Raw genomic sequence first — 46,371 nt, 5'->3', positions numbered from 1 at the left:
CCTCGAACCCATGCACCGGGAAGTCCCCACCCGGCAGATGGCTGTTGGCCGTCCAGGGATTGCCCTTGACGCCGATCGCTTCACCGATCTTCTCGAGCGCATGTTCCGCCAGGCGCCGGTAGGTGGTGAGCTTGCCGCCGAAAACATTCAGGAGCGGAGCGCCGCCGCCAGCACCATCAAGCTTCAGCACATAGTCACGCGTCGCCTCCTGTGCCTTCGAGGCGCCGTCATTGAAGAGCGGACGGATTGCCGAATAGGTCCAGACGATATCGCTAGGCTTGAGCGGTTCCTTGAAATATTCACTCGCCGCCTTGCAGAGATAATCCGTCTCTTCCTGCGAAATCCTGACATCCTTCGGATCACCCGTGTAGTCCCGGTCGGTGGTGCCGATCAGGGTGAAGTCGTCCTCATAGGGAATGGCGAAGATGATGCGGTTATCGGGATTCTGGAAGAAGTAGGCTTTCGGTCCGTCGAACTTCTTCTTCACGACGATGTGGCTGCCCTGCACGAGACGGACATGGCGCGCCTCGTTCTGGCCGAAGGCGGAACGGATGACATGATCGACCCAGGGACCGGCGGCGTTGACCAGCATGCGGGCCTGATGCGTCTGCGAGCGGCCCGAGAGCGTATCCACCGTCTCGATCGTCCACAGCCCGTTCTCGCGCCGCGCCGACACCACTTTCGTGCGCGGCATGATCAGCGCGCCCTTGTCGGCGGCATCCCTGGCGTTCAGCACCACCATGCGGGCATCGTCGACCCAGCCGTCGGAATATTCGAAGGCCTTGGTGAACAGCGCTTTCAGCGGCTTGGCTGCCGCGTCGCGGCGCATGTCAAGCACCGCTGTCGGCGGCAGGAGCTTGCGGCCGCCGAGGTGATCGTAGAGGAAGAGGCCCAGCCGGATCAGCCAGGCCGGGCGGATACCGCCCTTCTGGTAGGGCAACACGAAGCGCATCGGCCAGATGATGTGCGGTGCCATCGCCCAGAGCACTTCGCGCTCCATCAGCGATTCACGCACCAGTCGGAATTCGTAGTGCTCGAGATAGCGCAGACCGCCATGGATCAGCTTGGTGGCGCCCGACGAGGTGCCGGAGGCGAAGTCGTTCATCTCCGCCAGCGCCACCGAGTAGCCGCGTCCAACCGCATCTCGCGCAATGCCGCTGCCGTTGATCCCGCCGCCGATCACGAACAGGTCGTGGGCCGTCTTTTCCATATCGATCTCCCGTGATGTCAGGCTGTCGCCGCGTATGAAAGCGTGCTTGCGACGGCAGCGCGCCACTTTCGGTAACGCCGCGCGCGTTCGTCGGTGCTGATATTTGGAGTGAACCTGCCCTTCGCCTTCCAATTCGTCGCGAAGCTCGCAAGATGAGGCCATACGCCTGCCTTTGAGCCCGCGAGCGCCGCAACGCCAAGCGCCGTGGCTTCCTGGTTCTGCGACCGCTCGATGACGCTTCCCAGGCAATCGGCCAACGCCTGCATGGCCCAATCGCTGCCGGACAAGCCGCCGTCGACGCGGAGCGTCGCGCCCGTGACCTCCATCGGATAATCGCAAGCCATCGCCTCGAGGAGATCGCGTGTTTGATAACAGACCGATTCCAGGGTGGCTCGGGAAAGCTCCGCAATACCTGTGGCCCGCGTCAGGCCAAAGATCGCACCGCGTGCTTGCGAATTCCAATGCGGCGCCCCCAGGCCGGTAAATGCCGGTACGAGATAAACGTCTTCCTGCTCGTCTGCCAGATGTGCGAGAGGGCCGGTTTCAGACGCCTCCTTGATAAGTTTCAGCGAGTCTCTCAGCCATTGAACCGCAGCTCCTGCCATGAAGATGGAACCTTCGAGCGCATATGTGGTCTTGCCGTCGAGACGATAGGCAATGGTGGAGAGCAGCCGGTTGGACGATCGGACGATCTGGTCGCCGGTGTTCAGGACAACGAAACAGCCCGTCCCGTAAGTCGATTTCAGCATTCCAGGTGTGAGGCAAGCCTGGCCAATCAGGGCCGCCTGCTGGTCGCCTGCGAGAGCGCGTATCGGGATTTCGGAACCAAAATGCACGGCAATCGCCTGACCAAAATCGTCGGCGCAATCCCGGACCTCCGGCAAGAGCCCCTTGGGGACCTTGAATACTGCCAGAAGCTCGTCGTCCCAACAATTTTCCCGGATATTGAACAGCGAGGTTCGCGATGCGTTTGTCGCGTCAGTCGCATGTACCGCGCCGCCGGTGAGCATCCAGGTAACATACGTGTCGATGGTGCCGCAAAGAAGTTGACCGGCTTCCGCTGCCCGGCGCGCGCCCTCGACGTTGTCGAGAATCCAGGCAAGTTTCGTTGCCGAAAAATAGGGATCGAGCAGAAGGCCGGTTCTGTCCTGAACCAGAGATACAACCCCATCCGCTCTTAGCGCCTCGCATACATTGAACGTCCTGCGATCCTGCCAGACGATCGCGGGATGTATCGGCCGGCCCGTCGACCTCTCCCAGATGAGGCAGGTCTCGCGCTGATTGGCGATACCGATCGCCGCAATGTCGCGTGCTTCGATACCGGCCCGCCGAATTGCGTTGCGGCAGGTCTCAAGGACGGATTGCCAGATTTCCGCTCCATCGTGTTCAACCCAGCCGGGTCTTGGAAACGACTGCGAAATCTCCTTCTGGTCGGTCGCAATCGGCCGGGCATCGGGGCCGTAGACGATCGCACGGGAGGACGTCGTTCCCTGGTCGATCGCCAGAACATAGCCGGACATGAAAACCTCTTTTTTGGGATGGAAAGGGGCCGCCAGCACCCTGGGAGGTGCGGGTGCCGGCGGCCAGCGACGGAGGGCTGCTAAGCCGCAGCGTCCTGCGTCGCGCTCAAGAAGATCCATTTGACCTTTTCCGCGACTGCGCGGCCGAGGGTGATATTCGTTTCGGCGGAGAAGTGAATTCCGTCGCAGCCATCGGTTTTGACGAATTCACCGGCGTCGAGAAAATCGACCTTCAGGAAGTCGGCTAGCGCCTTATAATTCTTGGCAAGCTCAAGAGACTTTTCGTAACCTCCTTCGAACATCCCCTCGAACCAGGGGTCGGGCGTTGGCGCAAGCGGCGGCGGCGCAACGATCAGCAGCTTCGGGGCCGCGTATGGCGTCCCGACACCGCCCGCGGAAGTCAGGACCTGGCCTGCGAGCTTGCCTATACCGTTGGCGATCTCGTAAGGCGTGCGGCGGAAATAGGACTTGGTGTCGTTGGTGTCGAGCAGAATGATGACGAGATCAAGCGGCAGGTGACTGGCGAGTGCGGCAGGCAAGTAAGCGCTGCCGTTCAGTCGGGGATCGTCGACGCTGGTCGTGCGGGCGCTCAACCCTTCCTCAATGATCGAATAGCCGTCACCGAGCGCGGCGGCCATGGCGCCGGTCCAGCGCTCCTGGAACGGATATCTGAGCGCGGGCGACGATTCCGGTACCGGAATCCATCCCCATGTGAGCGAGTCCCCAAAGCACAATATCGAACGGTTTTCTGCCATGTCGTTAGACCTCCTGTTTGATTAGTTTGTCCGCGCCTTCAGGCAGTAGAAAATGGCCGCCAGCAAAATGAAGAACCCCTGGGCAATGAGCTTGCCAGCGTCGCTGATGCCAAACGATGTCATGACGACAAACAGAAACGCAAAAGACAGAACCCCGAAGAACGGACCCCACACACCACCTGCCCCGCGGCCAAAGACGACACCGCCGAGAATGGTCGCCGCGACCGACAGGATCGGGAAATCGAGACCCACGCGAACACGGCGATGCATCGGCGACAAGATCGTCATATTGGGTCTGCACCGGGGTCACGGGCGATCAATCATAGCTGACCGAGACACCGACCTCGTCGGAATCGCCCACCTTTTCACAGGTCTTCTAGATCCCACATCGCGCAAGCCAGCGTAACTCAGTTAGCGAACTCCCGGAAGAATGACCCAACCCGCTCGACAATAATATCCTTGTCATTGTCGAGCGTCGCGACGTGGTAGGAATCATTGAGGTAGAGCAGCCGGATGTCGTCCGAGGAAATACTCGAGACGATCTTCATCGCGTTCGATGCTGGCACCACATGGTCCTCACGGCCTTGAATGACAAGCGTAGGGCATTTGATCCTGCCGAACAGGTTGGCGGTAGCCAAGACGAGCGTCAGCACGTCGCCCATGCAGCGAACCGGCACTTCCGAATAGGCCAGTTCGGTAACGCCTACGGCCTTGATGTCGGAAGCGATGCCGGGCAACCGCTGCGGGCGGGGATTGAGGAACACCGCATCGGAGAAGCCTTCGCCGAGTGGCCCGGCAGCGGCCGCCACCGTGGCAATTCCGGCGATTTGATCGGCAAAACGCGCGGCAAGGTTGAGGGTCAGCGTGCCGCCCATCGACAGCCCGGTGACAAACACCTTGCGTTTGCGTGCCGCCAGCTCTTTCAGTGCCTCCTCTGCACCTGCCAGCCAATCCATATAGGTCGTAGTTTCCATGTCATCGACAGACGTTCCGTGCCCAGGAAGTCGGGGGCCGACGACGGTGAAGCCGAACGTCCTGTGGAGGCCCTCGCCGAGATAGCGCATGCTTTGCGTGCTGCCGGTGAAGCCGTGCAGGACCAGCACGCCTATGTCGCTTCCCTCAAATTCAAAGGGCTCCGCCCCTTTCATGATTGATACCATTGATCACTTCCTTCTTGCTTATATTCAAACCTGCCGCAATCTGGTCCCGGAATAGGCAATCGCTGCAATGGCAATGATTGCGCCCTGGGCCATCTGCTTCACCGGCTCGCCAAGACCAAGACTCGTCAGAAAATTGAAGCAGAACAGGAGCATGAATGTTGCCACTGCCGGCCCCACGACCCCACCGCGCCCTGAGCCGAACGTCACACCGCCGAGGATGACCGCCGCCAGCGAATTCAGTGCGAGATCAGAGCCTATGCTTAAACTGCCGACACCGAGAATACCCAGCAGCAACAGCGAGCTTATCACCGCGAACAGGCTGGACAGTATATGGCCAACGAACATGATCCTGACATAAGGAATGCCCGATGCCAGCGCTGCTTGTGGATTCGCCCCGATTGCTTCGGTATACCGACCGAAAACGGATGATCTCATGAACAAGGTCAGGCACATCGTCAAGCCCAGCCATACGGGGACGGCAATCGGCATTCCACCGATCCGTGCCTGTCCGAAATAGCGCAGAATTTCCCCTGCATCGCCAGGCGCGCGAAGCTGGGTGAATGCCGTTACAATACCGCCCAGAATCATGGTCATTGCTAATGTCACTATGACCGAAGATGCCCGCAAGCGGGTGATGAAAAAGGCATTTGTTGCGCCGACAATGACACCAAACAACAGGGAAATACCAATGAGGGCGATCTCCGACACCGGGAAAATCCCGCTTGTCATGATATAGCTGACAGCCATGGCGACGCCGCCGAATGACAGATCGAGCGACAAAAGCCGGATGCAGATTGCCTGCCCCAGGACAGCGATACCGAGCGGTGCCGCTTGCCTTAAGATCAACATTAGCAAAAACGGCTGCAGAAGATTGGGCCGAACAACTCCCGCGATCAAGACCAGCGCCGCGGCGCCGATGTAGAAATAGGGCAGGTTTCGAAGCAAAGACTGAAGCCGGCCGCCGCTTTCATTATTGCCTGCGGCGACAGGCATGGGGGAACTGCTCATATGCCGATGGCCTTTCTGCGCTGGAGACTAACCGCGCCAAGCAGCAGCATTCCTGTCAGCGCTGCCCGCAGGAATGGCGAAACGCCGAGCAAGTTCATCCCGTTGGTGATGAGGCCGAGCGTGAGGGTCCCGAGGATGGCCCCAACAACGCTGCCGGTGCCGCCCGCGAGCTGGACGCCGCCAAGAGCGATCGCGGTCACCGAATCCAGCCCGAACGATTGCCCCATCATCGGGTCGCCGGTCGAGATCCTGCCCGTCAGGTAGATGCTGGCTATGCAACCTGACAGAGAGCAGATGACATAACAGGCAATGCGTGGCGCCACGGTCCTTACACCGCTCAGGGAGGCGCTGTTGACATTTGCCCCAAGAGCAAAGAGACGCAGCCCGAAACGGGTGAAGTACAGCATGATCGAAAAAACTGAGACGATGATAATACTCCACACTACGGACGCGGGAATGCCTGCGAACTGGGCTTTGGCGATTGCGCTGATCCATTCGGGCACCACGCCACCAGCGCCGGACATCCAGGAAAGTGCGAACCCCTGAACGAACGTCATAGATGCAAGCGTCATGACCAAAGGATGTACACCAAAGCCAACGACACCCATTCCGTTCACCAGACCGACGCAGATTGCGAGGCCGAGCGCGGCAGGAATGGCCCATGCCGGATCCAGCGAGACCAGGACAACACTGGACAAACTGACGACGGATCCGACGGAAATGTCAATCCCGCCGACGAGAGCGACGATGAGCTGCCCCAGCGCCACGATCAACAGAGCCGTGATCTGGTTGTTGATATTAGCGATATTTCCATAGGATAGAAAATTCGGCGCGGCGATAGACAGAAGAGCAAACATTACGACTGGCAGGCTTGCCGAAACGAGCCCTATGCCAGACCTGCCGAAAGGTTGAAAAACTGATCTCATGCGTGGATTTCCTGCTCACTGCGGCCCAGAAAGGCGTGACGCGCGACGATTTCTTCGGTTGCGGCGGCGGCATCGAGTTCTGCGACGATCGCCCCGCCGCGAACGACGAGTATCCGATCACACAGCCCTAGATGCTCCGTCATTTCACTCGATGTCATGAGAACGGCGCCGCCCTTTTCGACATAGTCGCGCAGCAGCCGATAAATCTCCGCCTTTGCGCCGACATCAACCCCGCGGGTCGGCTCTTCGATCACCAGGACATCGACATCTGCCAGAAGCCATCGACCGATCATGACCTTCTGCTGATTTCCACCCGACAGCGCCGACACTGCCTGCCTGTCATTGCGAGCACGGATGTTCATCTCCTGCATCAAATTCCGGATGCGGGCACCCTGCGTGCGGACGCGGGACCACCATGGGCGGCCTCGCAACGGACCAAGTCCCATGTTGCGGCTGATAGGCAGCGTGAGATAGAGGCCTTCGGTCTTGCGGTCTTCCGGCACGAAGCCGAGGCCGGCGCCAGCGACATTGACCGGGTTTGCCAGCAACGCCTTTTGCGTACCGTCGGTATCGAATTTGCACACTCTACCGCCAGCAGGAGGCATGATCCCGGCTATGGTGCGCACAAGTTCCCGTTGGCCCTGCCCTTCCAGTCCGGCAAGGCCAAGGATCTCCCCACGACAAAGGGAAAATGAGACTGCTGTGTCAGCGGAACCAACTTTCAAACCCTCCACGGACAGCGCAGTATCTCCACCTGAACTTGGCGAGCGGTTAGGATAGAGTTGTCCCACTTCCCGACCGACCATGAAGGATACCAGAGATTCACGAGTGAGCTCCGCCGTGGGGCTGGTGCGCACATGCCGCCCATCCTTCAGGATGGTTACGACGTCGCAGAGCCGGAATATTTCCTCGAGCCGATGGCTAATGTAGAAGATCAGCTTGCCCGCTTTCTTCTGAGCTTCGATCAGGCTGATGAGTTTCTCCACTCCGAAGCTGTCGAGTGCAGCCGTCGGCTCGTCATAAATGACGATCCGCGACTGCATCGCCGCCCCCTTCGCAATTTCGACAAGATGCTGCTCACCGACAGACAGGTCCCTGCAATAGGTGTCAACGTCCAAAGCAATTCCAATGCCATCAAGCACCGCGCGGGCCATTCGGACCATCGACTTCCTGTCGACGAGACCGAATTTAAGCGGCTCCCGCCCGAGAAACAGATTCTCGGCGACAGTAAGATTGGGCAACAGCGTCAATTCCTGGAAAACAGTCGAGATGCCGGCAAGCCTGGCTTTTTCGGCGCCATGCCAATGGCGAAGCTCACCAAAATTCCTAAGCTCGCCGACATCGGGCGAATAAACGCCGGCGAGCATTTTCATAAGCGTCGACTTCCCGGCCCCGTTCTCGCCGGTGATGGCGTGCACCGTACCTGCGTGAGCTGCAAAGCTCACCTGATCCAGCGCGGTGAAAGCTCCGAAGCGCTTGGAGACACTTCGAAATTCGACCACAGCGTCTGGCTTGGGCAACAGCTGGAGCGGAGAACTCGGCATATTCACACACCCTCTCTCGAATTAACGCTTGAATGTTTCCATAAGGACGTTCTCGGGCAGCGTCGACGGCATCCAATAGGCGTCGCTGAGGTCCGGTCGGTAGAACTTGTCGAAATTCTCGGCGGTAATCGGCTTCGGGTCGGAAGCATAGGATTGGTGAAGCGACTTGCCTTCAAGCAAAGCGGTCGCTGCGCGCACCATCGCTGGCCCAATCCCGGGGGTGAAGACGGCACCCATACTGTCAACTCCGGTTTCCTTCCAGATTCGAAGGAAGCCGTTATTGCCTTCACCGGTCATGGGAACAAGCGGCTTGCCGATTTCATTAAATACCTCGATGCAGGCACGCGTCATCTCGGCCCCCGAGAACCAGATGCCATCAACCGGCTGACCGGTGGCCACCAGATTTTCGCAAAGCTGCTTGGATTTGGCATAGTTCCATTCGCCGTAGACTTCAGAGCCAATCTTGATATCGGTTCCTTCCAGCGCTTTGACCAAGCCATTGTAGCGCGTGAAGTCGTCAGCGCTCCCCGGCACGCCGCGGAACGCCCAGATCGTTCCCTTCCCGCCAAGCTTTTTCTTGAGGAACTCCCCCCCGGCCTTGCCGAAGAATTCGCCGCCACCATAGAAGGTCAGATCGGCATCCATGGTGGTTCCGGCAGGTGTGTAGACAATGACCGGTATGTTGCGCGACCGTGCGACTGCGATCTGTGCTTTCACAAGATCGGGGTTGATCGGCAGGACAAGCAGCGCGTCGATCTTGCGCGTCAGCAGGTCTTCGATATCCGAAACCTGTTTGTTCGGCTGCCAGTTGGCTTCTACGAAAACAAGTTCCTTGATGTTCGGGTCCTGGCTCGCCGCATATTTGATCTCCTGAATGGTCTGCACGATCCAGGTATTGCCGACGCCCGGCCAGGAAAAGCCGATCGTCCATGGCTTATCCCTCTTGAACTTACCTTCTGCGATCATCTTATCTGATGCGGGTTGCAGGAGCGACGGATCAAGCAGAACCGGCTCCTCAGAATGAGCGAGAGTTGCGCACATAACAGACCCGGCAACGAGCACTGTGCGTAGTACATTCTTGAAGTTCATATGTTCCTCCTGGCGATGTTTATACTGCATTTTTGCCCAAGTTCACCTCCAAGAAAAAACCTAGGCGTCAGTTTATACGTTGCTTCTTACGACAATCTCATCATTGCATCTCCCCAATCCCGGCCTCAAAAAATCCCGTACAATCCTCTACCGGAGCGCATGTTTACGGATATCGTCAGTGACACAGTTCAGCTCAATTGCTTTCGAAGCACTGACTTCGGGCTGACTTGTATGTCTCCGCATTCCAACTCATCGCGCCGCGATGTTTTCAGAGCTCTGAAGCCCGATAATCATTTCGCGCAAGACGTTCTTCTGTATTTTTCCAGTAGCCGTCTTAGGGATGCTGGCAATTACGAATCGTCTTGGGCATTTGAAGCTGGCAAGATGCTGGCGGCAATGTTGCATCAGCTCTGCATCCGAATGAGTGGCGCCCTCCCTGAATTCCAGAAACGCGACTGGTACCTCCCCCCACCTATCATCCGGCATCGCAACGACAGCGACCGTCAAAATAGACGGGTGACGATAGAGTGCGTCCTCGACTTCGACCGAGGAAATATTCTCACCACCAGAGATGATAATGTCCTTTGATCGGTCTTTGATCCGGGCGTAGCCGTCTGCATCAAGCACGGCGAGATCTCCCGAATGAAACCAGCCGCCCGCAAACGCCTTGGCCGTGGCCCCTGGATCCTTAAAATATCCCATCATGGTCATGTTGCCACGGAACATGATCTCGCCGATCGTTTCACCATCGGCGGGTACGGGCCTCATGGTCGATGGATCCATGACAGTCAAGCCAGCTTGAAGGGCATATCTCACACCCTGTCGAGCCATTAGCTTGGCCCGCTCCTCGGCAGAAAAATCCATCCATGCGTCATGTGTTTCACAAATCGAAGCGGGACCGTACGTTTCCGTCAGGCCATATATATGTGTCAGACTGACTCCCACCTCATTCATAGCAGCGATCAAAGATGCCGGAGGTGGCGCGCCTCCGATGAGCGCCGCAACAGGCGGATTAAATCGCACGCCGGCTGAAAGCGCCGCATCCTTGATCACCCCGTGGACAATTGGCGCACCGCAATAGTGGGTCACCGCCTCCGAAACGATAAGCGAGACGATCTTCTCGCCGTCGACCTTCCGCAAACAGACATTCTTGCCTCCTTGTAGAGCGACCACCCAGGGCATTGTCCATCCGTTGCAGTGGAACAACGGCAACGTCCAAAGGTAGACTGCTCCGCGCGGGACGCCCCAACTCACGATGTTGGAGACAGCCGACAAATAGGCGCCGCGGTGTGAATACACGACACCCTTTGGCCGCCCGGTCGTGCCGGAAGTATAATTCATGGAAATCGGCGACCACTCATCGTCAGGAATGTTGTGGACAAATGCTTCGGGTCGCCCTTCAGAGAGGAAGTCTTCGAAAGTTTCCACGTCATCGGCCGCTGTGTGACCGACTTCGGCGTCGGCGTAGACGATAAGCCTCGGCGCTTCGGGAAGCAGCGTCAGGGCATTTCGCACAGTTTCGAGATACTCCGCGTCAGCAATGATTAACTTCGCTTCGCTGTGCTCGAGAATGTATGCAACCGTGGCGACATCAAGCCTGGTGTTGATCGTATTGAGGATGCCACCAGCCATGGGCACTGCGAAATGCGCAGCCAACATCGGGGGAGTATTCGCCATCATGAGCGAAACGACGTCTCCCGTTCCAATGGATGCCTGCTGCAAAGCCGACGCAAACTTTCGACAATATGCGGCGTGCTCCTTCCAGGTTTGCGACTGCGAACCGTAGACCACCGCCACATTGTCGGGAAATACATACTCTGCCCGCTCCAGAAATGTGAGCGGTGTTAGTGCATCATGATTTGCAGCAGTTCGAGAAAGGCCTGTATCAGTCCACGAATTCTTGCTCATATCATGCTCCTCCCCTTATTGCCGGCCTGTATTTCTCCTCATACAGCCCAACATGACAATTTCATTCTTGCGCCCAATTCCCGAACGGCAAAGCTGACTAATGTTGCGACAACATCCTCACGCAACGCATCGATGCATCCACGATGATTCCAAGCATGCACATCCCCCCAAAGGCCAGCCGCAGCAACGTGGAGAACGGCGCTGTCCGGAAGCAACGTACCATATCGAAGTCAATCACCTCCCTGATCGTCTCGATCGAACGTCCCTCCTGGATCAATCTAAATGGCATATACCAAATGATTGTTACAGTTTGCAAGCGCAAAATACTCCGCCGGCCGCGAAGCTTGCATAGGAGTGGGTCAGACGTAATTTTTATGCTCGCCCGCATGGACGCCACCGTAGGGAATCGATCCCGACGGGTCTCTGCTCGGCCCCACCAAACAGGACATCGTTGATGATGATCGTACAAAATCGAGCAGGATGAAATGCCATCCTTCACAGACCCAATGAAATCGGCAAGATCGCGTTGCGCTCCGCCTTGAGGAAGCTCTCGACAAGCGGGCTGACGCTATTCCGGAGACAAATCGCCAACCACACGCTTTTGATCTTCAACCAACTTGCTTCGCGCTCACCGAGATCGACACCAAACTTCTGTTAGATGCTCTCTCAGCACCATACAAGCGAAGTCGCCCGATAGACAGCGATCCACCACCGCAAATGGAGGCAAGCTGAAGATGCAAGCACTGCCTCGCTTGAGCCGGCCGAATGTTCGTCAGAACCTCTCAGAGAACTGAGATAGGCGACTACAGCTCTGTCCGCTCCCGGTCAGCGTACGTTGCGCACGACTTTGTCGCCTCATGCCGAAAAATACGGACGATTTGTCGGCCGATCTCTTCTGCCGTCATGCCACCGGGGCGATACCAACTGGAAACATTGTTGAGCAGCGTCAAGAGCAGCAGGCGATAGACGCCACGGTCAAGCGCGGGGTCAAGCGGCACGGCGGCAATCAGATCGCGAAACATCTGCTCGAAAGAATCGCGTTTCTTCACCAGCCTTTCGCGAATCTGTAATGGGACAAGCGCGAAGTCCTTCATCAGCGGCATTGTGAGTGAACCGGGATCGAGCTGGATTTCCGTGAGAGCAACGCAGGCCGCTTCCAACCGGTCCCAGGGCTGCGAAAGCGGGGCGATCGCTGCTCGGATGCGATCCTCTGCAATCTGCAGGGCGATGTCGTGGATGCGGACGAACAGCTCTTCCTTCGATTTGATGTAATGATAGAGCGAACCGCCAAGCAGTCCCACCCGCTCACCGATATCGCGTACCGAGGTCGCAGCATAGCCGCGCTCGGCAAAAAGCGCGGCGGCTTCTTCCAGGATCTCGCGATGCCGCTCGCTGAGTCCAGCGCCTTGAAATGCACCTGCAAGTGCACCTTTCGCGGCATTTCCCATTTCGCCGCCGTCTCGTCCCGTCATGCTTATCTCAAAGTCTTTCCATCATCTCATTGCAGTCAGGAATATCGTGATAACGTAGAACGGTCTTTTCCCCAACTCCCTTCGTTGCTCGACATGCGCAGGCTTTTGCAGACAGCGGTGAAATTAGCGCTTGCGGACTGTAACAATCATTTGATACATTTATCAAGATCAACTGTAGGAGGAAAGGTTGAACGAGACAATCAGGGAGGCGATGGACTTCGACGTGGTGATCGTTGGTGCGGGACCGGCCGGTCTTGCCACTGCGATCCGCCTGAAGCAGCGCGCCGCCGAGGCGGGCGAGGAAATTTCCGTCGTCGTCGTGGAAAAGGGTTCGGAAGTCGGTGCGCATATCCTGTCGGGCGCGGTGATCGACCCTTCCGGTCTCGATGCGCTGCTGCCCGACTGGCGGGAAGATCCGGACCGTCCGCTCACCACCGAAGTCACCGACGACTGCTTCCATGTGCTGACCGCCACACGGTCGCTACGGCTTCCCAATGCGCTGATGCCGCCACTGATGAACAATCACGGCAACTTCATCGGTTCGCTCGGCAATGTCGCCCGCTATCTGGGGGCACAGGCCGAGGCGCTCGGCGTCGAGATCTATCCGGGTTTTGCGGCGACCGAAGTTCTCTATCACGACAACGGCGCGGTCGCCGGCATCGCCACCGGCGACATGGGGATTGGCCGCGACGGCGAGCCGAAGGACGATTTCACGCCCGGCATGGAGCTTCGGGCGAAATACACCGTGTTTTCTGAGGGTGCGCGCGGCAGCCTGACCAAGCAGCTTCTCGCCCGTTTCAACCTGACCGAGGGACGCTCGGTGCAGAAATTCGGCATCGGCATCAAGGAACTCTGGCAGGTCAAGCCGGAGAAGTTCCGGAAAGGGCTGGTGCAGCACTCGTTCGGCTGGCCGCTCGACATGAAGACCGGCGGCGGCTCGTTCCTCTATCATTTCGACGATCATCTGGTGACCGTGGGCTTCGTGCTGCATCTCGATTACAAGAACCCGACGCTCTCGCCCTTCGACGAGTTTCAGCGTTTCAAGACGCATCCCCTGATCCGCGACACCTTCGAGGAGGGCAAGCGCATCGCCTATGGCGCTCGCGCGCTGACCGAAGGCGGCTACCAGTCCGTGCCTCAGCTTGCCTTCCCTGGCGGCGTGCTGGCCGGCTGTGCTGCAGGCTTCATGAACGTGCCGCGCATCAAAGGCTCGCACAATGCCATCCATTCCGGCATGCAGGCGGCGGACGCCGTGTTCGACGGGCTTTCGAGCGGCCGCGCCAACGATACGCTCGAAGCCTATGAGGCCGGCTGGCGCAGCTCGGCCATCGGGCGGGACCTGAAGCCGGTCCGCAACGTCAAGCCGCTGTGGTCGCGGTTCGGCACCGTGCTCGGCGTCGGCCTTGGCGGCATCGACATGTGGCTGCAGACGCTGTTCGGCGTTTCGCCCTTCGGCACGCTGAAGCATCAGAAGGCCGATTTCCAGAGCCTCAAGCCGCTCTCGGAGGTCACGCCGATCCAGTACCCGAAGCCGGACGGGAAGCTTACCTTCGACAAGCCGTCCTCGGTCTTCCTGTCGAATACCAACCATATCGAGGACCAGCCGGTTCATCTGAGGCTCAGCGATCCGAGCATCCCGATCGAGCGCAACCTGCCGCTCTATGGCGAGACGGCCCGGCTCTACTGTCCCGCCGGGGTCTACGAGATCGTCTATGACGACGAACAGGCGAAGACCGGCCCCCGTTTCGTGATCAACGCGCAGAACTGCGTGCACTGCAAGACCTGCGATATCAAGGATCCCTCGCAGAACATCACCTGGGTGCCGCCCGAAGGTGGCGGCGGCCCGAACTATCCCAACATGTGACGTCCGTTCCACCGATTTGTTCTCAAGCATGATCCGACGCAAACCGCCTCACAGTTTTGCCGGAAATGCTTCCAGACAGGAAGAAGAAGACCATGACCGCAATCTATATCGTCGATACCCTGCGCAGCCCGTTTACGCCCGCCTATCGCGGCGCGCTGGCCGGCGTTCGCCCGGATGATCTCGTCGCCGGCGTCATCAAGGCGCTGGTCGGCCGCTCGGGCATCGACCCGGCCAAAATCGAGGACGTGAACCTCGGCTGCGCCTTTGCCGAGGGCGAACAGGGCCTCAACATCGCCCGTTGCGCGGCGCTGATCGCCGGCCTGCCGCAATCTGTCGGCGGCTCCACCGTCAACCGCTGGTGCGGCTCCTCCATGCAGGCGATCCAGATGGCCGCCGGCGCCATCGCAATGGGCGCGGGCGACGCCTTTGTCGCGGGCGGCTTGGAAAGCATGAGCCGGGTGCCGATGATGGGCTTCAACCCCATGCCGAACCCCGCCTGGAGCGACGCCCAGCGCATCGCCTTCCTCAACATGGGACTGACCGCCGAAAACCTCGCCGACCGCTACGGTATCACGCGCGAGGAACAGGATGCCTATTCACTGGAGAGCCAGAAGAAGGCGCTCGCCGCCCGCGCCGATGGCCGGCTGGCCACCGAGATCGCTCCCATCGGCGATGTCACCGCCGACGGCTGCCCGCGCGAGACGGATGCCGAAAAGCTCGCGGGCCTCAAGACCGCCTTCAAGGCCGGCGGCTCGGTCACGGCCGGTAACTCCTCGCCGCTCACCGACGGTGCCTCCGCGACGCTGATCTGCTCGGAAGACTTCGTTAAGCGCCACAACCTCGCCCCGCTCGCCCGCATCTCGGGATATGCCATTTCCGGCTGCGCGCCCGAGATCATGGGCATCGGCCCGGTCGAGGCCAGCCGCAAGGCGCTGAAGCGCGCCGGTATTTCCGCAGGCGATCTCGACGTGATCGAGATGAACGAGGCCTTCGCCGTGCAGGTTCTCTCCTGCTGCCGCGACCTAGACATCGATCCGACCCGCCTCAACCGCGACGGCGGCGCGATCGCGCTCGGCCATCCGCTGGGCGCGACCGGCGCCCGCCTCGTCGGCAAGGCGTCGCTGCTCCTGAAGCGCGACGGCGGACGTCACGCGCTCGCCACCCAGTGCATCGGCGGCGGTCAGGGCATCGCCATGGTTCTGGAGGCCGCTTGATCATGGCTACGATCAAAAAAGCCACCGTCATCGGCGCGGGCGTCATGGGTTCGGGCATCGCCGCCCATCTCGCCAATGCAGGGCTGGACGTGGTGCTGCTCGACATGGAGAAGAAGTTTGCCGATGGCGGCGTCGCCCGCCAGCTCAAGGCCAACGGCTTCATGGACCCGGCATTCGCGAGCCGCATCGCCACCGGCTCGACCAAGGACGACCTGGCGCTGATCGCCGACGCCGACTGGATCGTCGAGGCTGTCGCGGAAAAGCTGGAGATAAAGCAGACGCTCTACCGCGCCATCGACGGTGTCAGGAAGAAGGGCTCCATCGTCTCTTCCAACACTTCGACCATTCCGCTGCATTCGCTGGTCGAGGGACTGCCGGAGGGTTTCGCCGCCGACTTCCTCATCACCCATTTCTTCAATCCGCCGCGCATCATGCGGTTGCTGGAACTCGTCTCCGGCAAGGCGACCAAGCCCGAAGTGACCGCGACCATCCGTGATTTCGCGGATCGCGGCCTCGGCAAGAGCGTGGTCGTCTGCAAGGACACGCCCGGCTTCATCGGCAACCGCATCGGCAATTACTGGATGGTGGTGGCGCAGAACGAGGCCATAGAACTCGGCCTCGATGTCGAGGAAGCAGACGCCATCATCGGCAAGCCCTTCGGCATTCCCTCCACCGGCATCTTCGGCCTGCTGGATCTCGTCGGCATCGACCTGATGCCGACCATCCTGCGCAGCCTGCAGAACGCGACGCCGGAAGGCGATGCGGTGAAGGACTACGACGCCGAACCGGCGCTGATCGCCCGCATGATCGCGGAAAACCGTCTCGGCCGCAAAAGCGGTGCGGGCTTCGTGCGCCTTTCGCCCGACCGCAAGTCGCGCGACGTGACCGACCTGAAGACCGGCGAATACCGGCCGCAGAAGGCGGTTTCCTCCGAAAGCCTCGATGCCTCGGGCGGCGATCCGCGCGCGCTGATGGAGCATGCCGGCCTCGGCGGCCGCTATGCTGCGATCGTCATGGAAAAGGCACTTGCCTATGCCGCGTCGCTGGTGCCGGACATCGCCGACACGCCGGACGCCGTGGACGAGGCCATGCGCACCGGCTACGGCTGGAAGCAGGGTCCGTTCGAGCTGATCGACCGGCTCGGCGCCGGCTGGCTGAAGGCCCGGCTCGAAGCGCGCGGCGTTGCCGTGCCCGCCTATCTCTCGCTCGCAGCAGAAAAGGGCGGCTTCTATTCGGTCGTCGACGGCAAGCGCGCCAACCTGCTGCCTGACGGCACGGTCGAACCGATTGCCAGGGGTGACGGCGTGCTGCTTCTTTCCGACCTCAAGCTCGCCGGCAAGCCGGTCGAGGACTGGGGCGCGGCAAGCCTGTGGGATCTTGGCGACGGCGTCGCCTGCCTCGAATTCCGAACCAAGATGAACACCTACAATCCCGCCTTGCTCGACGCCATCAACAAGGCTGTCGAACGCACGGCGAAGGATTTCAAGGCACTGGTGATCGGCAGCGATGCCGCCGTGTTCAGCGCGGGCGCCGACCTGCGCGTCTTCCTCGATACGGTGGAAAAGGGCGGTCGCGAGGCGCTGGGCGCCTTCATCGACCATGGCCATCGCACCTTCAAGGCGGTGAAATACGCCCCCTTCCCGGTGGTCGGTGCCGCAGCCGGGCTGGCGCTCGGCGGCGGCTGCGAGATCCTTCTGCATTGCGACGCGATCCAGGCCCATGCGGAGCTTTCCATCGGCCTCGTCGAAACCCGCATCGGCGTCGTGCCGGGCTGGGGCGGCTGCAAGGAAATGATGCTGCGCTTCTCGGCATCGACCGCCGCGCTGCGCGGGCCGGTCGCGCCTGCGATTGCCGCCTTCAACCTGATCGCACCCGCCAGGGTTTCGGCCAGCGCCTTCGACGCCCGTAGCCTCGGCTATCTCAAGGCCACCGACGGCATCACCATGAACCGCAGCCGGCTGATCGCCGACGCCAAGGCAAAGGCGCTTTCGCTGGCGGAAGGCTATGTCGCGCCGGAACCGCCTGTCATCGCCATGGCCGGGCCGTCAGGGGCTTCCGCGATCCACAACATCATCGAAGGCGAAGCGCTCGCCGGTCGGGCCACCGCGCATGACAGGGTGGTCGGGCGCGCGCTTGCCAATGTTCTGACCGGCGGTCCCTCCGCCGATCCGCTGAAACCGCTCTCGGAAGACGATGTGATCGCGCTGGAACGCGAGGCCTTTGTCGACCTGCTCGCAACACCTGCAACCGTGGACCGCGTCAAGCACATGCTGGCGACCGGCAAGCCGCTGCGCAACTGAACAAGAAGAGGCAAGGAACTCCCATGGCAGGCTATATCCCTCCCGTCGACGACATCTCCTTCCTGCTCGGCGAGGTCTTCGACTTCGACGCGCAGATGGCCACCCTTCCCGGCTTTGAAGAGGTCAATACGGAACTCGCAACGAGCGTCATGGAGGAAGGCGGCAAGTTCTGCGCCGAGATCCTCGAACCGCTCAACCGTCCCGGTGACGAGGAAGGCTGCAAGCTGGAAAACGGGCTGGTGACGACGCCGAAGGGCGTGTCCGACGCCTACAGGGCTTTCGTCGAGGCCGGTTGGGGCGGTTTGTCAGGCGATCCGGAATTCGGCGGACAGGGCCTGCCGCGCGCGCTGCAGATCCTGCTGGACGAAATGCTATCTTCCGCCAATCTCTCCTTCGGCCTGTTTCCGGGTCTGACCCGCGGTGCCGTCGAGGCAATCGCCCACCATGCAAGCGACGAGCTGAAGCAGACATATCTGCCGAAGATGATCTCGGGCGAATGGACGGGCGCGATGGCGCTCACCGAATCCTCCGCCGGCACCGACCTCGGCCTGCTCACCACTCGCGCAGAGCCGGTGGGCGACGGTTCCTATTCCATCAAGGGCACGAAGATCTTCATCTCCTCTGGCGATCATGATTTCGGCGGCAACATCGTGCATCTGGTGCTGGCCCGCCTGCCCGACGCGCCGAAGGGCGTGAAGGGCATCAGTCTTTTCCTGTCGCCCAAGTTCCTCGTCAAGGAAGACGGTTCGCTCGGAGACCGCAACCGCATGTCGGTCGGCTCGCTGGAGCACAAGATGGGCATTCACGCCCAGCCGACCTGCGTGATGAACTATGACGGCGCCATCGGCTGGCTGGTCGGCGAACCCGGCCGCGGCCTCAACGCCATGTTCACGATGATGAATGCCGAGCGCCTGTTCGTCGGCATTCAGGGACTGGGCATCGGCGAGGCCGCCAACCAGAAGGCCGTGACTTACGCCCGCGAGCGCCTGCAGGGCCGTTCCGCCGACGGTGCGCGTGGCCCCGTATCGATCATCGAACATGCCGACGTGCGCAAGATGCTGCTGACAGGTCGGTCGCTGACCGAGGCCGGTCGCGCACTCGCCATCTGGACTGCGTTGCAGATGGATATCGCCACCCGTCATCCCGATCAGGACACCCGCCGCAAGGCCGATGGCTTCGTCGCGCTGCTGACGCCGGTGGTGAAGGCCGCCTTCACCGATTTCGGCTTCGAGATCGCCGTCCAGTCGCAGCAGGTGTTCGGCGGCCACGGCTATATCCGCGAATGGGGCATGGAGCAGTATGTGCGCGATGCCCGCATCGCCCAGATCTACGAGGGCACCAACGGCGTGCAGGCCATGGACCTCGTCGGCCGCAAGCTGCCGATGGAAAACGGCGACGTGGCGCGCGGCTTCTTCGCGCTGGTGCGCGATGACCTTTCGACCACGAAGGGTCCGGCCGAACTGGAAACGGTTAAGGCCTCGGTCATCGAGGCTCTTGCCCGGCTGGAGAAACTGACGGAAGAATTGCTGGCCAAGGGTGCCGATCCGGTGGAGGCCGGAGCAAGCGCCACCGACTACCTGCGCTTCTTCGCGCTGGTGAGCTTCGGCTGGCTCTGGGTGCGCATGGCCGAAAAAGCCTCGGCCGATGCGACGACGCCGCTGAAGCAGCGCAAGCTCGCGCTTGCCCGCTTCTTTGCGGCCCGCCTCCTGCCGCAAACCGTCAGCCTCGACGCGGCCATCCGCGCCGGCGCTGCCGATATCATGGCGCTCGACGCCGACCTGTTCTGATTGAAGTCAGAGCATTTCCGGCGAGAACGGAGTCGCCGGAAATGCTCTATCCCTTTGTTTTCATGTAATTCCGGACGCAAAGCCGTTTCACACTTTTGCTGGAATTACTCTTGCCCGGGAGGAGAAGACCATGCTTGGCATGATGATGAATGCACCGCTGCTCGTGTCGTCGATCCTGCGTCACGCAGCGACCTATCACGGCAGCACGGAAGTGGTTTCGAAGACCGTTGAAGGCCCCATCCATCGCTACACCTATGCGGATCTTTCGAAGCGCAGCCAGAAGCTCGCCAACGCCTTGCAGAAGCTCGGCCTTGAGCATGGCGACCGGGTGGGCACGCTCGCCTGGAACGGCTACCGCCACATGGAGCTTTACTACGGCGTGTCAGGCTCGGGCTTCGTGTGCCACACGATCAACCCGCGCCTCTTCCGCGAGCAGATCGGCTACATCATCGAACATGCCGGCGACAGCGTGCTGTTCTCCGACCTCACCTTCCTGCCGATCCTCGAAGCGCTGGCCGACCGGCTGGCACCGCTGAAGGCCGTGGTCATCCTGACCGACGAGGCGCATATGCCGAAGTCGGAGGTTCTGCCGAACCTCGTCTGCTACGAAACGCTGATCGCGGACGAGTCGGACGAATTCGAATGGCCGGTATTCGACGAGAACACCGCGTCCGGCCTGTGCTACACCTCAGGCACCACCGGCGACCCGAAGGGCGTGCTCTACAGCCACCGGTCCAGCGTGCTGCATGCCATGGCGATCAGCTTCATGGATGTGCTCAGCCTTTCGGCCAATGACGCGGTGGTGCCTGTTGTGCCGATGTTCCACGTCAATGCCTGGGGCCTGCCGTTCGCCGCGCCGATGGTCGGGGCGAAGCTCGTGATGCCCGGTCCCAACCTTGACGGCGCCAGCCTGCACTCGCTGTTCGAAAGCGAAGGCGTGACGGCAACCGCCGGCGTGCCGACGGTCTGGCTCGGCCTGCTCGACTGGATGGATGCCCATGGCCAGAAGTTCACGAGCCTGAAGCGTGTCGCCATCGGCGGCTCGGCCACGCCGCCGATCATGATCAGCCGCTTCCACAACATGGGCGTCACGGTTCGCCATGCCTGGGGCATGACGGAAACGAGCCCGATCGGACTTGCGGCGACGCTTCTTCCCAAGCACGAGAAGCTTTCGGCGGAAGAAAGGCTCATGCTCGAATCCAAGCAGGGCCGCCCGCTGTTCGGCATGGAATTCCGCATCGACGGCAGCGACGGAAAGCCGGTGGCCCGCGACGGCAAGGCCTTCGGCGCCATGCTGGTGCGCGGCCCCTGGGTCGCGGCCGGTTACTACAACACGGAAAAGAGCCCGGCGCATGCCGTCGAAGGCTGGTTCGACACGGGCGATGTCGTCACCATGGACGAGGACGGCTTCGTGCAGATCGTCGACCGCACCAAGGACGTGGTGAAATCCGGCGGCGAATGGATCAGCTCGATCGAACTGGAAAACATCGCGCAGGCCCATCCGGCGATCAAGGAAGCGGCCGTGGTCGCCGCCCCAGACGCCCGCTGGGGCGAGCGTCCCGTTCTCGTCGTAGTGGTCAAGCCCGGCCAGACGTTCACGCGCCACGACATGCTCGATGTCTATACCGGCAAGATCTCCAGGTGGAGCATTCCCGACGACGTCATCATCGTCGAGGAACTGCCGCACACGGCAACCGGCAAGCTGCTCAAGACCGCGATCCGCCAGATCGTTCTCGACGAATACGAAAAGCGCTCGCCGGACGCGACGCTGGCTGGCTGAGGGAGACGCGACATGACCGAAGATGCGCAGGCAGTGAAGCTCTATCTCGACGACCTCACAGTCGGGCAGCGCTTCACCAGCCCTTCCCATGTGATGGAACTCGATGAAATCCGGGAATTCGCAGGGCGCTACGATCCGCAGTTTTTCCACCTCGACGAGGAACTGGCGCGCGACAGCCTGTTCGGCAAGCTCGCCGCCAGCGGCTGGCACACGGCGGCGGCCACCATGCGGTTGCTCGTACAGAGCCTGCCGCTGGCCGGCGGGCTGATCGGCGCGGGCGGGGAAATCGCCTGGCCCCGCGCTACATGGCCGGGTGATCGCATCCATGTGGAAAGCGAGATCGTCACGATTGCGCCATCACGCTCGAAACCCGAACGCGGCCTCGTCACCTTCCGAAGCGAGACGATCAATCAGGACGGCGAGATCGTTCAGGTGTTCACGCCGAAAATCATTGCTTGGTGGCGATCGTCGTGAAATCTTGGAGCTACGCGGCGAGACGCTATGGTACTGAGCGCTCATAGACACCAGATTTCCAGACACCCTCTTTCCCATTAATGGCAAAGGGGCCTCATCAGCAAATCAGATTTCAGCGAATTCACCTTGCAGCGGGCGCTGTCAGGCCTTCAACATGAAGCGCTTTTTTCGGTGGGGGCGGATCTTCTTCGGATCCATTCCAGTCGGCAATGCTATTTTCTTAGAATCATTCAGGCGTATTCGCGCCGGCGACCGCAATAGGCTCTATCGAAAACGATCAACTTGCTCAAAGCCGGGACGGAATAGTCATTGTATTTATCAATCTTTCAGCTCCGTAGCCATTCCGGCTCGGATTTCGTCTATTTGGCCGGCTGCGGTGGAAAAGTGCAAACCGTCTTCATTACTTTCTGTTACTTTCGCGAGCAGTAACATCAGCCATGCGAGATTCGGAAGGAATTGCCTTGGAAAATGAAAAAAGCCGCGATCGCTATTTTCTTTTTCGAGAACCGGATGGTTCCTGGTCGATTGTGGATAGACACATCGTTGGAAGCGAACGGGAACACCGCCTCATCGTCGGTCTTGACGAGCAGCAGGGAACCGAATTGGTAGAAAAGCTGAATTCTCTTCCTGCATAAGCCCCCTCCAAGGATATGGCAATCTCGCAACTGTGTGTATACTGGTGAGGGGATCGAGACAAAGATCGCGGATAGTCCGGGGATAATAGAACTTCCGGCAGGGCACTGTATTCGGAACCTGAACGAAGGAGCCGATTTTGATCCTTACTAAAATCTGCGGTCTGATTGAAGGACTTGATAAGGTTCGGGCGAACAGAGGCAATTGGGGCAGGTAAAGCGCTGGTAAATGGAAAATTCGAAGGGAAACAGAAGGCATCAACCATACCGTCGATGACGCAGACACATTGACGGTCGCCGCCTGGGTGCCGGCGCGTTGCGTTTGTCAAGGCCAGAGGGTTGAGCGCTGGCTTTTCGCGCCACCGGTACAGCCGCCATGTCGTCTGTTGTAAATGAAATTTCATGGATACTGGAGGCTGGTCTTGTTACCGTCCCGCTTGCTCTTTCTGTGTCGTAGCTCACCCAGCGGAAAAACAGGTAGATTGGGGCAAAGACAGCCACAAGCGTAAGAATAGACTCGAATATTTGCATGACGACTCGACATAACCGAACAAACTCTCGAAGCGGTGAATTACATGCATCGGAAGCGTTCGTCATCCTATTGGTGACATTTTGTTAACCAGAGCGCGAAGTATCGCCACGTCAGAATGCAAGATATCGATGCAGATCGGCTGTTCGGCCATAAGTGCGAACATCGGCGCCTTATAGCAAGGCGAACAATGATCACGTCCGACAGGATGCGCCGAACAGCCGCGTGTTTTGTCAATCTGTGAAGCACATAAGACGTCCCATAACCCGCGAACAGCCCTTATGTTCGAGGTTGTTGGATACGCGGACGCAATACCTGCCGCGCAGGCTCATGTTAGCCTGTGCGATGGTTAATATTTTGCTATCGGACGCCGGTTGCGAGCGTGAGCAACGGGTTCCTCTCACCACGATGCCTAAGGAGTACGGTCGGCTCCCGGCTGCTCGTTCGGCTGTGTTGGGGATGGCAGATGATCCGACCAAACCCAATCCCTGATTTCCGGTAGGTCGTCGAAATGCTGGCGGATATAGGTCTCATGCTCGCGAAGCATTCCGGTGCAATGTGCGGCGAGATCGGCATTGTTTTCTAGCATGCCCGGGACATAGCGCATAACGTCGAGGCAGAGATGCAGCCGACTGATCTTGTTGAGCACTACCATGTCGAAGGGCGTCGTCGTCGTGCCTTCTTCCTGATAGCCGCGCACATGGAAGCGATCATGCGCCTGCCGCCCATGCAACAGATCGTGGATGACACCGGGATAGCCGTGGAAGGCAAAGATGACCGGCGCGGTGGTTGTAAAGATCTCGGTGAACTCGGTATCGCTCATGCCATGCGGATGGCGATCGGCCGGGCAAAGCCGCATCAGGTCGACGATATTTACCACGCGGACTTTCAGATCCGGCGCGAGTTCGCGCAGAATCCAGGCGGCAGCGATGGTCTCTTGCGTCGGGATATCCCCTGCGCAGGCCAAGACCACGTCCGGCTCCCCCGGTTGGTTACTGTACATGTCCCAGACGCCGGCGCCCTTGGCGCAATGCGCCTTCGCTTCCTCCATCGTCAGCCACTGTAACTGCGGCTGCTTGTCGATGACGATCAGATTGAGATAATTATGACTGCGGAAGCAGTGATCGGCGACCGAGAGCAGGCAATTGGCATCCGGCGGCAGATAAACGCGGGCGACCGCTGGCTTTCGATGGATCACGGTGTCGATGAAACCCGGCCCCTGGTGGCTGAAACCATTATGGTCGTTTCTCCAGCAGGTCGATGTCAGCAGATAGTTCAGGGAGGGAATGTCGGCCCGCCACGGCACATGCTTGGCATGCTCCATCCACTTGCCGTGCTGCATCGACATGGAATCCACCACCATGGCAAATGCCTCATAGGTAGCGAACAGGCCATGCCGACCGGTCAAGGTATAGCCTTCCAGCCATCCATGGCAGCAATGCTCGCTCAGCACCTCCATCACCCGGCCTTCCGCCGAGATATGATCGTCGTTGGGCAGAATATCGCTGACCAGGCAGCGGTCGGAGACCTCGAAGACGGCGCCGAGGCGATTGGAGTTTGTCTCGTCAGGGCAAAACAGCCGAAAATTATCGGGATTGCTTTTGTAGATGTCGCGGAGATATTCGCCCAGACGCGCTGTGGAGCCAGTCCGTTGGGTTGCGCGCTGGTCGAATTTGAACGCATAGTCTTCGAAATGCGGCAGGTTCAACGGAACGGATAACTTTCCCCCGTTTGCGTGGGGGGTTGCCCCCATGCGCCGATCGCCTGCGGGAGAAAGCGCGGCATACTCAGCGCGGAACGCGCCGTTGTCGTCAAACAGCTCTTCCGGCTTGTAACTGCGCATCCAGTCCTCGAGAATGCGCAGATGGTCCGGCTTTGTCAGGACTTCGGAAACCGGAACTTGATGAGCGCGGAACGTCCCCTCGACTGGCACCCCGTCAACGATCTTCGGCCCGGTCCAGCCCTTCGGTGTGCGCAGCACGATCATCGGCCAGCGCGGTCGCCCGCTGGTCTGACCCGAGCGCGCAGATGTCTGGATCTCTCGGATCCTAACCACGGCCGCTTCCAGTGTTGTCGCGAACGTCTGATGCACGATGTCCGGCACATCGCCCTCGACGAAATGCGGCTCGTACCCCTGGCCTTCGAAGAATTTGGCGAGATCCTCGTCACTATGCCGAGCAAACACCGTCGGGCCGGCAATCTTATAGCCATTGAGATGCAGGATCGGCAGCACGGCGCCGTCGCGGGTCGGATTGATGAAGTCGATGCTTTTCCAGCTGCCGGCCAGCGGCCCGGTCTCTGCCTCACCGTCGCCGACAACCGCGGTGACGAGAAGATCCGGGTTATCCATGACGGCGCCGAAGGCATGGACGAGCACATAGCCAAGTTCGCCGCCCTCATGGATCGAACCGGGTGTCGGGACGCTGACATGGCTGGGTATCCCGCCCGGCGTCGAAAACTGTCGGAAGAGACGAAGCAAGCCGGCTTCGTCCTGGGTCACCTCCGGATAGAATTCCGTGTAGCTGCCTTCGAGATAGACGTTGGCGACGAGAGCAGGTCCGCCGTGTCCGGGGCCGGCCATGTATAACGTGTTGAGATCGTATTTCTTGATCAGCCGGTTCATATGGGCATAAATCAGGTTCAGGCCCGGCGACGTACCCCAATGCCCGAGCAGGCGCGGCTTGATATGATCGACCGCCAACTTTTCGCGCAGCAGCGGATTCGCCGATAGGTAGATCTGTCCGACGTTCAAATATGAGAGCGGCGGTGGAAAAGTCGGCCACGGTAGCGGCGGAATAGTCCGTCCGCGGGCGGAGTAAAATCCGGCCACCTATTTCCTTTCTGCAATGATCGCAGGAGGGACAGGGGATCTACACCGTGGAACTTTATTTGAGGGTTCGCCTGGCTGTTTCCGAAGGGATGACGCAGCGTCAGGCAGCAAAGCATTTCAACGTATCGCGCGACAGCGTGGCCAAGATGCTGTCGTATTCGACACCGCCCGGCTATCAGCGACGTTCGCCGATCCGGCGTCCGAAGCTGGATGCATTCGTTTCGACGATCGAGCAGTGGCTGGAAGCTGACATGGTGATGCCGCGCAAGCAGCGGCATACTGCCAAACGGGTGTTCGACCGGCTTCGTGACGAGTGCGGCTTCACCGGCGGCTACACGATCATCAAGGATTATATGCGCGAGCGGGATCAACGCCGCCAGGAGGTGTTTGTGCCGCTGTCGCATCCACCGGGCCATGCGCAGGCCGATTTCGGCGAGGCGACGGTGGTGATCGGCGGCGTCGAGCAGAAAGCTCGCTTCTTTGTGCTGGATCTTCCTCATAGCGACGGATGTTATGTGCGTGCCTATCCGGCGGCAGTGGCCGAAGCCTGGGTGGATGGTCATGTCCACGCCTTTGCGTTCTTCGGGGCCGTGCCGCAGTCGATCGTCTATGACAACGACCGTTGCCTTGTCGCAAAGATCCTGCCCGACGGCACACGCAAGCGGGCAGCGCTGTTCAGCGGCTTCCTGTCCCACTACCTGATCCGGGATCGCTATGGGCGGCCGGGAAAGGGCAACGACAAGGGGAATGTCGAGGGTCTTGTCGGATATGCCCGACGCAACTTCATGGTGCCGATCCCGCGGTTTGCGACATGGGATGCGTTCAATGCTTTTCTGGAAGAGCAGTGCCGCAAACGCCAGCGCGACAAGCTGCGGGGCGAGAGCGAGACGATTGGCGAACGGCTGCAGCGCGATCTTGCGGCCATGCGTCCCTTGCCGGCGTCGCCGTTTGATGCCTGCGACCAGGCCAGCGCTGTTGTGACAGCCCAGTCGCTGGTGCGCTACAAGACGAACGACTATTCCGTACCGGTCGCCTACGGCCATCAGGACGTCTGGGTCCGGGGCTATGTCGATCAGGTGGTGATCGGCTGCCGCGGCGAGATCATCGCGCGTCATCCGCGATGCTGGGAACGGGAAGACGTCGTCTTCGATCCCGTCCATTACCTGCCGCTGATCGAGCGGAAGATCAATTCTCTGGATCAGGCGGCTCCATTGCAGGGCTGGGATCTGCCAGACGAGTTCGCGACGCTGCGCCGGCTGATGGAAGGCCGCATGGCCAAACATGGGCGGCGAGAATACGTGCAGGTTCTGCGCCTGCTGGAAAGCTTCGACCTTGCCGATCTACATGCAGCGGTGAAGCAGGCGATACAGCTCGGCGCGATCGGCTTCGATGCGGTCAAGCATCTGATCCTGTGCCGGGTCGAGCGCCGGCCGCCGCGGTTGGATCTGGCGATCTATCCCTACCTGCCGACGGCGACTGTCGAGAAGACGTCAGCAAAGGCGTATATGCGCCTCCTGTCATCTGATGCGGGAGAAGCGGCATGAGCAGCGACGCGCCAGAGATCCTGCTTGGCCACTATCTCAAAACCCTCAAGCTGCCGACCTTCCAGCGCGAGCACCAGAAGCTGGCCCGGCTATGCGCCACCGAAGGCGTCGATCATGTCGGCTACCTGTTCCGGCTTGCTGAACGGGAGATGATCGAGCGGGACCGCCGCAAGGTCGAACGTCGGATCAAGGCGGCCAAGTTCCCGGTCGTCAAAAGCCTCGACAGCTTCGACTTCACAGCCATCCCCAAGCTGAACAAGATGCAGGTGCTAGAGCTTTCCCGTTGCGAATGGATCGAGCGCCGCGAGAACGTCATTGCGCTGGGCCCGAGCGGCACGGGAAAGACGCATGTCGCACTCGGTCTCGGCCTGGCCGCCTGCCAGAAGGGCCTGTCCGTCGGCTTCACCACGGCGGCGGCCCTGGTCAGCGAGATGATGGAGGCGCGTGACGAGCGGCGTCTGCTCCGGTTCCAGAAGCAGATGGCCGCCTACAAGCTGCTGATCATCGATGAGCTGGGATTTGTGCCACTATCAAAGACCGGGGCGGAATTGCTGTTCGAGCTGATCTCGCAACGCTACGAGCGTGGTGCCACCCTGATCACCAGCAATCTGCCTTTCGACGAATGGACGGAAACACTGGGGTCCGAACGTCTCACCGGCGCACTGCTCGATCGCATCACCCACCACGTCAACATCCTCGAGATGAACGGCGAAAGCTATCGTCTCGCTCAAAGTCGCGCCCGAAAGGCCTGCTAAAACTCCCCTCAAAAAATCGCCGCGCCGGCCTAAGACCCCCGCTCGGGCTACGCCCTCCCGGCCGTCTCAGGCCGGCGCCATAGTGGCCGACTTTTGCTCCGCCCCATGGCCGGTTTTTACTCCGCCGTTGACACGCCCGCCAGGGGCGCGTCGTCGTGATCGTCCTGCACGATCTTATGCTGGCCGCGCAATGGGCCGACCGTATCGTCGTGCTGGACAAGGGCCGGCTGCACATCGCGGGAACGCCAGTCGAGGCGATCACACCGCAAATGCTCGCCGACGTGTACGGTATCGCGGCCCGTGTGGAATATTGCTCCAAGGGGCGGCTCCAGATCATGACAGACGGCCTGATCAGGCCTCACGATCCTGGATGTCAAGCGTCGCCGACATCAGGAAAGACAAGAGAAGGGAATCTGGCCAGATGACGAAGCTTTCCTCTCGAGCGAGTGTCCTTCTGCCGGAGCCGGAAAAGCATCTGGAGGCGCTCGCACAACTCATGGAAGTCCATGACATTGCCGTGACACGTCGCGGGAAGGATATTCATGGACAGTTCCGTTTCGGAGAGGCTGAGCTCCGCATCGATGGTGACGCGATCGTCATGGACGCGACTGCAGCCGACCTTGCATCCCTGAACGGCATCAAGCTGGAGCTGACCGGTAGCCTTTCCTACGTCAGCAAACGGGAACTCGAAATCGACTGGAGCGGCAGGAACGCCGCTCTGACCAGCCTGCCGAAATTCTGTATTCTCACCGTGGTTTCGACAACGCAGATCAGCCGCTCGATGCGGCGCGTCGTATTTTCAGGCGACAATCTCGCCCGCTTTGCCAGCAACACCAACCTTCATATGCGGCTTGCTTTTCCTCAGCCCGGCTCGAAACCTGCCTGGCCCAGAGTGGATGGCAATGGCCGCATCGTCTGGCCGGAGGGTGCCGCGCGGCCTACGATGCGCAAATACACGATCCGCTCGATCGACGTCGGCGCGGGAACCTTGGCCGTTGATTTCGTGGTGCATGCTGACGCAGGGCCGGGCGCGCGCTTCGCCAACTCTGCGAAGGCCGGGGACGTTGTCGGGATGATCGGTCCGGGCGGGCTCAGCGTACGCCCGGCCGACTGGTATCTTCTCGCCGGCGACGAGACGGCCTTGCCTGCAATCGCGCGCATCCTGGAATTTCTGCCCGAGACGGCACGCGGGCTTGTATTGTTAGAGGTCGATCGCGCGGAGGATGAACAGATAATTCAGACCGGCCCGCACATCGAGGTCCGATGGCTTCATCGGCAGGGCGCCGATGCGGGCACGACCACACTGCTCGCGGATGCCGTCCGCGCGGCACAACTCCCACACGATCACTCCAGATGCTTTGTCTGGGCAGCCTGCGAGTATGAAAGTTTCAAAGCGATACGGAGCTATCTGCGAAGTGACTGCGGTCTTGGCAAGGACCAGCATCTCGTGGTGTCCTATTGGCGAAAAGGAAAAACCGAAGACGAGATGGAGAAGGCATCCGACAGGGTCGCCCCGTGACAATACTCTGCATCCGGGGCACAGGTGCCCGGTGGCGGCTGTCACCTACTCAAGACTATGGAGGTTCGCCTGCGCAACGAATGTGCCACGTGCCGTAAGCCTCGGTTCGCGCCGTCACCATTCACAACCATTGTCTCATGGATTGGGCAGCGGCCTGAATACCAGACGGCAATTCACTCGAAAACCGAGATACCTTCTGTTTCAGACACGTAGATGAACTCTTCCCAGGCTTCCTCATCCGTTGCAGAGGTTTCGTTCCAGTCCGTTGACTGCCCGTCTGCGCGGATGACTTCCATCCGCCGGTTCCGGTCTGCTGGCTTCCGAACAATAACGACCTTTACTGTTATTGTCTGATGGCTGAAATAGAGCGAGAGTGCAGAAATTCGAGATCGATAGGGTCTAACACTCAGCTATTCCTGAAAATGCAACGCAAGCGATGTCTTCATCGCACGTTGACCAGGCGCGGTGCGCCATTCCGAAAGCTATCGCTGCAACATTTGACGGCAACAAAGCGCCAAAAGCTGCCATCCGATGTCATGCTCTGTATCGCACGGCTTCAACAAACAGGCTGAACGCCGGAGATGCGTGCCGCCTGCTTGGGTAATACAGGTGATAACCGGGAAGTGGTGGCGTGCTGTCCGCCAACACTCTATTCAGGCGCCCACTGGCGATATGCTCCGTCACCTGGTCGAGCGGCATATAAGCCAGCCCTAATCCGTCTACCGCCGCATCAAGGATCAGCTCGATCGTGTTGAAGGCCAGGGGGCCACCAACATGCACCCTGATCTCACGACCGTCCTCGATGAAACGCCACGCATTCAGGACGCCTGTCGTAGGTAGACGCAGATTGATCGCTCGGTGATCGACGAGTTGCTCGGGGTTTTCGGGAAAGGCATGCCTTTCGAAATACGTAGGTGAGCCGACGATGGCCATCGGAATATCCGGGCTCATGCGCACCGCGATCATGTCCTTGGCTACCTGTTCTCCGAGCCTGACCCCGGCATCAAAGCGGTCGGCAACCACGTCGACCAGACCATAGTCGACGATCACCTCGACATTGATGTCAGGGTATTTGGCCAGCAGCCGAATAAGTGCGGGCCGGATGATGGTCTTGGCGGCATACTCCACCGATGTGATGCGGATCGTTCCGGCTGGCCGATCCCGGAACTCGCTGAGGTCGGCAAAACTCTGATCGAGTTCCCGAAGCATCGGCGTCAGCGTTCGCACCAGCCGTTCGCCCGCTTCCGTCGGCGCAACGCTTCGTGAGGTTCGAGCGAGAAGCCGAACACCGAGCCGCTCCTCCAGACGACGCACGATGCCACTCAGCGCCGATTGCGACAGGCCGAGCTTCAAGGCCGCCCGGGTGAAATTCCGTTCTTCGGCAACGACGACGAACTGCCATGGCGTGCAACGGTAATGTCGGCCAGGAGGAGGCGGGAAGACAGCGGAGCCAGTTGGGTCTGAAGATCTGACGAGAGCGCTCACGATTTGTTCTCCATTGGCACAAAGATGACCAGAATTGTCGACTTATGGAACAAAAGAGGATTCCGGTAACCTGAATGACCGTTGGCTCGTTGACCCTTGCCAAAGGACCATCACCATAAATCGAGTTCCTAAGGGTTTTTCGATCCGTACGAACGTTTCGTGGTTCCGAGTAGAGCTGATCTCATGGCTCGTCGAGCTTGCTGCATTTCGAAACAAGGGCCAAGGTGCGATTGCACCTTGGCCCATCGTCGATATCAAGGATGGCTATCCGTGCCGGCTGACGTGTTCGCGACATATATATCTGCCAGGCGTCTTTCGACGGTAATCCGCGATCGATGCCTCATCCCGATGTCGAACCGCGCCATTGCACTGCAAACGAGGCGGTCTGTCATCTGCAAGAATTCAGGTGTTATGAGCGCTCAATGATATAAGTATCAAACCACGCCGCGCGATGGCCACCTGATCCATTTGATGTTCAAAATCCCTGATCGATTGAGCAATCCATGGCTCTACATACGCGACATTGAAATCGACCTCCACCGGCTCAGTTCGTTGCCAGAACAGCAGCCATTGCTTGAGTTTTATCATAACGCGCACTGCCCCAACCGAAGTATTCCGAAAATGCCGCAAGAAGCGGAACATCGCGCCGATCAGCCCCAGCGCACCCCAAGCGTCAAAATCTTTCATTTTGGATGATAGTGCATGTACACCCTTTGCGACCACGCAACAACGCAAGGACCATATCAAAAATAACAAGGCTCCGATGTGCGAGAAAAGGCGTCGCAGCCCCTGCCTCCCCTGGCGAACATTATCTTCACGACGTTTTGTGTTCGCAACACTTGTAGTTTTTCGTCTGTCATGGCCGTGTTGTAGACCATGCGCCGGGCTTCATGTTCGAACATTTACGGTATCCTGCAACCTCATCCGGGAAAGGCCTCTTTAAACAACTTTGCCATGATGAGCGAAGTCGCCTTTTACCGTGATGTGCGGGGCGGTATGGAATTTACGATGAGTCAGGGGTACGCTGGCCGATCGATCAGGGCGTCAGCGTCGTCTACTTTGGCGAGCAGGGGGCGAATGTGGACCATGCCGCATTTTCACGAGCCGGATCGCATTCGCAGCTTTCAGGAAGGCGACTTTGGCGTCCTCACCATGAATGGGGTGTAACGATCGTGCCACGGCGGCGAGATAGCTTATCGCCTCGGGAAGTTCGCATTCTTCACAGCCACTCTCGCGTGCGGCACGCTCAACTGCATCCAACGCGTGGTTCAGGACGCGCAGCTTCGGTTGAGGCAAACGATTGACCTCGTTTGCATAGCGGATCAGTCTTCGAACTTTGGCAGGCTTGTCAGGCATTTGAACCCGTAGATGTTTTGGACTTGAAGATCTGCCAGCCGGTCAGGCGCTTTGCCGCGGTTCTTGATGAGCGCTGAGAAGCGCGATTTCTCTTTCGAAATCTCGCATCACCAGAGGCTTTTGCAAAACAATAACCTTACGCGGGAGCCCTGCCGCTACCTCGTTTCCACCCTTGAAGACGACGAGCAGTTGCACTTGGCGCATCCTTTCGAAGATACTATGGTAACGTTGAAGATCAACGGTGTCCGCATCGATCAGCACGATCGAGATCGCTTCGTTATTCGCCACGGCCCGACCGGCCTCGCCGGGAATTGCAGTAAATAGCGTTCGATAGCCAAACTTGGCAAACGCCAGATCGTAGTCGATCGCATACTCCGACTGTCGCTCTACGACCAAAGCTGTTGGGCCGGAGGCGTTCTGGTGATCGCGTTTATGGGCTGCACCCCAATGTGTATGGGCGAAACGCAGATGCTGCGGCCGGTAATGCACCATCACGCTGTTCCTCATTCTTCTTGGTTTCTCCAGGCTCGGGTCGCCTCGCTGAAGGGTGACGTATGGTCACGCGAGACCAGCCCGGTCATTGCCCGGAAAAAGGCCAGCAACATCTGCTCACGTGGCATGGCTCCGGCGACGTCGCCTTGCACCGCCATCCCGGACCATAATGCGTAAAGACCAATCCCGATCTGCATGGGGGGGAGGGACAGCCTGAGGTCGTAGCGCGTGGCCAGATCTTCGATCAGCTGGGAGAAGACATTGTAACAGGTCGCCTTTGTGGCGTTATGGCGTTCCGCGAATACCGGGTCGCGCCGGGCATGCAGCTGCAACTCTACTGATAGCAGCGACCAGTGCGGCTGAGCGGCCAATTCGACTAGCCTCTGTGTCAAAACGTGCAGCGTCGCCTCGATATCATCCTGGGCGCCATCGACTGCGGCGACGAGACCTCGCAGGAGAGCGATTTCTTCCAGAATATGCATTTCCATGAGATCGACGAGGAGATCGTCCTTGCTTTCGAAATTGGAATAAAACGCGCCTTGTGTGTGGCCAGCAGCCGTGCAGATGCTTCGAATGGAGATCGACGCCATTCCCTCCTCGACAATCGTCGCGTTGGCGGCCGCAAGCAGCTTTTCGCGCGTCTGACGCTGTGTTTCCTTGCGGCTGATTGGCACGACATCCTCCAAAAGATTTTGCACGGTTGGAACTTTTGGGAAAGATACGACGTTTCCCTGTCAAATATCAACTGATATCCGAAAACAAATGTTGAGCTGCTTTTTGTTGCGGTCGCCTTGTGAGGAAATAATTTGAGCGAATACCTGTGCTATGACCCGACCGTCGAGATCCGCACCGAGGACGAGGAGGCCCTTACCACCGAAATCCTCGACATCATGGAAACCTCGAACCGCAAGGCCTTCGAGCGGCATCGCCACGCGGTGCGCGACGCCCATGCCAAGAGCCATGGCTTCCTCAAAGGGGAGCTCGTCATTCCGAAATTGCCCGAGCATCTCCGGCAGGGCATGTTCGCTCGTCCAGCCACCTATCCGGTCGTGATCCGCCTCTCGTCAGCGCCGGGCGATATCCATTCCGACACGATCCCCGCGCCGCGCGGTATGGCCATCAAGGTGATTGGCGTCGATGGCGAGCGGCTATTGTCTGGGGATACCGGCGGCAATCAAGATTTTCTGCTGGTCAATATTCCGGTCCTCAGCTTCGGCACCATCCACAAATACCGCCAGCTTGTCGGCTTGCTGGAGAAGAATGCCCAGAACCCGGCCTTCCTGCAGCGCGCAATGGCCGGTGTCGCACGTGGGGTCGAACACGCCGCCGAGGCCGTTGGCATCGAGCCGGGCGCCACGTTGAAAGGCCTTGCCCGCGATAACGCCCACCTCCTCGGTGAGACCTATCACTCGATGGCCGCCATCCGGTTCGGCGACTATATCGCGAAGATCAGCGTTTCGCCGCTCTCCGAGAATGTCCGCGCTCTGACCGGACAAGACGTCGGCGACGTGGAGGACGGCACGATGCGGGATCTGGTTGTCGAGCATTTTCTCAAACAAGGTGCCGAATACGAGGTGCGAGCGCAGCTCTGTCGTAACACCGAAGACATGCCTGTCGAAGATGCCGCCGTTCTCTGGCGGGAAGAGCTTTCGCCACAACAGCCGATCGGCACGATCCGAATTCCGCCTCAGGACGCCTATTCGCCGGCCCGACGCGTCTATGGCGACGACGTCCTATCGTTCAATCCCTGGCATGGCATTCGCGAGCACCAGCCGCTGGGCTCGATCATGCGTATCCGTGTTGCGGCCTACGAGCGATCGACGCAACGCCGGCATGAACTCAACGCGCAGCCAAGGATCGAGCCGACATCGATCGATCAGATCCCCGACTGACTTTTCTTCATACACCCGTTTCCTGGAAGGAGGCTCTCATGGCCGAAACTGAAGACACAACCCAGATCGACGAAACCCGCCTGCAGGCCATCCGGCGCCGGATCGAGGAAGTCGTCGGCGACGCGCCGCAGCTTGCCAAGCTGGCGCTCGAGCAGATGGTCACCAAGCACAATCCCGATCTCAAGGGAACGGCGGGCTCCGCCGGCCGTGTCGGCGCGCAATCGGGCAACGTCTCCGAGTTGACCGCCATTGCCAATCTCAAGCCCGGCGGTGCGGATCGGTTGCGGCGTATCTTCAATCTGGTCAACGGCAATTTCGACGGCGCCCAGAAGGTCGGAACGCTGCACAACATGCGCTTCGTCTTCTTCGACAACGATACCCGCATCCTGTTCGCCACCGCCTATGACGGTGATTGGGACACCTATATCAACGATTTTGCCACCAAGATCCCCGACCTGATGGATCTGCTGTTCGCTTCCGTCGAGGGATGGCCAGGCATTGCCAGCCCCAAGGTCAAGGATTTCATCGCAGAGCACCAGATTACGGCGGCCGGCTGGTTCGTCGCCAACCCGCAGGTCACCGTGGTCGATGTCCGCCGCCTGCAGCGCATGGAGCATGCCGTCAATGAGTTTCTGGACAAGGTGGGCTGAACATGAACCTCTTTCAATCGATCAAACAACGCTTTCGTCCGGAAAGCGTCTCCCTCGACCTGCACGATATCCAGGCCCTGATCCTCAGAAGCCGACCTGAGCCCTATGTCGGTGTCCATGCGATGCTGCATTTCGATGAAGCCGAAGGTGCGCGTGATCTGCTGGGCCGGCTGGCTCCGCATATCGCCTCGGCCGACAACTGGAGCGATGATCTCGACTTCTGGATTGGCGCCGCTCTCAGCTTCGAGGGGCTAAAGGCGCTCGGCGTTCCGGATCAGCAGCTAAAAACGTTTCCTCTACCCTTCCAACAGGGGATGGCGGCGCGGGCGGAGCAGCTCCGCGACTTCGGCCCGAATGCGCCCGAGAACTGGGAAAAAGCCTTCACGCCGGGAAACTGTCATCTGGCGATCACGATCTATGCGGTCGACGACGCCGCACTCGACAAGGCGCTTGAGGCCGCGCGTGCAGAGCTCGATCGAAGCACGGGGGTAACGTTGCTCGGCGAGCATCGCTTTGGCGCGCCTGACGGCGCGAAAAACCCGTTCGGCTTTCGGGATTCGATCTCGCAGCCGGCGGTGGAAGGCAGCGGCGTCGATCCGCTTCCCGGCGAAGAGCGAGCGATCAAGGCCGGCGAATTCATCCTTGGCTATGAGAGCGAGAACGGCCAGCCGCTCGGCATGCCCGAGCCTGCGGTTCTCGGAAGGAACGGCACCTTCGTCGTAATGCGCAAGTATAACAGCCGGGTCGGTTGCTTCAACGCCTTCCTCAAGGCACATGGCGACACGCCGGAGGAACGCGAGCGCCTTGCCGCCAAGATGTTCGGGCGCTGGCGCTCCGGCGCACCCTTGACGCTGGCGCACGATCACGACGATCCCGACCTCGGCGCCGATCCGCAGCGCAACAACGACTTCACCTTCAAGGACGATCCCAAAGGCCGCGTCGTGCCGCTCGGCTGCCATATGCGACGGCTCAATCCCCGCGATTCCGAGTTGACGCTGCTCACCGACGTCAACATCCACCGCATCATTCGCCGTTCCTCGACCTTCGGGCCGGTTTATTCCGAGGATGTGGGGCCTGAGGACGATGCCAACGGCGATCGCGGCCTGTTCTTCATCTTCATCAGCGCGCGTGCCTACGACACGATCGAGTTCATGCAGCAGGAGTGGATCAACCGAGGCAATTTCGTCGACCTTGGCGAAGAGCGCGATCCGATCGTTGGCCTGCATGAGGATGATGGCCGGTTCACGATCCCGCAGGCGCCGGCGCGCAAGCGCATCGACGGTGTGCAGACTTTCAATGTCATGAAGGGCGGCGAATATCTGTTCATGCCAAGCCTGTCCGCGCTCAAATGGCTGGCGGCCGGGAGCTGGGGTTAGGAACCCGCCGGTCAGGTGCTCCGTGGGAATCTCTGCAATATTACCCGCTAAGAGATTTTTGGCGTGACGGAAAACAGATGATTTCCGCGTAGCGGTTCGGCGGGTCGAAATCGACGGGGTGACTGGGCAATTATTTGCGCGACAAACCCTGTCGGAATGTGAGACTGTGCGGCAACACGGAATTTGAGGTTTGTCGTGCATGTTGATCGGTTACATGCGGGTATCGAGCGGTGATGAGCGGCAGTCGGTTGCCTTGCAGCGCGACGCCCTGCTCGCGGCCGGGGTCGATCAGCGTCACCTGCATCAGGATCGCGCTTCGGGCGCGCGCGACGATCGGCCGGGGCTGAAGGCTTGCCTTGCGGAATTGTGCGAGGGTGACGTGCTGGTCGTTTGGAAGCTCGACCGTCTGGGCCGATCACTCTCCCACCTGATCAGAATCGTTGAGGATCTGAAGATGCGCGGGGTCGCCTTCCGCTCTTTGACGGAAGCTATCGACACGACGAATTCGCACGGTGCGTTCCTGTTCAACCTGTTTGGCACGCTCGCCGAATACGAGAGAGTGCTGATCACGGAGCGGGTCAACGCTGGACTGGCGGCGGCACGCCGGCGCGGTCGCAAGGGCGGTAGGCCACCGACGATCGACACCGAAAAGGTTGAGCAGATTCTGGCGGCGCTGGAAGCCGGCGCCAGCAAGGCGTCGGTGTGTCGGACATTCAAGGTGCCGCGCTCGACTCTCATCGATACATTGCGGCGAACCGGATGGACCGGACCGGGCAAAGAAGATGAGCCTGCTCCCCCAGTTTGAGAGCGGGTGTGACCGATGGCCTTCCTCGACGCGCAGTCGCGCACCGTTCTGTTCGACCCACCCGATGTTTATGAAGAGGCCCTCGCGCGCTATGCGCTGTCCGCTGAGGACATCGCTTTCGCCAGGGCGCATCGCCGATCGCATAATCGTCTGGGTTTTGCCATCCAACTCGCCCTGGTGCGTGATCTCGGTCGTCCGCTCCGCGCTGGGGAAGTTCCGCCTCAGGCAGTCGTCTCCGTTGTCGCCGACCAGTTGGGCATCGACGCTGCGGTGTTCGCACTCTATGCCCAGCGGGAGGAAACCCGTCGAGAACATACGCGGGAGATTGTCGTCGCGCTGGATCTCCGGCCCGTCCGGGCGAGCGATTATCGATCCCTGATCACCGCGGCGGCACGCGAGGCAGCCGCTACCGAACAAGGCGAGCCGATCACCAAGGCCGTGATCGAAGCCCTGAAGGAGAGGAAGCTGCTCGTTCCTGTGCCGGAACTGCTGATACGTCTGGCGATGGCGGGCCGGGCGGCAGCGCGACGACAGGCTTATCGCGGCTTGATCCGGGGCATGGAGCAACCGTCCATCGAGGCGCTTGATCAGCTTCTCATCGATCGGTCCGGCGATCGGAGCCATCTCGGCTGGATTGCGGAAGCGCCGGAGGGGACGAAACTGAAAAACCTCAAGGGCCTGATTGCCCGGCTTGAGGTTCTGCGTTCGGCGGCGATTTCCGATGAGCGACGTAAAACGATCCATGCCAACCGCTATGGCATCATCGCCCGGGACGCCCGCATTCTGCATGCCCGTGAGATACGACGCCTTACATCCGAGCGCCGCTACGCCACGCTGACGGCGTTCGTCATCGAGAGGCAGGCGGCAATCACCGACCTTGCGATCGACATGTTCTGCAAACTGATCGGCAGCACCCGGCGCAAGGCTGAACTGAGCCGCACAGAACGCCGGCTGAAAGAAGCCGAGATTCTTGATGGGGTGGCGCTCGATCATCTCAAGCTTGGCGAGGCGCTTCTGGCCGCCCGTGAGAACAACACCGATCTCGCATCCGCAATTGCAGTCTCACTCGGCTGGGACGGATTGACCGCCAGCGTGGCCGCAGCCAGGTCCGTCGTGCGCCCCGATCGCAGCGACGAATTCGATGAGCTCATAGAGCGGCACAAATCGCTGCGAAAGCTGGGCAGGCTCATGTTCGGCGCGTTCTCTTTCCGGTCGTTTCGTCCCGATGATCCGGTTTTGAAGGCAGTGGATCATCTGCGTGCGCTCTACAGTGGCAGGAAACTACCCGCGCAGGTGCCGTTCGCGTTCATGACCCGCAAGTGGCGGCGACGTGTGCGCTCGGACGGTGTCACCATCGACCTTCGGGCTTGGGAAGTGGCGGTACTCGTTCACCTTCGGGAGCGCCTGCGGGCCGGTGACATATGGGTTGATGGCAGCCGAGCATGGCGCAGTTTCGAGGATTATCTTCTGCCTCGACCGATCTTTGCCCTGATGCGCGCCGAAGGCCGGCTCGGGCTTGCCATCCCTGACAGCTTTGCCGAATGGCGAGCCGAACGCACCGCCACGCTCGACGCGAAACTCAAAGAGCTGGCAAGGGCGGCGGCCGCCAACGCCATTCCGGATGCGGCTATTTCCGACAAGGGTTTGTCGGTCTCCCCGATCCGCGAGGAGGAGCGTGACGGGATCGTCGCGCTCAGCCGGCGTCTTTACATCCTCGTTCCCCGGATCAGGATCACCAGCCTGCTTGCCGAGGTCCACAGCTGGACCAGGTTCCTTGACAGCTTCACGCATTATCGTACCGGTGAGACGGCAAACGACGAGGCAGCGCTGATGGCAGCGATCCTTGCCGACGCCACCAATGCCGGAGCCGAACGTATGGCGGAAAGCTCACGCGGCGTCACGATCCACCAGATGATGCTGATGGTGGACAGGCATATGCGATCGGAAACCTACGCCACGGCGACCGCCGTGCTGGTCGATGCGCAGCAGGCCCATCCCTTTGCCGCGATCTGGGGTGACGGCCATATCTCCTCCTCGGACGGACAGTTCTTTCCGGCTGGCGGGCGTGGCGAAGCCAGCCTCGACTACAATGCAAAATACGGCAAGCGACCGGGGGCGTCGATCTATGGCTTCCTGTCCAACCGTTTTGCTTCCTTCTTCTCCCGCATGATCCAGGCATCCGAGGGCGAAGCCCCCTACGTTCTCGACGGCCTCCTTCACAACGAAAGCTCCGTCGAAATCTATGAGCACGCAACCGATACCGCTGGCGCCACCGAAACGACGTTCTCCATGTTCCACGCCTTTGGCTACAGGCTCATTCCCCGTATCCGCAATCTCGGCAATCGCAGGCTCTTTGTCATTGATCGCGATCCGGCTTACGAACCGCTCGACGCGCTGATCGCTGGAACCGTCAACATGGATGTCGTCGAGCACCACTGGGATGAGGTCTTGCGGCTGAAGTCATCGATTGGCGCGGGCCTCGTGCCGCCGTCCGTCATCCTCAAGAAGCTTGCCGCATCGCCTCGGCAAAATCGGCTCAATCAGGCGCTACGCGAAATGGGCCGGATTGAACGCTCGATCTTCATCTGCGACTGGTTGCTCGACACCAAGCTCCGGCGCAGATCGCATGCCATCCTCAACAAGGGTGAAAGCCGTCACGCCCTTGCCCGGGCGGTCTTCCTCCACCAGCTTGGCGAGCTGCGCAACCGCGTGGCGGAAACCATGGCCTATCGGGCGTCAGGTCTCAACCTCGTCGTCAACGCCATTATCCTGTGGAACACCGTCTATCTCAGCCGCGCTGTCGATTATGTCCGCACCCAGGGCATCGATATTCCCGCCGAGCTGCTCTCCCAAGTCGCACCACTTCCCTGGGCTCATATCGCACTCACCGGCGACTATCTCTGGAACGAAATTGACCGACCCCTCGAACGCTTCAGGCCGATCCGCGCTAACCGTTTCAATCCAAACAACTTCGCTTTCCCTTAGCGGGTATTATTGCAGAAATGCCCACGGAGCCCCTATGTCCGCGTCTCCACGACCGGCCAGACCACCGAAAACCAGATTCAGGAAATTGAGGCCGCCGGCTTTCAGGTCGAGCCGCGCCGGATCGTCACCGAGACAGTTTCCAGCAGCACGGCAATCGCGCAGCGCCGTGGCTTTTCCAAACTCATGGACCGGCTGGAATCCGGCGACGTTCTCATTGTCACCAAGCTTGATCGGCTCGGTCGTGACGCCATCGATGTCAGCACCACCGTCAAGACGCTCTCGGAAATGGGCGTGAAGGTCTACTGTCTCGCCCTGGGTGGTGCCGATCTCACAAGTTCCTCCGGCACGATGACCATGCAGGTCCTCAACGCCGTCGCGCAATTTGAACGGGATCTGCTTATCGAACGCACCCAATCCGGCCTCAGGCGCGCGAAGTCCGAAGGCAAAACCCTCGGAAGGCCATCGACACTCAGCGAGGAACAGAAGCAGGATGTGCGGGAGGATCTGGCAAACGAACTGAGCGTTTCCGCCATCGCCCGGAAATTCGGGACCAGTCGTCAGACCATCATGCGAGTCCGGGACGAGAGTTCACGCTCCGTTCGGCCTTAGCGTACGATTTTTAGCAAATCTTGTTCCGACCCCGGGTTAGAAGGAACCGAAGGCTGTGCCAAGCACGATCACGGCCACAAGGGCAACAAGCGCGCTGACAATGGCGGCCATGACGATGTCCAGATAGCTTTCGCGATGCGTGCAGCCACAGACCGCAAGCATCGTGACCACCGCGCCATTATGCGGCAAGCTGTCCAGCGTACCCGAGGCGATCACGGCCACCCGGTGCATCAGCGCAGGGTCCAGCCCTGTGTCTGACGCGATCTGCATGAAGGTGGGGCCAAGGGCCTGCAGCGCAATGGTCATCCCGCCCGAAGCCGATCCGGTCAACGCGGCAAGGATGTTCGTCGCTACCGCCAGTGACACGAGCGGCCCGCCTCCGATGCCCAGAACCCAGTCCCGCACCATCTCGAACGCAGGCAGGGCCGCCACGACCGCGCCGAACCCCACAAGGCTTGCCACGCTCATGATCGGAAGTACTGCGGCCGTCGCGCCCGAGTCGATGCTTTCGCGCAGATTGCGAAAGCGGCGCCGATTCATGGCAACCAGCACGATGCAGGCGACCAGAAGCGCAAGCGCCACCGACCAGACCCCGCCGACAGCCGACAGGGTGGTTTCGCCCCATGCGGGCTGCGAGAGGAAATCGAAATCCATGCTGGGCAGCACGAACTGCGTCAGGATCAGGTTGACCACGACAACCAGAACCAGCGGCAGAATGGCCAGGCCGATCGGTGGCCGCCCGCCCCAGGATCCGGCGCGGCTGATCTCGGCAGGGTCAAACTCGCGTGCGGTGCTGGCCAGCTCGCGCGAGACGGCGGAGCCTTTTTCGGCCGCGCCATAACCCTCGCCCCGCGCCTTGGCCTGACGTTCGCGGAAGGAAAGCCAGCCCAGGCCGATGGCCGCCATGATGATGCTGGCTATGATGCCAAGCCCAGGTGCGGCAAAGGGGGTGGTACCAAAGAACGGCATCGGAATCGCGTTCTGGATCGCAGGCGTTCCCGGCATGGCCGACATGGTGAAGGTCGAGGTTCCAAGCGCGAGTGCCGCCGGAAGCAGCCTGCGCGGCACGCTTCCCGCCTTGAACAGCGCCTGCCCCATTGGCGCCAGAACGAAGAACGCCACAAACAGGCTGACACCGCCATAGGTGACCATCGCGCCCGCAGCCACCACGGCAAGGATCGCCCGCGAGGGGCCGAGCCGGCGCGTCATGTAATCGGCGATCGCTGAAACCGATCCGCTGTCGTCCATCAGCTTGCCGAACAATGCGCCCAGCAGGAAAAGCGGAAAGAACTGCGCCACAAACCCCGCCGCCGCAGGCATGAAGGTCTGCGTCCAGTGCGCCAGCATCGGCTGACCGGAAAAAAGCGCCGCCACCGCAGCAGCCAAAGGCGCCAGCAGCAGGATTGTCCAACTGCGGAACGCAAGCACCATGATCAGGGCAAGGCCCAACAGAATACCCAGCAGACCCAGCATGTCAGAGCTCATCCGCCAGCGCGTCGATATCGAAGGTCGAACGCACCCCGATGTCCTGAATATGGGTGCGGCCGAAATCCTCGGCGGCGCGGCGCCCTTCGTCGAAGAGCATCTTCAGGAAGTCCCATTCGGCATTCAGCTTCGAGGAATGTCCAAGGTCCACCATGATGTCCGAGGTGATGCGATGCAGGCGCATCTCTTTCCAGTACCGCGCCTCGCCATTGCCGGGGTCGATGACACGGCGCAGCAGCGCCATCATCCGCAACTCTTTCAGTAGCTGGGCGTTGAAAGAGATCTCGTTCAGGCGGCTTGCGATCTCGCGCGCGGTGCGCGGCGTCTCGCGCCGCTCGACCGGGTTGATCTGCACCAGAACGGTATCGAGGCTTTCACATTCACGCACGAGCGGCGTCATCGTCGGGTTGCCCGCATAGCCGCCGTCCCAATAGGGCACGCCGTCGATCTCGATGGCCTGGAACATCGATGGCAGGCAGGCCGAGGCGAGCAGCACATCGGCCGTCACTTCATGCTTGCGGAACACCCTGCCTTGCCCGGTGTGCACATTGGTTGCCGTGATGAACAGCTTGACCGGCCCGGTCGCCAGCGCGTCGAAATCGATCAGGTCTGTCAGGATGTCGCGCAGCGGGTTCCCTGCCGCCCCACCCAGCGAATAGGGCGAGATCAGCCGCGCCATCAGATCCATGGCGATGAAGGCGGGCGAGTTGTCCAGCGTCCATTTGCCCGTCAGGACCTCCAGCGGCCCGCGCTTGAACGGGCTGAAGCGCGCGGCATCGGCCGTCCGGCGCCAGAAGGCGGTCAGCATCTCACGCGCGGTCTGCCGCCCGCCGGTGGCCATGCCGGCCGCCAGGATTGCCGCGTTCATGGCGCCGGCCGAGGTGCCGGAAATGCCATCGATCTCGAACCAGTCTTCCTCGAGGATGCGGTCCAGAACGCCCCATGTAAACGCCCCATGCGAACCGCCCCCCTGCAAGGCGAGGTCGATGGGAAGGGTTTTTCGCGTCTGCGATTTCGGGTTGCTGGCCATTTCGGCGCCTTTCAGTCAATTCATTGCAAGAAAATGGCGCCCGAAGCCGGGCGCCCTAGGGGATCAGGCGGCGGGCACCGCTTGCCCGCGAAGCCTCCACGCCATCGCACCAAGGGCCGCGCCAATGGCGATGAGGTCGAGCCCCAGCATCAGCCCGATCAGCCACAGCGCAGTGACCGGCATCGCGGCAAAAAGCACAAGCGACAGCACGACCGAGAGCACCCCGCTGGCAAAAACCCAAAGCCAGTTGGGCAAGGGACGGATCGTCAATGCGAAGACAACCTTCGACATCCCCTCGATCATGAAGAAGATGATCAGCAGAAGCGACAGCAGCAGCATCCCCTGCGCGATGTTGCGCAAGAGCAGAATGCCCAGCAACACACCAAGTATGGCCGAGATGATCTGCAGCCAGAAGTTCGGCGCATGGCGTGCGCTGATCAGGCCGATGGCCTGAACGATGCCGCTGGCGATCAGCAGCCAGCCGAACACCACGACGGCAGCAGCCGAAGAAAAGGCCGGGAAGACGATGGCGACGATCCCCGCGACGACCAGCAGCGCCGCCTGTACCAGGTGGAAGGTCGAATGGCGGCGCACCGCATCGCGCGCGGCTTCGCGGTAGGTCTGTGCAGCAGCGGCAAGACTGATCGGCATGGCATTGACTTCCTTGTTCAACAGGGTGCTTCCCGCCGGGCAGCGGGTGTTGCCTTCCCCGACCCGCAGGGCCGGATATGGATCAAAATTGGCACAGGACCGTGAAGCCCATGCCAGACAATCAATTTTTCATCGCCATGAAAAGGCGGATTCAATCAATAGGTCGTAGTTTGTCGTGAATATTTCTATGGGAGGGGCTCGCTGCGTACCGCTCACCCAAGAGACCAGTTCGTGATATGGCGTTCGACCTTCAGGTAGCTTGGCGCCGACGATCTCTCCGATAGCTGCGCAAATCGACTTCCCCAACCCAGCATAGCCTGCACCATCCAGTCCGTGCATTGGCGTGTCCCCCAGCGCTGTCTGAAGGAGACGAACCTTGGACAATATGGTCTCGATGTTGCCGCCATCCGGCAGCGAGTTGCGGATTGCAGCCGCTGCGGTTGCTTCCGTTCCGGTAAGGTTCACCAACGCCTGGTCTGTCAGAACATTTACACCCGGGATCAGCGGCTGACCTGTGGGGTCAAGTTTGCCGTGTGCATCTACTCTTACGGATAGGGGGCCACCCGCGCCGATCAGAACACCAATGCGTTTGCGACCTTGTGACAAGATCTGGCGAAGATCCGCCATAAAACGATCTGGATTGTGCACCGTATCTAATGCGCTCATCGTTCCTGTTGCCTTCCCCGCACCTAAGTAATTGTGTTTGATGTTCGAATAAGATTGCCTGCTTGAACAGCGTTACAACGCGGAACTTTGTGAGGGCAGAACTGGTATGACCCCTCCGGGTGTCATCAGCACAATCAATCCGCGCTCTGCCCCGGTCATGTCGAGAAGAAAGCTATGAAATCGTCCGGCGACGGCTGTTCAAGGATATTCCCGGGGACAAGTTCCATCACCGTGACAATACGCTGAAGCAATTTGCCAAGATGTATCGGGAAAACGCCAACGATTTCCCGCAAGGTTGCGCCGATGAGGATTACCGGCGCAAGCTGGAGAAGGCTTATCCGATCCATCCTGAGCTGTTCGACCAACTCTACACAAGCTGGGGATCACTAGAAAAATTCCAGCGCACACGCGGTGTGCTGCGCCTGATGGCTCAAGCGATTCACGAACTTTGGATGAGCGGCGATCCGTCGGTGATGATTATGCCCGGCAGCGTGGCGGTGAGTTCGCCCCGCGTTGAACCGGAATTGCTTCACTATCTTGATGTGAGCTGGCAGGCCATCATTGCTGGTGACGTCGATGGCACCACGTCCACGCCGTACAAGGTCGATCAATCGGCGCCTAACCTGAACCGCTATTCGGCGACCCGCCGTGTTGCCCGCACGATTTTCATGGGGACAGCACCCACGGCGCAGCAGCAGAATACTGGCCTTGATGACAAGCAGATCAATCTCGGTGTCGTCCAGCCCGGCGAACGACCGGCGATTTTTGGTGACGCGCTGCGGCGGCTCACCAACCAAGCCTGTCCGACATCAGCGCCCATGAGACAGAACTGGTTTAATCGAGAAGAGAGGATTTTCGGCTCATCGTAGCTCTATCAAAGGAAGCGAAGATGAGACAGAAATCCGGGCCGCAGACATCGACGGCCGAGAAGACGATCAAGGACATCCGCCGCGCCACGCGCAAGCATCATTCGACCGAGGACAAAATTCGTATTGTGCTGGAAGGTCTGCGTGGTGAGGACAGCATTGCCGCGATCTGCCGCCGCGAGGGGATCGCCGAGAGCCTGTAT

40 protein-coding genes and 1 pseudogene are annotated in these 46,371 nt (G+C 60.1%); 19 read left to right on the top strand and 22 right to left on the bottom strand.

Annotation, left to right across the window (positions count from 1 at the left end; all coding sequences use genetic code 11):
* From glpD to FAA86_RS21995, 11 genes and pseudogenes are all read right to left on the bottom strand, one after another.
* The coding region (gene glpD, locus FAA86_RS22045; RefSeq protein ID WP_136543176.1) for a glycerol-3-phosphate dehydrogenase at positions 1 to 1,210 on the bottom strand (1,210 nt) is incomplete at its 3' end.
* Between the two features lie 17 nt (positions 1,211 to 1,227).
* Positions 1,228 to 2,730: a glycerol kinase GlpK gene (gene glpK / locus FAA86_RS22040; protein WP_136543174.1), complete on the bottom strand. Its 1,503-nt coding sequence runs from the start codon at positions 2,728 to 2,730 to the stop codon at positions 1,228 to 1,230.
* 80 nt (positions 2,731 to 2,810) lie between these two features.
* Positions 2,811 to 3,485, bottom strand: coding sequence for an SGNH/GDSL hydrolase family protein (locus FAA86_RS22035; protein ID WP_136543172.1), 675 nt, complete (start codon positions 3,483 to 3,485; stop codon positions 2,811 to 2,813).
* A 21-nt stretch (positions 3,486 to 3,506) separates the two neighbouring features.
* A pseudogene (locus tag FAA86_RS22030) lies at positions 3,507 to 3,743 on the bottom strand (ABC transporter permease); the annotation flags it as partial.
* A 149-nt stretch (positions 3,744 to 3,892) separates the two neighbouring features.
* The gene (locus tag FAA86_RS22025; RefSeq protein ID WP_136543170.1) at positions 3,893 to 4,645 is read right to left on the bottom strand and encodes an alpha/beta hydrolase; all 753 of its coding nucleotides are present in this window, start codon (positions 4,643 to 4,645) and stop codon (positions 3,893 to 3,895) included.
* Between the two features lie 24 nt (positions 4,646 to 4,669).
* Positions 4,670 to 5,638 carry an ABC transporter permease gene (locus tag FAA86_RS22020; RefSeq protein WP_167495068.1) on the bottom strand — a complete coding sequence of 323 codons (969 nt, stop codon included), beginning with the start codon at positions 5,636 to 5,638 and terminating at the stop codon, positions 4,670 to 4,672.
* 11 nt (positions 5,639 to 5,649) lie between these two features.
* Positions 5,650 to 6,579, bottom strand: coding sequence for an ABC transporter permease (locus tag FAA86_RS22015; RefSeq protein WP_136543166.1), 930 nt, complete (start codon positions 6,577 to 6,579; stop codon positions 5,650 to 5,652).
* On the bottom strand, positions 6,576 to 8,123 hold the full coding sequence (locus tag FAA86_RS22010; RefSeq protein WP_136543164.1) for a sugar ABC transporter ATP-binding protein: 1,548 nt from the start codon (positions 8,121 to 8,123) through the stop codon (positions 6,576 to 6,578). The genes FAA86_RS22015 and FAA86_RS22010 overlap by 4 nt, the downstream gene beginning before the upstream one ends.
* Positions 8,124 to 8,144: 21 nt before the next feature.
* Entirely contained in the window at positions 8,145 to 9,212 is a 1,068-nt protein-coding gene (locus FAA86_RS22005; protein WP_167495067.1) for an ABC transporter substrate-binding protein, read from the bottom strand.
* A 249-nt stretch (positions 9,213 to 9,461) separates the two neighbouring features.
* Entirely contained in the window at positions 9,462 to 11,120 is a 1,659-nt protein-coding gene (locus FAA86_RS22000; RefSeq protein WP_136543160.1) for an AMP-binding protein, read from the bottom strand.
* An 803-nt stretch (positions 11,121 to 11,923) separates the two neighbouring features.
* On the bottom strand, positions 11,924 to 12,592 hold the full coding sequence (locus FAA86_RS21995) for a TetR/AcrR family transcriptional regulator (RefSeq protein ID WP_246035164.1): 669 nt from the start codon (positions 12,590 to 12,592) through the stop codon (positions 11,924 to 11,926).
* Between the two features lie 211 nt (positions 12,593 to 12,803).
* Between FAA86_RS21995 and FAA86_RS21990 the strand changes: the two genes are divergently transcribed.
* From FAA86_RS21990 to FAA86_RS24725, 7 genes are all read left to right on the top strand, one after another.
* Complete coding sequence (locus tag FAA86_RS21990) at positions 12,804 to 14,456, top strand: electron transfer flavoprotein-ubiquinone oxidoreductase (protein ID WP_136543180.1); 1,653 nt, start codon at positions 12,804 to 12,806, stop codon at positions 14,454 to 14,456.
* A 92-nt stretch (positions 14,457 to 14,548) separates the two neighbouring features.
* Positions 14,549 to 15,670, top strand: a complete 1,122-nt coding sequence (locus FAA86_RS21985; RefSeq protein WP_136543158.1) for a thiolase family protein — start codon at positions 14,549 to 14,551, stop codon at positions 15,668 to 15,670.
* A gap of 2 nt (positions 15,671 to 15,672) precedes the next feature.
* Positions 15,673 to 17,970, top strand: coding sequence for a 3-hydroxyacyl-CoA dehydrogenase/enoyl-CoA hydratase family protein (locus FAA86_RS21980; protein ID WP_092938770.1), 2,298 nt, complete (start codon positions 15,673 to 15,675; stop codon positions 17,968 to 17,970).
* A gap of 23 nt (positions 17,971 to 17,993) precedes the next feature.
* Positions 17,994 to 19,757, top strand: a complete 1,764-nt coding sequence (locus FAA86_RS21975; RefSeq protein ID WP_092938772.1) for an acyl-CoA dehydrogenase C-terminal domain-containing protein — start codon at positions 17,994 to 17,996, stop codon at positions 19,755 to 19,757.
* Between the two features lie 130 nt (positions 19,758 to 19,887).
* A complete protein-coding gene (locus FAA86_RS21970; RefSeq protein ID WP_092938774.1) occupies positions 19,888 to 21,537 on the top strand; it encodes a long-chain-fatty-acid--CoA ligase in 1,650 nt (549 codons plus the stop codon).
* A gap of 12 nt (positions 21,538 to 21,549) precedes the next feature.
* Positions 21,550 to 22,011, top strand: coding sequence for a MaoC family dehydratase (locus FAA86_RS21965; protein ID WP_092938776.1), 462 nt, complete (start codon positions 21,550 to 21,552; stop codon positions 22,009 to 22,011).
* A gap of 461 nt (positions 22,012 to 22,472) precedes the next feature.
* On the top strand, positions 22,473 to 22,646 hold the full coding sequence (locus FAA86_RS24725; RefSeq protein WP_167495066.1) for a hypothetical protein: 174 nt from the start codon (positions 22,473 to 22,475) through the stop codon (positions 22,644 to 22,646).
* A gap of 938 nt (positions 22,647 to 23,584) precedes the next feature.
* On the opposite strand, the gene FAA86_RS21960 is transcribed toward FAA86_RS24725, so the two are convergent.
* The gene (locus FAA86_RS21960; protein WP_205910056.1) at positions 23,585 to 25,969 is read right to left on the bottom strand and encodes a phosphoketolase family protein; all 2,385 of its coding nucleotides are present in this window, start codon (positions 25,967 to 25,969) and stop codon (positions 23,585 to 23,587) included.
* A gap of 80 nt (positions 25,970 to 26,049) precedes the next feature.
* On the opposite strand from FAA86_RS21960, the gene istA reads away from it, so the two are divergent.
* The 4 genes from istA (at position 26,050) to FAA86_RS21940 (ending at position 29,820) form a co-directional block, all read left to right on the top strand.
* On the top strand, positions 26,050 to 27,546 hold the full coding sequence (istA, locus tag FAA86_RS21955; protein ID WP_035226019.1) for an IS21 family transposase: 1,497 nt from the start codon (positions 26,050 to 26,052) through the stop codon (positions 27,544 to 27,546).
* Positions 27,543 to 28,301 (top strand): IS21-like element helper ATPase IstB, encoded by a 759-nt coding sequence (gene istB / locus FAA86_RS21950; protein WP_035226016.1) that lies wholly within the window; start codon positions 27,543 to 27,545, stop codon positions 28,299 to 28,301. The genes istA and istB overlap by 4 nt, the downstream gene beginning before the upstream one ends.
* 155 nt (positions 28,302 to 28,456) lie before the next feature.
* Entirely contained in the window at positions 28,457 to 28,726 is a 270-nt protein-coding gene (locus FAA86_RS21945; RefSeq protein ID WP_136543154.1) for a hypothetical protein, read from the top strand.
* 173 nt (positions 28,727 to 28,899) lie between these two features.
* Positions 28,900 to 29,820: a siderophore-interacting protein gene (locus tag FAA86_RS21940; RefSeq protein WP_484335647.1), complete on the top strand. Its 921-nt coding sequence runs from the start codon at positions 28,900 to 28,902 to the stop codon at positions 29,818 to 29,820.
* 173 nt (positions 29,821 to 29,993) lie between these two features.
* On the opposite strand, the gene FAA86_RS25135 is transcribed toward FAA86_RS21940, so the two are convergent.
* The 6 genes from FAA86_RS25135 to FAA86_RS21915 all read right to left on the bottom strand — a co-directional run bounded on the left by FAA86_RS25135 (position 29,994) and on the right by FAA86_RS21915 (position 33,827).
* The gene (locus FAA86_RS25135; protein WP_281281768.1) at positions 29,994 to 30,116 is read right to left on the bottom strand and encodes a hypothetical protein; all 123 of its coding nucleotides are present in this window, start codon (positions 30,114 to 30,116) and stop codon (positions 29,994 to 29,996) included.
* Between the two features lie 238 nt (positions 30,117 to 30,354).
* A complete protein-coding gene (locus FAA86_RS21935; protein ID WP_107341530.1) occupies positions 30,355 to 31,305 on the bottom strand; it encodes a LysR family transcriptional regulator in 951 nt (316 codons plus the stop codon).
* A gap of 402 nt (positions 31,306 to 31,707) precedes the next feature.
* Positions 31,708 to 31,992, bottom strand: a complete 285-nt coding sequence (locus tag FAA86_RS21930; protein ID WP_107341531.1) for a hypothetical protein — start codon at positions 31,990 to 31,992, stop codon at positions 31,708 to 31,710.
* 357 nt (positions 31,993 to 32,349) lie between these two features.
* On the bottom strand, positions 32,350 to 32,661 hold the full coding sequence (locus FAA86_RS21925; protein WP_136543150.1) for a hypothetical protein: 312 nt from the start codon (positions 32,659 to 32,661) through the stop codon (positions 32,350 to 32,352).
* Between the two features lie 42 nt (positions 32,662 to 32,703).
* On the bottom strand, positions 32,704 to 33,168 hold the full coding sequence (locus FAA86_RS21920; protein ID WP_107341533.1) for a hypothetical protein: 465 nt from the start codon (positions 33,166 to 33,168) through the stop codon (positions 32,704 to 32,706).
* Entirely contained in the window at positions 33,165 to 33,827 is a 663-nt protein-coding gene (locus tag FAA86_RS21915) for a TetR/AcrR family transcriptional regulator (RefSeq protein WP_107341536.1), read from the bottom strand. Before FAA86_RS21915 ends, FAA86_RS21920 begins: the two co-directional genes overlap by 4 nt.
* 132 nt (positions 33,828 to 33,959) lie before the next feature.
* Between FAA86_RS21915 and FAA86_RS21910 the strand changes: the two genes are divergently transcribed.
* From FAA86_RS21910 to FAA86_RS21885, 6 genes are all read left to right on the top strand, one after another.
* Positions 33,960 to 35,045 carry a catalase family protein gene (locus tag FAA86_RS21910; protein WP_183954744.1) on the top strand — a complete coding sequence of 362 codons (1,086 nt, stop codon included), beginning with the start codon at positions 33,960 to 33,962 and terminating at the stop codon, positions 35,043 to 35,045.
* 38 nt (positions 35,046 to 35,083) lie between these two features.
* Positions 35,084 to 35,695 carry a hypothetical protein gene (locus FAA86_RS21905; RefSeq protein ID WP_107341534.1) on the top strand — a complete coding sequence of 204 codons (612 nt, stop codon included), beginning with the start codon at positions 35,084 to 35,086 and terminating at the stop codon, positions 35,693 to 35,695.
* Positions 35,696 to 35,697: 2 nt separating this feature from the next.
* Positions 35,698 to 37,071, top strand: a complete 1,374-nt coding sequence (locus FAA86_RS21900) for a Dyp-type peroxidase (RefSeq protein WP_136543148.1) — start codon at positions 35,698 to 35,700, stop codon at positions 37,069 to 37,071.
* Between the two features lie 199 nt (positions 37,072 to 37,270).
* A complete protein-coding gene (locus FAA86_RS21895; RefSeq protein WP_055971942.1) occupies positions 37,271 to 37,876 on the top strand; it encodes a recombinase family protein in 606 nt (201 codons plus the stop codon).
* A 15-nt stretch (positions 37,877 to 37,891) separates the two neighbouring features.
* Positions 37,892 to 40,861 (top strand): Tn3 family transposase, encoded by a 2,970-nt coding sequence (locus FAA86_RS21890; RefSeq protein ID WP_136543146.1) that lies wholly within the window; start codon positions 37,892 to 37,894, stop codon positions 40,859 to 40,861.
* A 9-nt stretch (positions 40,862 to 40,870) separates the two neighbouring features.
* Positions 40,871 to 41,470: a recombinase family protein gene (locus FAA86_RS21885; protein WP_136543144.1), complete on the top strand. Its 600-nt coding sequence runs from the start codon at positions 40,871 to 40,873 to the stop codon at positions 41,468 to 41,470.
* A 36-nt stretch (positions 41,471 to 41,506) separates the two neighbouring features.
* Here FAA86_RS21885 and FAA86_RS21880 read toward each other — a convergent pair whose 3' ends face one another.
* The 4 genes from FAA86_RS21880 to FAA86_RS21865 form a co-directional block, all read right to left on the bottom strand.
* Positions 41,507 to 42,940 (bottom strand): GntP family permease, encoded by a 1,434-nt coding sequence (locus tag FAA86_RS21880; protein WP_035715066.1) that lies wholly within the window; start codon positions 42,938 to 42,940, stop codon positions 41,507 to 41,509.
* Between the two features lie 4 nt (positions 42,941 to 42,944).
* Positions 42,945 to 43,985 carry a patatin-like phospholipase family protein gene (locus FAA86_RS21875; protein WP_035715050.1) on the bottom strand — a complete coding sequence of 347 codons (1,041 nt, stop codon included), beginning with the start codon at positions 43,983 to 43,985 and terminating at the stop codon, positions 42,945 to 42,947.
* 63 nt (positions 43,986 to 44,048) lie between these two features.
* Positions 44,049 to 44,657 carry an HdeD family acid-resistance protein gene (locus FAA86_RS21870; protein WP_246035162.1) on the bottom strand — a complete coding sequence of 203 codons (609 nt, stop codon included), beginning with the start codon at positions 44,655 to 44,657 and terminating at the stop codon, positions 44,049 to 44,051.
* A 108-nt stretch (positions 44,658 to 44,765) separates the two neighbouring features.
* The gene (locus tag FAA86_RS21865) at positions 44,766 to 45,302 is read right to left on the bottom strand and encodes a hypothetical protein (RefSeq protein ID WP_136543140.1); all 537 of its coding nucleotides are present in this window, start codon (positions 45,300 to 45,302) and stop codon (positions 44,766 to 44,768) included.
* Between the two features lie 119 nt (positions 45,303 to 45,421).
* Here FAA86_RS21865 and FAA86_RS21860 point away from each other — a divergent pair, with 119 nt between their 5' ends.
* Both FAA86_RS21860 and FAA86_RS21855 read left to right on the top strand, forming a co-directional pair.
* Complete coding sequence (locus FAA86_RS21860) at positions 45,422 to 46,171, top strand: DUF499 domain-containing protein (RefSeq protein ID WP_246035161.1); 750 nt, start codon at positions 45,422 to 45,424, stop codon at positions 46,169 to 46,171.
* Between the two features lie 20 nt (positions 46,172 to 46,191).
* Positions 46,192 to 46,371, top strand: a 180-nt coding sequence (locus FAA86_RS21855; protein WP_136543138.1) for a transposase, incomplete at its 3' end; no start/stop codon positions are given.

It is taken from the genome of Rhizobium rosettiformans W3 (assembly GCF_004912135.1).
In the GTDB taxonomy this organism is placed as follows: Bacteria; Pseudomonadota; Alphaproteobacteria; order Rhizobiales; family Rhizobiaceae; genus Allorhizobium; species Allorhizobium rosettiformans.
This window is presented reverse-complemented; position numbering and strand designations above follow the sequence as displayed.

Excerpts from the sequence above, each read along its gene's own strand:
- glpK (WP_136543174.1), bottom strand. The coding sequence starts at position 2,730 with ATGTCCGGCTATGTTCTGGCGATCGACCAGGGAACGACGTCCTCCCGT.
- FAA86_RS22035 (WP_136543172.1), bottom strand. The coding sequence starts at position 3,485 with ATGGCAGAAAACCGTTCGATATTGTGCTTTGGGGACTCGCTCACATGG.
- FAA86_RS22025 (WP_136543170.1), bottom strand. The coding sequence starts at position 4,645 with ATGGTATCAATCATGAAAGGGGCGGAGCCCTTTGAATTTGAGGGAAGC.
- FAA86_RS22020 (WP_167495068.1), bottom strand. The coding sequence starts at position 5,638 with ATGCCTGTCGCCGCAGGCAATAATGAAAGCGGCGGCCGGCTTCAGTCT.
- FAA86_RS22015 (WP_136543166.1), bottom strand. The coding sequence starts at position 6,579 with ATGAGATCAGTTTTTCAACCTTTCGGCAGGTCTGGCATAGGGCTCGTT.
- FAA86_RS22010 (WP_136543164.1), bottom strand. The coding sequence starts at position 8,123 with ATGCCGAGTTCTCCGCTCCAGCTGTTGCCCAAGCCAGACGCTGTGGTC.
- FAA86_RS22005 (WP_167495067.1), bottom strand. The coding sequence starts at position 9,212 with ATGAACTTCAAGAATGTACTACGCACAGTGCTCGTTGCCGGGTCTGTT.
- FAA86_RS22000 (WP_136543160.1), bottom strand. The coding sequence starts at position 11,120 with ATGAGCAAGAATTCGTGGACTGATACAGGCCTTTCTCGAACTGCTGCA.
- FAA86_RS21995 (WP_246035164.1), bottom strand. The coding sequence starts at position 12,592 with ATGACGGGACGAGACGGCGGCGAAATGGGAAATGCCGCGAAAGGTGCA.
- FAA86_RS21990 (WP_136543180.1), top strand. The coding sequence starts at position 12,804 with ATGGACTTCGACGTGGTGATCGTTGGTGCGGGACCGGCCGGTCTTGCC.
- FAA86_RS21985 (WP_136543158.1), top strand. The coding sequence starts at position 14,549 with ATGACCGCAATCTATATCGTCGATACCCTGCGCAGCCCGTTTACGCCC.
- FAA86_RS21980 (WP_092938770.1), top strand. The coding sequence starts at position 15,673 with ATGGCTACGATCAAAAAAGCCACCGTCATCGGCGCGGGCGTCATGGGT.
- FAA86_RS21975 (WP_092938772.1), top strand. The coding sequence starts at position 17,994 with ATGGCAGGCTATATCCCTCCCGTCGACGACATCTCCTTCCTGCTCGGC.
- FAA86_RS21970 (WP_092938774.1), top strand. The coding sequence starts at position 19,888 with ATGCTTGGCATGATGATGAATGCACCGCTGCTCGTGTCGTCGATCCTG.
- FAA86_RS21965 (WP_092938776.1), top strand. The coding sequence starts at position 21,550 with ATGACCGAAGATGCGCAGGCAGTGAAGCTCTATCTCGACGACCTCACA.
- istB (WP_035226016.1), top strand. The coding sequence starts at position 27,543 with ATGAGCAGCGACGCGCCAGAGATCCTGCTTGGCCACTATCTCAAAACC.
- FAA86_RS21940 (WP_484335647.1), top strand. The coding sequence starts at position 28,900 with ATGGACGCGACTGCAGCCGACCTTGCATCCCTGAACGGCATCAAGCTG.
- FAA86_RS25135 (WP_281281768.1), bottom strand. The coding sequence starts at position 30,116 with ATGGAAGTCATCCGCGCAGACGGGCAGTCAACGGACTGGAACGAAACC.
- FAA86_RS21930 (WP_107341531.1), bottom strand. The coding sequence starts at position 31,992 with ATGAAAGATTTTGACGCTTGGGGTGCGCTGGGGCTGATCGGCGCGATG.
- FAA86_RS21925 (WP_136543150.1), bottom strand. The coding sequence starts at position 32,661 with ATGCCTGACAAGCCTGCCAAAGTTCGAAGACTGATCCGCTATGCAAAC.
- FAA86_RS21920 (WP_107341533.1), bottom strand. The coding sequence starts at position 33,168 with ATGAGGAACAGCGTGATGGTGCATTACCGGCCGCAGCATCTGCGTTTC.
- FAA86_RS21905 (WP_107341534.1), top strand. The coding sequence starts at position 35,084 with ATGGCCGAAACTGAAGACACAACCCAGATCGACGAAACCCGCCTGCAG.
- FAA86_RS21900 (WP_136543148.1), top strand. The coding sequence starts at position 35,698 with ATGAACCTCTTTCAATCGATCAAACAACGCTTTCGTCCGGAAAGCGTC.
- FAA86_RS21895 (WP_055971942.1), top strand. The coding sequence starts at position 37,271 with ATGTTGATCGGTTACATGCGGGTATCGAGCGGTGATGAGCGGCAGTCG.
- FAA86_RS21890 (WP_136543146.1), top strand. The coding sequence starts at position 37,892 with ATGGCCTTCCTCGACGCGCAGTCGCGCACCGTTCTGTTCGACCCACCC.
- FAA86_RS21875 (WP_035715050.1), bottom strand. The coding sequence starts at position 43,985 with ATGGCCAGCAACCCGAAATCGCAGACGCGAAAAACCCTTCCCATCGAC.
- FAA86_RS21865 (WP_136543140.1), bottom strand. The coding sequence starts at position 45,302 with ATGAGCGCATTAGATACGGTGCACAATCCAGATCGTTTTATGGCGGAT.